A 57671-nucleotide genomic window follows, 5' to 3' on the forward strand; every position below is an offset into this window, starting at 1 on the left:
TCTTCGCTCAAATTCTCGTCATCAACTTGATCGGCAACCGCTTGCAGTTGGTTTCGTGCCTCTCGAAGCTGCTGAACTGCATTGCTCATATTTTAGTGTCCTTTGTGAGCAGTATACATACCGGTTGTGGCTTTCGGGCTCTTGTTGTCGTCGCAGATCATCCTACAACAACCAGTTAAAAGAAGGCCCAGACTTGTTTCACAATAATACATATATTCTAATATTTTACAGTTCTACAGCCGTAACTGTCTCCACAACTCACTTTCCAGTTGTGACAGAGATACGAAGTCGACCGTTATTTTCAGCCGTCATAGGTGTTCTCAGAGTCAAGAACAAGGGTCATTCTGCTGGCAAAGTGTTCACGAAGCGCACTACGCCGTCGAACAGATTACGGACAACACCAGTAGCAGACACCCGAAGCCAGCAAATACACTCGTATGCAGTACTCCGCACCGAACCCGCGAGAACAGAATACACAATCTATTTAAGCTAAGCGGCTGAGCTAAGCTGATTAGCTCATCTAGGTAGCGCAGCAACCAATCTCAGCAAAGAGTATCCCCTCTATTCAATCCCCAATCGCAGTTAAAGTGTCCTCTATTCCCCATCAACTTAGCCACGCAGGAGCGTGTCATAGAAACCATCTCATAGCATCTCACAACCCGGACCGTTCCCTCGCTCGTAGTTGGTGATGGCAACGACGAGTCGCAGGCAGAGCGCAAGGAACACTTCTGTTCGTGCGTGGACGCGGCCTCGGGCACGTCCGCGCCCGAGGCCGCAGTCCTTGACCGCGTCGTTGGTTCGTTCGACCCCTGTCCGGTGGTTGTACGTCTCCTCCAAGATGGATTGTTTCAGCTGAACGTCCTCACTGTGTTCCTCAATCCGGTCTTCAACTCTGTACTCGATGTCTTTCGGGTCGTCAGTGTTTCGCGGATTGTACGGAACGATTGGCACGACCTCTGCAGCCAGCAGGTGGTCGTGCCAATCGAGGATGTCATAGGCGCTGTCTCCAAGCATCCAAATCGGCTTGGCGACGGCGAGCGCGTCACGCGTGACGCGCATCGCCGTCTCTTGATCCGCTTGTTTGGTCTGTGTGAATTCAGCCGCTATCGGGATCTTTGCGCCGGTTGAGACAATCGTACAGCCGAAGCCGTAGTAGTACTCCTCGGCTGTTGGATCGTAGTTCCACGAGGCAGCGTCGTTGTATTGGATCGCTTCGACGTGGGTCGAGTCGATAGAATACGTGGAGTCGAGCGGGCCGCGGGCGGCGGCCTGCTCGACGAGCCTGTCGAAGATATCGTCAACAACGTGTTCGAGGTCGGTGAGAAAGCGGTCAACGGTGTCTCTGGATGGCGGTTTGTCGAGTCCGCAGTAGTACCAGACGAGACCGTTCTGAAGTTCCCGTGTAACTGGACGTGTGCCGTAGACATCCTCGTAGTAGCAGTGCAGAAAGCCACGAAAGAGATCTGGTGGCGAGTGGACTCGTGTTCGCCCCCGCTTCGTGGGGGCGAACACGTCGTATTCCAGTAGAAACTCGAACTCAAGATGTTCGAACAGCGGTACTGTCTCGGTAGCCGCCGCATTCAAGAAGTCGTCTACCGAAGCTACGTCTTGCAGGGCGTTGGTACTGCTGGACACAGTTTCCAAACCCTGCGGCCTCCCCTGGGAGATTTTCTATGACACGCTCCAAGTGTCGCCAAAAGTGTAGTGAATCCATTACGACGCGGACATCTGATTCCGGGATCGGCCCGAACTACTGGGTACGTGCTTCCATCTGCAGTTCCTCATACAGGAAGCGAACACCGGTTGATCGAGCCTGCTTCACTCTCCCGGATTGGTGATCGATCGAATTCCTTCCGAGGTTCGGCACCTACTGTTCAGTCGTGGGGACTGACCCCAACTGCGGTCAGGATTCCTCCGCATTCAGGAGGAGGATGGCAAGTAGGAGTCGATACCAACGCAAATATCAAATCACAAGAACAGCGAGTAGCATTGAGTGGCGCTTACTCTATCAAGCCGTGGCCGCAACGTCGTGGGTCTTTTCAATACCAGTGAGAACAGATTCCAAACCATTTGTGTATCGGTCCGGATAGTCCGCAAGCGTCGTCTCACATAAATTAACAAGCTGTTCACACTCCTCTATCGAGAGATCTCGCGGCGTCGTATACCTGATCACGCTCTGATCATCGGCCTTTTCAAAACCATCTCCTCGGCCAAGCGTAAACGTAGCACCGACATCAAGATCCTCTGCGAGGGCAGCAAACATCGGTATCTCGTAGTAGTTTTCGGGTAAGATTACCATCCCGATATAGATGTTAGGTGTCGGACCTGCTGCTTGGTCAAGTGTATCGACGAAGGCCTCAATGTTGTTGAGGACAGTTTGCCAGTCTGAGTCACGATTGACTGTTTCGTGAGTCTCTTTCGTGGCGCCATTCAGACTTACACTGATCGACTTAATCTGGGAGAGATACGGCCGCAAAACGTCCGGATCGAGTAAGAGCCCATTCGTAATCAGCCGTGCTTGCTTTCCCGGATGGTTTTCAAATGTGTCGACAAGATCAGCCCACGTTTCGCCGAGCAGTGGTTCCCCACCCTGATAATCGATCACACCAGCACGATCGAAGAATGTCCCATAATCTGGGTAATCATCGGTCTCAAGGCCAACACCACCCTCTTCGTAGTATTGCTCCCAACACATAATGCAGTCAACATTACACTCGAAAGAATCGTATAACGCCAACACGTGTGGGGTCGCATCAAGCGATGACTTCCCGTGGGAAACTGCAGAGCGTAGCTGACGGAGGTTTGATCGTTCAGCGTCAGTCAGCGTTTCGGTTTCCAAGCGCTCGTCAAACCACTCTACACCCTCATCAACAGAGTTGCGTACGGGACAACTCTCGGGACACGAAGACGGGTACTTCCCCTCAAGCATCGTCTCTCGGATTGCTTGTGACTCTTCACTGTTCCACATCGCTTCAATCGAGTCGTACTCTGCGGGATCCAAGCTAAAATCGTGCCAGCAACAATGTTTGACTCCCTTCGATCCCCCCATAAAGTGCATCGCGGTCCACGGACGAACGCACGGAACACCGCTCATAGGACCCACATAGACGTTCGATAGTTTATAATTTGGGAGCAAAGAGGCTCACCAGTTCCCGAATGTCGGTGGAGACGACTGCTCCGAAACACATCGATCGTCCGGTAGATCCTCAAGGGTAACAGGTGGATAGTAGATAGTTGGGTTACTCCGAACCCACCACTCACCCGTCGCAGCCCGCTCACTCGGGTGTGTAAATCGATACTCGTACTCGATTGCACGGATGTATCGGGGTGGATCCGAGGGGAAGGGGTTTGTTTGTAATAGTGAGGCAATCTGCTCGTCACCGGTGAGCAGACGTTGTATACATCTCTGGAACCACGGACTAGGAGCGCCGCCGCCCGATTCGGTCTGGAGACGAAACTCCAGTTTGTAGTTGTACGGAGCAATTTGTGAGGGGCGAGAGGCAGGGTCGTGTGGGATCTCAGTGAATGCGTATTCTTTCCACGTCGGATCGGCATCCAAGTTGTCGTTCGTTCCTTCCAAGACAATTTCATAACGGGTCGACGCGACTGTGTAGTACATACAGTAGGTATTGACAATCGGGAGGGCGTCATACCGGACAAAGCCAGTTGGGTTAAACAGCATTTTTTTGACGGGATAGTAGCTGAGTGCAATGACCACCACAAACACGACCCACACCACGAGTTGATGGACATCAGAAAGGGGGGTCGTCTGAATCGTAGTCCCCAGAAGTGATCGAAGGGTTGTATCATTAATCGTAAAGACGGCCAGTACCGTTGTGAGAACGTTAATGGATGCGAGGTTTGCGCTACAGATCAGGCAGAGTTGAAAGAGAATCGTGATGACACCGGCCACGGTCGCCCACGGCTGGGGAAAAAAGTAGAGTACTGGAAGGACGAGTTCAAGTAACAGTGTTAGCCCTGTTGCAGTCCTAAGAAGTGGCGTCGGCAGGTGGTGGAGATACCAACTCAAGGGGTTAGGAAACGGCACTGTCTCAAAAAACGATGAAAGGGCATCAAGCGTTCGCCAGTCAACATCACCAGCGAGTTTGGCCAGCCCTGATCCGAGCATCAGCCGGCCGAGAGTCCAGCGTGAGAGCCAGACGATGAGATCTGGTGTAGCCGTCCCTGTACCGCCGAGAAAGACAGCAAGAAACCCGAGTTCAAGCAGTAACAGCGAGTCGTAGGTATAGTCGAAAAATGTGGTTCCGGCATTGTAAAAGGAAAGAAAGAGGAGCCAAAGTGTGGCCCAAACAGCTACTGAAACGGGGGTTCCATAAGCATCTGAAATCCCCACAGTGGCAATTACTGAAAGAGCAATCCCGACGAATGCTCCAGCACGAAGAGCCCAATCTCCTGAAAAGTAGGTGAAAAAACTGAGTGGCGTCTCACGCTGGGGATCATCGAGCCGCTCTTTGAGTGGTAAAAGACCATCACTACCGTAAAGGGGGAGATATTGTCGTGCGACAACTACGAACGCGAGAAGATAACAGAATCCGAGCCCACGCTGGAAAATGAACTTCGCCAGAGCGTAGGAGTGAGATCCGAGCAACTCCATCGACAGATCAGCAGTTGCGTGATACCACGATAGATAATTAACCTATTCGATTGGCGATGGTGTCAGCCAGCGGGTAATGCGACATCAACTGGTATATGAGAGTTCAGTAAAATAACCACAGGGGATACAATTTCGTATGGAGACTGCCATTACCGGTGGCTTCGTTTTTACAGGCGAAGATGTGGTCCGAGCAGACGTTGGCATTAAAGGAGAAACAATTGCGACTGTCGGCGAGGTAGACGACGCGGACAGGGTAATCGACGCTACTGGAGATCTTGTACTGCCAGGGCTCATCAACGCACACACGCATTCACCGATGGCGTTGCTCCGTGGGTATGGTGAAGATCTATCTTTTGAAAATTGGTTGACAAAGCGGATGAATCCGATCGGGTATTCATTCACGCGAGAGACGATTGCAGCTGGAGCGAGGCTTGCTGCACTGGAGATGATCAAAACAGGGACGACCTGTTTCGTCGATATGTACGGTCATATGGACGTTGTAGCCAACGTAGTCGACGATGTTGGACTCCGAGCAGTGTTAGGACAGGGTGTCCTGCCAACTAAATCTGGAGATGAGCAGATCCAGACAGCCATCGACCGTGCAGTATCTTTTGCACGCGAATACGATGGGACTGCAGGCGGTCGAATCCACACTGCGATAATGCCACACGCGCCACATACGTGTCCAGAGTGGGCGCTATCAAAGCTTGCTGACCACGCTGTTGCATCCGGAGTTCTGCTTCACACGCATCTTTCCGAGTCGGTCAATGAAGTCCGCTCGGTGAAATCGTCCAGTGGAGTCCGTCCTGCACACTATCTCAATGAGCTGGGCTGCTGGGAACCGACCGCATTCGCCGCTCACGGTGTCCACCTAAATGAGACAGAACAAGAATTGCTCGCCGAACAGAATGTTGGGATCGCTCACTGTCCGTCCGCGAATCTCAAGCTAGGAACAGGGATAGCTTCGGTCGTTGACCTGCTTGAAGCGGGGGTAGAAGTGTGCATCGGCACCGATAGCGCGGCATCAAACAACAATCTCGATATGCTCTCCGAGGTCCGATTAGCCGCACTGCTTGCCAAAGGGAGCACGAATAACGGGAGTGCAGTCCCGATCAACCAAGCGATACGGATGGCGACGCATACTCCGGCCCAGATGCTTGGACTGCCGACAGGTATGATTAAGGAGGGGTACTCAGCAGACCTGATCGTTCTAGAAACTGAAACACCGCAGTTTACCCCTCAACATAACTTGCTTGCGAATGCGGTGTACGCGGCTAGCGGCCGGGATGTAACCACAACCATCGTCAACGGCCAGGTGCTTATGGCCGATGACCACGTTGAAACAATGGACGAACAGACGGTTCTCGCCGATGCTCGTTCAGCCGCAACTGCTGTCCTTGAGCGGCACGGCTCAGAAACCGGAATATTGAACCGAGATGGATCGACAAAGGATCAGTAATCTGTCGCCAACGGGGTAATAGCATAATGAATCTTCGCACGAGAGTCGGCCTGCGACTTCATCATCTTAATCGCCGTCTTCGCAATAAACTCCCGTCTCAACTGGGCGAAATGATTAGATCAACACCATTTTCGCGGATTTACTGGCGTATTCTGCTTGCTGTGCTCTCTGATCGAGTCACTGTTGAGTACGACGGTGGCAGTGCGACGTTCACGCTGACAGATCCTCGTGATGTCAACTCATTTTGCGACGGTGCACGATACGAGCGGCCGATGGTCGAGACATTCCTACGTTGTCTCGAGCCGGGAGACGTTGTGTATGATATTGGCGCGAATATTGGTTTCTACAGTTGTCTAGCTACGGAAGCGCTTGAAGATGTGAGGATCGTCGCGTTCGAACCGAACGAGGCTGTTCATTCTCGACTCCGGGAGAATTTACGGCTTGCCAATGCGGACTGGCAACTGATCACAAAACCGCTTCTCGAACAGGAAATGAGGGTTGGATTCCGCCGTCGCGCATCGGACCTCTGGGACGGCGGATCATATATTGTCGACCAGACAGAGAATCACGATGAGCAGCTTACATCGATCGCTGGCGATGAGATCGCCGGTGATCGCTGTCCGCCACCGACAGTAATGCAGATTGACGCGGAAGGAGCCGAGTTGGCAATCGTTGAAGGCTTCTCTGAAACACTCCGAAACGGCAACTGTCGACACGTCTTCTGTGAAGTCCATCCGAAGAAGCTCCGCAAGCCCTACACAGACGGTGAGTTCGCAGAGGTGAGCCAGTTGGTAGAGCGGCTCGAAACATTCGGTTTCACCGTCGAGAGATTCACACAGCGAGAGCTGAGCGGACGCGTGCAACAGTTCCTCTGGGCACGAAAATCTGAGCTTGACTGAGACGGTTGAGGTATAGTTTCATTTGATATTCGATCAACGCTCTTGTGGCGGAGATTGTTGGTAAGTCATAGCGCAGTTTCGAGGATGGTTTTGAGCGCTTCTTTCCCCGGTTTGCGGAACACTTCTCGACGGAGCTGAAACGCTCGGATATACGGCGTGAGTCTGTCTTTAGAGACACCTCGATGCGGCGAGAGCCACCGTCGCGCCAGCGACGCGTGGCTCTCGCAGGTGTTCACGTGAACGTCTCCATCGACGTACTCGCCGTCACCGTGGACGACGTATTCACGGGTGAATGCGTTGTCCTCGTCAAGTGGATCGTATGCCCGAAAGCCGTCTGTGTAGACGGTTAACGACTCCTGCTGGCGGTCGGCCAGCAGGAGTCGAATCCTCGATTCGGTCGCGGCTTTCGTCGGGATCACGTGTCGTTCACCACTGCCGCGATCAGCGAGAACAAACACAGGGGGCTTGTCCTCAGCGTATGTTCCACGTCCGCGCGTAGACAGGCCACGCGAGCGCGACCAGCCGTCGCGCTCGCGGCCCTTGAGACCTGCTTTCACGTAGAATTCATCTATCTCGGGGCCTTCGAGCTGTAGTCGAGGCGCGTCCAGCGCTCGCAAAACGCGCTGGACGCGCCGGTAGATCGTCTTGTATGAAACGTCAATCTCTACGTCTAATTGCCTGAGACTTGTGTTGAAGCGGATGTACGTGTAGACGGCGAGAAACCACTTTCTGAGCGCCACCGAAGAATGTTCGAAGATCGTGCCGGTCTGATCGTTGAATGTGCGGTCGCAATCCTTACAGAGATACCGCTGAAACACGCGATAGCTGCCGTACCGAATCACAGATTCGCCACGGCAGCGTGGGCAATAGACGCCGTCGCGCCAGCGAACCTGTTCCAGCAGGTTCGCGGCGCGACGCTCCGAGACGAACGTCTTGATAGGGAACATTGTTCGTCGGGTGACGCGGTCGCGTCACCCTTGCCCGCTGTGACTTCCAGCTACTGCTGAGAACTCACCAACAATCCTCCTATGAAAATCCCGCACCGCCATATCCCGATTCTCAGACAATAATTGTTCGGGTGAGCTGGTGGCTTACCCGAACGTCGGTTGTAAATCACCATACTGCACCGGGATAGCGGTAGCTAGACGTCCACCAGGCGGGGGAACGTGATTGCGGTAGCGGTCGCTGTGCGGTCGAAGGAGTGCTGTGCCTGAGCGATCGGACCGATCGCTCAGGCGCTCACCTCCGGTGGGTCGTATGTTTCCCGTCGCTTCAGCATATAGAAGATCGAGACCAGCATCTTCCGGGCTGTTGCGACAATCGCTATCTGGTGGTTCTTTCGTCGTTTCAACCTTGTGTAGAAATTCCCGAGGTAGTCGTCGTACCGAACAGAAACGTGGGCGCACTGGACGAGGGCCCAGCGCAGGGGCGCTGAGCCCTCTTTACTGATGCTGCCGTGAACTTCCGTGTCACCAGATTGGTGAACCATCGGATCGAGTCCGGCGTAGCTTACCAGCTCTTCGTCCCGGTCGAACCGATCGATTTCACCGATTTCTGCGACGATTAACGCAGCAGTCGATTGACCGACACCCGGAATCGACAGCAGCCGCTGGGCTGCTGGCGATTCCAGTACCTTCTGTTCGATTATTTCTTCCAACCGATCGATCTGTTCGTCGTACTCGTCAATCACGGAGAGATGAGCCTCGACGATCGTTCGGTCGGTATGGCTGAGAGAGAGTTCCGCTGTGAACTCTCGACCGGTGGGACCGAACAACTCGCTGTCGTAGGCGTTGTCGGTGCGCTTGAGGACAGCTCTGACGCGGTTTTTCAGCTGTCCGCTCTTCGACGAGCGACTTTCTGGTTCGGACGAGATCCCGCAGGGTGCGGATCTCGTCCGAGGGGACGTAACTCTCGGCGAGCATATCCGCCCGAAGCATATGTGCGAGTCGCTTGGCGTCGATGCGATCGGTCTTGACCGTTGCATCGGCAATAATCCGGTTCTTTGATGGGTTAACGAGGGTAACATCGAGATGCTCGTCGAGCATCTCATACACCGGACGATAGTGGCCGGAGGCTTCGATTGCAGCTTCGCCACCGGCGTACTGTTTGGCGAGTTCACCAAGCCGGTCGTTTGGTAAGCGAATCTCGTCCTGCAAGTTGCCGTCGTCATCCACGACGGCAACTTGCGAGTACTCTGTGTGGGTGTCGATTCCTAGGTACATTGGACGCCTCCGTTGGGACTGTGGCGTGAACAGGAAATCCTCCTATGCGTGCTCTCTGGCACAAGTTTCCGCGTCTTGTCACGGCCTAGGACCATTCTCTAACCACGTGCTTGATGCACTGGATTGTTATCGGCCTCAGCCAGCCCCTAGCACCTTGTTCACGCTCCAGGGGCATAGGTGCGGGATTTTCATAGATTCTCTATCCAAGAGCGTCGATCAAAACAATTGGACTTGGACGTTGAGAAGGTCAATCAGCGGAGTTAGCCGCCGGGGTCAAAACATATCGGGACGTCGATGCTCCCACACCGGATCGGCTTCACTCGTCGCCGGATCAACGTGTCCCTGACAATGCTCACATCGCTCCGCAGGCATCCGCTCAATTACTTGCTCCATTAGGTCACGTGTCTGGGTATTATACTCGGCGAGGCGGTCATCAATCATCTGGAGCGTCACTGGTTCCTCCTCTATCCCAGGGATAGAGTCACCAACATCGTAGTCTGTAATAAGTGCAAAATTCCCGTAACACATACCGAGCTCTCGGGCTAGCGTCACCTCGGGATAAGTTGAGCCACCAACGATATCGGCACCCCACTGTCGGAACATCTCACTTTCAGCTTCGGTCGAAAACCGGGGACCCTCAATATTGACCATCGTGACATCCTCGTTGTGCCCCGTGAGACCGACAGCATCACAACAACTCTCAATAGTGTCGTTTAGTGATGGACAGAACGGCTGCATCGAGCTGAAATGGCGGGGTGGGTAGTCATCGAAGAAAGTATCGACCCGGCGCTTTGTGCGATCGATATAGTCAGTGGGCACAGCGACGTCTCCCACGCCAATTTCCTTCCGTAAGCTACCGTTGGCTGTCGCAGAGACGAGCCGGCGGACACCAACACGATAGAGGGCGAAGAGATTAGCACGGAAGTTGACTGACTGCGACGGGACATTTCGTCCGCGTCCGTGACGAGACAGGAAAGCTACCTTCCGGCCAGCCATCTCCCCGATAATAACAGGATGCGTTGGCTCACCGAACGGCGTTTCAACGTCGATTTCTCGGTCAATGTCGATACGGTCCGCAAATCCATACCCACCGACGATACCGATGTCGGCCATCTCTTGGATATCGTCGCCCAGGGATAAGGTCGCCGCGTCTGACATTCGAGTCGAGGGTGGGAGAGTGGTCATAATAATCTTCCTAACTCCACTGGATGTTCTCATACCGCGCTCGAAACCGCAAGTTCTGAGAGCCTCCACAGCAGGGCGTCATAGAAAGGCCCTCACGCCAGAATAGGGTTCGTTCAGGACAGAGAATGTATGCAGCAAGCAGATGTTGTTTCCTCCAACCACTCTACGGGGAATGTACAGGGTATACAAGGCGAATGCCACGGGGTCGGACGGAAATCGAAGATCTCCGTGATGACGAGACGCGAAGCGTCTCGAACCACTTGACCCCGAGGCGGTTCACACGTTTTCAAGAGGTGGATTGACGTGTTCGTCAGCCGCGGTCTTCCAAGAATAGGAAGGGGCCCAGTTCAGTAGTTCTCGAGTTTTTGCGAGTGAATAAGCGACACCGTCTTCAGAAATTGACACCGTCTCAGGGGTAGCATCAAACTCTTGTTCGATGAGTTCAGCCGTCGGTTCACCCATATAATTGTCTGCTGCCATTACGTGGAATGCCTCAAAACCGTCAAGGGGGGTTTCAACAGCAGCACGGACGGCCTGCTTTAGGTCACGGATATCACAGTAAGCCCAAAAGTGGGGTTTCCCGTACTCTGGGGCAGACTGAATCTCCAAGCAGTCATACTTGCCGGGGTACTGAAGCCACGCCGGACGAAGAGCAGTGACGGAAATGTCGTACCGTCGCGCCGCCATTTTTCCGGTTTCTTCTGCGACCATCTTGGAAAGTCCGTACGCATCAGACGGTTGCATTGGCTCCTCAGTCGGAATCGGGAAGTGATCTGGGAGGGACGGAGTCTCAGCGAATGCATATCCGTAAACGGCTTCGCTCGAAGCCAAAACCACATCTGCATCGCACTGTCCAGCCGCAGTCAGGACGTGATAGGTTGATTCGACATTGTTCGTGAACACGCGACCACCTGTGCTCTGGAGAGGACTTGGATACGCACCCCAGTGTACGACAGCATCAGGGTCAACTTCGTGAATGATCTCAAAAACCTCACCTCCGTTGGCGAGGTCTACCTCACGAAAGTCAATATCGTAGTAGGAGCTGGCAGGTCCCCAGTCTGGACGAACCTGGTCCAGGGACGTTACTTGGTATTCGTTCGAGACAAACTCGTTAATGATCCAACGGCCTGATTCTCCGAGTCCGCCCGTTATAAGGACGTCCTGCATACGTGTGGGTATAACTACAGACATCAAAACTTCCGGGGGTTCGGCTCCGAAACATCTATGCTGGCGGAATGAACTGTCCTCGGTAGATGAACTGGACTGGCGAGAGCGTGCTTGTGACAGGCGGTGCGTCATTCATCGGTTCGCACTTGGTAGAGGCGCTGGTTGACCGAGGTGCCAACGTTCGTGTTGCAGACGACCTCTCAAGTGGTTCATTGGAATATCTCTCAGCCGTCCGAGATCAAATTTCGTTTTTCCGGGGAGATCTGAAACGGCGAGCATTCGCGGATGAAGTGACAGAAGAGATCAACACGGTTTTTCACCTCGCAGCGGACCACGGTGGGCGCGGGTACATCGCAGAGTATCCAGCCAACTGTGCTACCAATATGGCTCTGGATACGACGGTATACGAAGCAGCCGTCGACAACGGAGTTGAGCGAATTACGTTCGCGTCAAGTGCGTGCGTATACCCAACAGATATACAACAGGATCAGGTCCGCCTCCGGGAGTCAATGGTCAATTTTGATGAGCGGGGAGGAGCTTATGCTGATGAGGTCTACGGCTGGGCGAAACTGATGGGAGAGCGATCCCTACAAGCGTTTGAGGAGCAGTACGATATCGATGCCAGTATCGTTCGAATCTTTTCTGCATACGGCCCGCGAGAAAATGAGACACACGCCGTAATGGCCCTGATCGCGAAGGCTTACACCAAACAGGATCCGTTCCAGGTTTGGGGCGACGGTGGACAATCTCGGAACTTTACCTATGTCAATGATATCGTCAAAGCGCTCCGGCTAGCGGCGGAACAGATCACCGACGGGACCGCGGTGAATGCAGGTATTAGCCGCTATGTGACGATCAATGAAACGATCGAAACGATATTTGACGCCCTAGACTGGGAACCAAACGAGATCGAGCGGAACCTAGACAAACCCGTTGGGGTCCGACACCGAGCGGCAGACACAACGAGAGCTGAAGAACTACTCGGCTGGACACCAGATGTTAGCTTCGAGGAAGGAATTGAACAAACTGTCAAGTGGTATCAAGAAGAGTACGACCAAGAGGAGGTCAGTCAGCGGCTGTCAACAGACCTAGTTGAGCGCTAAACCAGAGGTCACGATGTTGATTCCGGAGATTACGTCCCTTGATGTCGAGAATGTCTATATTTACGTAGCGGATGCGGTACGGTGGGACAGCACGCCTGCGGAGTTGCGGACTGAAGGCCTGTGTCTAAAAACCGTCGCAGCCTCAGTTCACAGTCCGGCCTCCTTCGCTTCAATGGTGACTGGAAAGTACCTCCCGACACACGGAGTAACGGATTTTGGATCCCGTCTCCCGGAGAATCTGCGAACCCTATTCGACTGTGATGGATATCACGCTGAGTTCGTGAACACATTGGGATTAGGGGATGGAAACGACCCGATCTACTCCGTTCTTAACCAATCACCGACCGATCGAACAGAGCCACTTGAAGGGGTCACAGAACCATTCTTGCTTATGGAGCGAGCCCACGGCGGACACGCGCCGTATGGGTCTAATTCTGGAACGGCCGCCGAATATTTTAAATCAAACCGAAATACTCCAGTTGAGACACTTCGAGGAAGCTACGTGGAAGGTGTCAGACAGGACGTGACACAGTTCCGCAGACGGCTCAAGTCCCTTGAAAACCGCGGGCTTCGGTCTGATACACTGATTATTTACACCTCAGATCACGGCGAGCTGCTCGGAGAGGGCGGAATGTTTGGGCACAACGGTCCCATCCGTCCCGAACTTGTGTATGTTCCTACAATATTTATTCACCCAGACATCCCAGAAAATTCACAAGAATATTTGTTCGGTCACACGGATCTATTCCCAACAGTTGCAGCAGTTCTGGATAACTGTGATGGGTGCGTTCCGGAACACGACGATAAGCGTACTGATCGTCGGTATTCCTTCTATGAGACCGAGTTCAAATTGCCAGGAGTTGGTGGACAGTCAATGAAGTATCAGAGTGTCTGGAATACCAATGGCGGCACAGTAGTAACAGACACTCCAAGGTGGATTCGAACTGTCGGTGCACTTGATGATTTGTTTGATAGCCAACAGCGATATCTGGCAAGACGGTGGGAGCATATCTTCGATCTTCTCCGGTCTTATCAAACGCGGACGGAGAGCTACGGGTCACCCGACTTCGATTTTAATGTCAAAGAGGATATCAGATCGTTCTACACAACACGGAATACAAACGCTGATGAGTCAGTCGAACTTAGTGATGCTGCCCGAGAGCGCTTGCACAATTTAGGATACTCGTGACTCCACACCAGTGTCAGCGTTCGTTCTCACACTCTCGACTGGCTACTCAGTGGTTCGATTAGAAGTCGGTTCCAAGTAAAAGAATAGATACAAGTATATTAGCTTACTGATCAACTTGATAGAATGACTATCAGAGTGGAGGATGATGGTGGCTGAACCGTCGATAACAATCGGTATTTTGACCATTCCCGGCCGGCTCTCTCTGCTAGAAAACCTAGCCGAGTCCCTAGTTGATGCAGTTGAGTATTATGAGGGATCTGTTGAAGTGTTAGTTGCTGGGAACGGTGTAGAGGAAGCTGTGAGTGTGCTCAACGAACGGCTTCAGTGTAAAGTAGAGTTCGTAGAGACAGATGGGACCGCGCCTGCTGGTCGGGCACAGTTGATTGATACTGCAGCGACTGACTGGCTACTATTCGTCGACGATGACTGTCGGGTCGACGAAACGCTGCTAGCTGCGTATGGAGAAACCATCCAATCGGCAACTGATGATGTCGCTGCAATCTACGGACCACTAGTGTTTGAGGGACAGCGTTCAGTAGCATTTGAAGCATATCGGTTTACCCCATTTGTCCATCCCCTCCAAGTCGCCGTGTGGCGAGATACCGTTGAGTGGGCCCCCACAGCAAATGCGGCTTTTTCTGTTCCAGATGTGCAAGCAGTCGGAAACTTCGACACAGACAATCCGATTGTTGTCTCGGGAGAGGATGTTGATATCGGCTTACGGCTCAAATCCGCAGGATACACACTCACTACCGCACCTGAAGCGAAAGTGTATCATATGACTGATAGCTGGAACGGGGTAATCGACAATATTCAGCGTGCATATACCTACGGACTTTCAGAGGCGTGGCTCGCACAGCAGTATCCGAACCGAACAGAACCGAGATTCGGTTTGTCAACAGACAATGTTGCAGAAAATCTTACAACAATCGGTCTCCTGCTCTCAGTACCCTTCCTCACACTCCCACTTGCGTGTCTTGTCTGGCTGATCGGACTGACACTTCGGAAAGCGACAACCGATCAGACAACATCAATTATAGCATACGCGCTATCAGATGTCTATCAGCTTATGAATTACCTGGGGTACGCCCGCGAAACAGTTCGCGAAGGAGGCGCGATTCGAGACTTGACACGCCGGTTCGTTTTTTATAAACACAGCTATGTCCATCCCCGAGTCCCCAAAAACGGCGTCTGGCATAATGACGATGAATAATTAGTCTGAAAACTGCAGTCTGGATCGCGCGTAATTAAGCAATCTTTTCAGTATGGAATTGGATAATACCCTTACACTTTTCTTTATAGGAGTGGTGCTCGCGCACGTATTCCCCGCCTGCTGCTGCCTTCTCTTGGTACGGTTCGGGATTAGAAAAGATATCTTCAAGCACATCTGCCATCTCAGCTTTTGACTCAACAAGAGTGAGATATTCACCCATTTCAGAGTCTAGTTTCGGGTGATACTGGTCGATGTAGATGCTATTGGTGCCAAGCGCTCGGAACACACGACCGTTGACCATCCCGAATTTAATGTAATCGTGATGAAGTCCAAGAACGACAGTCGCAGAGTTATATAGGGCGCTGATATCTCCTCGCGGGAGAATTCCGTGATGATAGGCAGCATACTTACTATCTTCCCAGTCAGCACCATAAATACGGAAATCATACTCGGTCGCCGGCTCAAACAACATATCATATTGTTCTTGGCGCTTGTAATTGCCTAAGCCGAGGTATGTAATGTCGCAGTCGTACGCATCGGTGCCGGTTCCCGGTGTGACCTTCTCGGTGTCACATCCAATATGAAGGTGTTTCGCTGGTAGATGCTTTTGAAGTTCTGGGACCATTTGTCGGCTATTAGTGATCACACCATCAAACTGTGAATCATAGAGATACTTTTCGGCGAAGTCCAAGTCACCAGGATCATCTTGGTACCCACCTAACACCCACCACCAGTAGATCGCGTCCGTGTCACCGAAAGCCTGGTATTCGTCAATGACACCGCCGATACCCAGACTGAGTATCAAATCTGCATCGCTACTGGCCTCAACAACACTCTCGTAGTGGGCGACAAACGCGTCGTGTCCGAGTTCGCGAAATTCGCGTGCTAAGCTGAATGCTTCCTCAGAATCGCCCGAGATATTGTTCCAGTCCGCATATCGTGTTGTCCCCTGCGCCGGATTCTCCGGATCAAACCCATACTCACGATATAACTCATCCTGCCAATCAGCCAGATCTCTAAAGCCAAAAGTGAGAATTCCGATTTCCATTGCTGTATAGTGACTTACCAAGGAGTAGTGTCAATGTTCCGGAGATGGGATAGCATTGCGAGCGCCACCCTGGAAATATGCGATGGTGCGCTGGAGTCCCTCCTCTAATCCCACAGTTGGCTGCCAATCTAAGATCCTTGTCGCCTTTGTGAGATCTGGTTTACGCCGCGTCGGATCATCAGCCGGCTTCGGTTCGTACCGGATACCGCTTGTCGTGTCACAAATATGGAGGATCTTTTCAGCGAGGGTTTGGATCGAAATCTCGTTCTCACAACCCACATTCACGACGGTTCCCTGTAATCCGTCTTGTTCCATCAGGGCTCGCAGCCCCGCAATAGTGTCGGAAACATAGCAGAAACTCCGAGTCTGGGTTCCGTCGCCATAGACCGTGAGATCATCGCCACGGAGAGCTTGCGTGATGAACGTCGGGACAACACGACCATCGTCTTCGCGCATTCGCGTGCCATACGTGTTGAAAATACGTGCTGTCCGGACATCAAGGTCGTATTCATCCTCGTAGGCAACTGTGAGTGTCTCACCGAACCGTTTTGACTCGTCGTAGCAGCCTCTGGGACCACGAATATTTACGTTACCATTGTAGCTCTCAGGTTGCGGATGTACCTCTGGATCGCCATACACCTCACTCGTGGATGCAAACACCATTCGTGCGTCACAAGCAACAGCGTGATCAAGGAGCTGCCGCGTCCCTTCTGTGTTCGTAAGTGCGATCCGCACTGGGAAGTCGGTGAAATCCGCGGGTGATGCTCGAGAAGCAAGATGATATATGCGATCGACAGGAGGAAATGTGATGTTCTTCCGAATGTCGCCCTCAATCACAGTAAGTCGGCCTGAGTCGATATCGCGAAGGTTCTGACGCCGTCCACTTCCAAAATTATCAACACAAATTACTTCGTGACCATCTTTGATTAGCGCCTCACACAAGTGGCTCCCTAGAAACCCTGCCCCACCCGAGACGAGGACCCTCATTACATCTGATGTAGGAACAGAGATTCATTTGAATGTTGCCCTGCGCACGGTGACACGGAAAATCCTGCTCTCGCGAGAACAGGTTCAGTACCCCACAACGCGTCACCTACCCACACGGACTGGAGCAGCAGTTTCATCCTGATCGGTGGTGATGAACGGTAGTTCTGACCAAAGGTCGAGCAGAGTCGTTGCTGTCGGCGGCAGTGACTGGTCTGCAGTAGGTTTTGACGCGTCGATGGCGGCGGGCTCTGTTACGGCCACAGCGTTGTTGTCAAACGACTCTGCCGTCACAACGAGAGTGAGCAGACCCGTCGTGTCCCACCTTTCGTCGAGGTCGGAGCCAGATTCATTGTATGTGGAAGCTCCAAAACAGAGCTCGTGCCAAGCACTCTGTTCGACGTGTGGTACGTATCAAACTCAAATAGATGAGCTAAGCTGAATAGCTTAGCTTACCTGCGCATCAACCGGCCTCATTAACGATTGCTCCACCTATTCTGTCCTCAATCTAAGTCAGAAGCAGAGATCGACGATTGGTACCCCACCAAACTAGTGCCGCTTCAAGCGTGATTTGCTGGATATAGCTGACGGAGTTTGATTCTGGCGTCGGCAGTAGTAAACTGCCAGTTGATGGTCGATTCGTCCTCGTTGCGAGTACGTTCCCACGCGGCGACCTCCGCACGGAGGGTCGCCGCGTCAGGAATACGTCGATCAAGACACTCGGTGGCAAGTGCGCTGAACTCTATTTCTGCTATGTTGAGCCAACTTCCGTGCTTGGGTGTGAAGTGGAACTCCAACTTTTTGAGGAGGCGATGTGCTTCCTCTGGTGGGAGAAACTCGTAGAATGCGTAGGCTTTGTGGGCGCTGAGATTATCGAGCACCACCCGGATGCAGTCGGCATCCGGGTAGTGCTCATCGACGAGCGTCTGCATTTGCTGGACGAACTCACGTTTCCGACGGCGTTTCGTTACCTCGACGTGTCGCCACCCAGTGAGTGGTTCGCTCATTATGAAGAGATTCCGCGTTCCGTTGCGTTTGTACGTGTAATCGTACCGAGCGACCGCTCCCGGGCGGGCCGGGAGCGGGTCGCGGACGTGCTTGTGTAACTCCTTGTTGCTCTCGTCGAAGCAGATGACAGGACGCGCTGGGTCGTACGGTTCGTGGTAGAGATCCAGAACGTCCTCCATTCGGTGGACGAAAGCGGCGTTGTGTTCGGGTTTGATCACCCACGCTTCTGATCGATGAGGGTGCAACCGTGTTTTTTTAGCACCTGTCGCACGGTTTCGTGAGAGATCGACTCAACGTCGATCTCGTTGAGAGCAACGAGCTGGTCGGCGAGGAGATGGAGCGACCAGCGAGAATGTCCTTCCGGCGGTTCGCTGCACGCTAATGCGATGAGGTGGGCTTCAGCTCGTCCATCGAGTTTGCGCTCGTAGACGCGGTCGGCCTCGCGGCGATTAATCGCCGCAAGGCCGTCCTCAGCGTACCGTTTGCGGATGCGACCGACCGTTCCGGGATGACAGCCGACGGCTTGACCGACCTGCTCGTCGGTCAAGCCGTCATCCGCATGCAAGAGACAGCGTACACGCGTGAGAACACGCGTTTTGTACATTCCTGCGGAGAGCATCGCTTCGAGTTCGGCGCGTTCGTCAGCGGACAGATCGACAACGTACTTCTGGGTTCGCGGCATAATGGACTTCAGAACACGTCTGAATACAGTATAGAGGTGCTCTGAGTAGATAAATCTAGCAGTTCAAGCTTGAAGCGGCACTAGCTGCGAAATCGAAGTTGCACAATAAGAAGCGACAACACAAGCAGGAGACAGCCAAGGCCAGCAAATCCACCTGTCTGTACAGTGATCCCACCCCGAAGCGGTAAGAAGAGAAGTACACCACCAATGAGAGCCAGTCCGATACTCAGAATAGACGAAAGCAATTGACGGACCAATCGCGAAACCTGTGTGGGTACCCAGCTCTCGATCGAGATACGCCCACCAACTCCCAGCACGCCACTCCCAAGCAGAGCCATCCCGACACCGAGGTACAGTCCTTGGAAGGCCCCACTATCCAAGACGAAAGTCCCGAGAGCCAGATACCCACCACCGACGACGAGGGCGAGGACGCCAGCAACGCGGGTGAGGACAGCCAGTGATCGTAGGGGCTCGATGGCCTCAACACGTGCCCCATCATCACCATCCAACTCCCGCGTCGTATATGACCAGTGATCACCCACAACAACAGCGAACACGAAGAGGCCGAGTGCAAGCGCCGCCACTTCGCGTGAGTCGGTGGGATCAATCACGTCAAGCGTTTCGTGGAACCAGAAGACGTTCGCAAACACCGAGGAATGAAATCCATACAGCTCTGTCGCGAACACCGGCGTCACCCAATGCACATCGGGCACCATCGCCCAGAGCCCGCCAAACAGGACTGACGTCCGTGCATATCGTGAGGGCGGCAATAAATAGAGGGCAACGACGGCCGTGAGCGCGCCCCCAACAGCAAAATGCGTGATGGCCATCGACATACCCACCACCACACAATGCCTGGGGAAAAAGACTGCTTGTCGGGAATTGTGTCTCACGTTCGCTGTACTATCTTCCAAGAACGAGGACAGTCGATGCCCAGGGTCTCATAGAAGGCCTCACACCTGGGATCACTCAAGACAGGCGAGCCACACACTAGTTAAGCTCAATACCTACTCAATTCTTGTCAGAACCTCCCTGCAAGATATAGAGGAGACAGTTAGTATAGCACATAAAGCAATAACACGCTGTTAGACATACTCTAGTTATGGGACTATTCAGTTCAGATGGCGACAAACGTGACACTACGACTAAAAAGAATTGGCATAAGAGCCCGACAGTATTTCACAAAGGCGGACACAAGCTCCACGTCACTGGGAGAAGTCATATTTTGGCTGTTGAAACGCCTGACGGGGAGTTGGTGTTATTTGATGAGTGGGAGGAAGTGCTACCAAAGATACGGCAAATCATCCACTACGGTAGGGACAATTTCAGGACGTTGGAAGAGCAGGCTGACCGTCGTCTGAGCGGCCTGCCGTCGTGCTATTTACAGGCAGATGGGTCTCAATACAGTACAGGCGAATTTACATCGAACATAGCAGTAATAGAGATGAAAAATGATGAAATAAAGCTTGAGCCAACGGATACAGCCGCGAAAAAGCTGTTAGGTGCTATTGAGGGCGTCACAATTACGGAACGGGTGATTGGTGACTACAGCAGTATTTAATAGGCTGACAGAATTGGCGAAAAACAGATTCGCGCCTTGTACTTCTCACGGTTACTAGAACATATGTCGGAACTGGTAGAAGAACCGGCGGTCGGTGTGCATACAGGTTCTCAAGGCTGATTCAGTTATGAGACTGCGAAATATACACCGGAACAAGAGTTCTATGACATCCTAGGGACCCCAAATACACTGGGAGAACACCCACCGAGTCCGAGACGACGAGTCGGTATCGACCTTGGTGAGCCGATCTCTCCAGACTCGAAAACAGCGCAGTGTTACGTACCCACACAATCTGGCCACGAACAGTACGCGACCGCCGAGTTTGTAAGAATCACCGTGTCGGCTGCACTCCGGTAAGCACTTCGAGGTTAGCGCGCCTCGCGATAGTCATAGCCACAAATCGGGAAGGGAGGGAGAGGGTTGCGGGTTCGGGGTAGGGAGGGGGCACCGAAATCCCGCACTTGTTTTTTAGACATCATTAATTGAATATGTAACGATGCTCTTCGGAAGCGATGAACTGCCTAGCGATCGTTCTAGACATCCTCCGTACGGCTAAAGCCGGTGGAGTTTCGCCTCGCTACTGCCGTAAATCAGCTAATCAGAACAATACCCGCCTAGGCCAAAGACTGTTTGTCGGGGATCACACCCCAATTCCGCTGTACTGTCCGGCAAGAACGAAGCCACAAATCCAAACACTCTATTTTGGTCCGCTTGAGTTGACAGCGTAATGTACGATTTTGCGGTTGTCGGCGTCGGGCCAGCTGGTGCGCGCTTTGCCCGACGTGCGGCAGCAGCGGGCTATGACGTCGTCGCCTTCGAGCAGGGGACCGTTGGGACACCGCTTGCCTGTTCAGGCCACGTCAGCACCGACATTTGGGCGTACGTCCCCGACGACGCGAAACAAGATCTCCTCCAAAATCACATCTACGGCGCACACTTTCACGTCGGCGGCCCCGACTCTTCGTCGTATCCGTTCTACAAGCGCGAGGAGATCTCGAACGTCATCGATCGCGTCGAACTCGATCGGACGCTTGCGGACTGCGCCCGCGAGGCGGGTGCAGATGTTCGCGAACAGCATACTGTCGTTGACGTCAACGAGCACAACGACGCCGTTGAACTCACCGTCTCGAATGCCAACGGTACCGAGACAGTGCAAGCAAAGATGGTCGCCGGCTGCGATGGCCCAACCTCGCGCGTCCGGCGGCAGGCTGGGCTCCCAGAACCGGGCGAGTTACTGCACGGCGTGCTCGCGTTCGATCCCGATCCCGATGATGGCGACTTCGTCGACGTCCACCTCACCGCACCCCGATTCTTCGCTTGGCGCATCCCGCGCGGCGACGCGGGCGTTGAGTATGGGCTTGCTGCACCACCAGGCGAATCGGTGACCGACCGCTTCGAGCGCCTGACCGACGCCTACGACGTCGAGACCGAACACTTCTGCTCGGGTGCGATTCCGATCGGCCCGCCCGATCGAGTACACAGCCGGCGCGTCTTTTTGATCGGAGACGCCGCCGCACAGACCAAGCCGTTCACTGGTGGGGGGATTCTCTACGGGATGACCGCAGCCGACTGCGCTTCTGCGACGATTTCGCCAGAGGATCCGGCGACGCTCCGGGATTATGAGTCCGCGTGGCGCTCGGAACTCTCTCGAGAAATCGCACTTGGTCACTGGCTTCGCCGGGCGTACTCGCTGCCGGAACCGATACAGCGACTCGGGCTCCGTGCGCTCTCTGGTGAGATCGGCGTCCATATGGATCGTCCGACGTCGTTTTTCTCGCGCGAAAACCTCGCGAAGCTTCTGCCTAGGCGCCCATAATCCACAATACTGACGACAGGACGTCCGACGCCACCGTCCCTGACTACTCGCCCGTGGGCTCAGATGCAGACGCTCCGTTATCACCCGAGTCTCCACCGGCGCCACCGCGCTGGCCGAGTTCCTGGTCAACCATCAAGAGCCCGGGACCATCGTCACCGACGTGCTTGAGTTTGTCCAGAACGGCCTGTGCTGTCGCCTCCTCCTCAACCTGCTCTGCGACGAACCACTGGAGCATATTCTCGGTCGCGTTGTCGTTCTCTTCACGGGCGAGTGCGACGAGGTCGTCGATCATCTCGGTTATTTCGAGCTCGTGTTCGTAGGCTGCCTCGAAGGCGTCAGACGGACCGGACCACTCTTGTGGCGGGCTGTCAATGGAATCCAGAGTAACCCGTCCATCGCGCTCGATGACGAAGTCATAGATTCGCATCGCGTGCGCCCTCTCCTCGTCGGCCTGGGCCCGCATCCACGACGCGAACCCGGGCAGGCCTTCATCCTCATAGTAGGCCGCTATCGAGAGGTACAAGTGCTCTGAGTAGAGTTCGGCGTTGATCTGTTCGTTCAATGCCTCCTCAAGCGAATCTGTGAGCATTACCCCAAATGTACGCTCGTCTATGGTATCATTGTTGGGGGCCATCGAAGCCCAGGCGTATCCGAAGTCCACGATTGGGAGGTGATTGGTATGTTCAGCAGTTTCGAGGCGGAGCCTCCGGCCTCAAGGAGCGAGGGTTCCCGACAGGCAGTCGGAAGCACGACGCGAGTAGGCCGGAGAGGAAGCCGACACGGTAGGAAACAAGTAACGTGGCTGATGCTGACAGCGAGTCCCACATCAAAGCCCCACCCTCAACGAGCGAACCCGTCAGAGTGAGCGAAGTAGAGTGGGGTCGGTTACTACCGGAGCTACTGACCACACGCTCTGTGTCTTGCACGTCTTTTCTATCAGTCGCTGAGGGTCTCAACAGAGCAGATGAGACCAATTCCAACACATACCTAGAAAGGAGTTCAACTCTTTTGAATAATGGTTGGCCCTTCGATTTCGATATCGGCTGCTAACTCACGGATAGCCGCATCAAATTGCTCTTGATCCTGATCGTAGAGCGCCTGCTTTTGCACAGCAGCCACACCTAGGGGCGTTATTTGATACAGTCCCGAGCTTTCGTGTGGTCCAATTTTATCAATGAGATCATAATCAGCAAGCACAGGGAGTCGGGTGTTGATATAACTTCGATTTTTGTCGATTCGCTTTGCGATATTCGATCCCGTGTCCCGTTTCCCGTCTGATAACAGGTCTAGGATCAGGAAATCCGTAGGTTGGGTAAGTCGAATAGGCATTCTTCTGTAGCTACTATCTACTATTAGTATATTTTATTTGTGGATCTAGTGGGAGTGTCATAGAATCCGTGTCAGGACGATGATCTCAGAGATGAATAGACGAATCAAAATCCGCTAATGACGGTGGCACTAATTAACTAATCGTCCGAATTGAGCAGCAGCAATGCTTCGATCTATAGAAATGAGCGGCTTTTGATAACCACACACTTTTGTGCCGGAGAGTGTACACGAAAACTGTATGTCACGATCGAAACTCATCGCAAGTATCGCTATCGTCGCCATCGTTGCTATCGCCCTCCGGCGTCGGACGGAGAGTGACCCAGAAGCCGACAGCTAGATTCTGTATCTTGAACGGATCCAGTAGGTGTCGAAGTCTTCCTCTAACTCGCACAGATCTAGGGCTTACTCCCCCACCCCTCGTTCAGAGTGAAAACTACTCTCAAAAGAGTACTAGAGAGTTTTCACACACCCCCCGTTCAGACTGATAATATTGCGATAGAGGCGCTAGAACAACATTTTATTTCATTTGCAGACACAAACACATACTCAATAGATCTTCTTTCGAGTACTAGATGACGGCTCCACTGATGCTGCTGGGAGGGTAACAACCGTTTTCACTCTGAACGAGGGGTGGGGGTGTCCAAAATATTCCTCCGAGAGAATTTTACAGAGGAAACAAGGCGAGTGCCTCGGGGTCGCCCCGAGCCAATTTACAGTGATCGATATGCAGGCAAGATCTCACGGCTGATCCGGCTGTGAGATCGTGAAACAAACACCGTGACAAGGGTTCTATAACACACCAGACCTATACAGTCATCCACTATCTTACGAGTATGAGGGTCCTCGTCTGTAACGACCTTCACCTCAAACCCGCAGCGAGTGACTACGACATCGACGCAATGGAGATCCCAGATGACATCGACGCCGTATTCATCGCCGGTGACCTCACACATCGAGACGGAGCCGATGACATCGCACTCGCACGCTGGTTCATCGATCAATTCGATATTGATGTCTTGTACGTACCCGGGAACCACGACCCCGATCCAATGCCTGTACGCGTTGCCGAGGGATTTGAGCACGTGACCAACGGTCACAATGTGACCCGTGAGTATGAGTCGTGTTCAGTCGTCGGCTGGGGATGTGAGTCTCGATCGCTTGATGATGCGCTTGATCAAGCAGCGTTTCCTACGCTTGACCCTCGGACCGCTCCACGTGGGGAGCGACGGTATCGGGCGGATCAAACCGCGAATGCCATCGAAAACGCACTCCATCGTCTCATCACCGATCAAGTGAGCACATCTGCTGCCGCTGATGAACTCGGTATCGCCGACGAGAACATTCCGAGGTTCCGTCAGAGCGTTCACCGCATTCAGGAGACGTATGACCACCTTTCCGACCTCGTTGGCAACAGGTCGAACGTTGTCATCGTCTCTCATCTCTCCCCATTCAACACGTCTTTCGATCGACACCACTCGACAGGAACGCGTGAAGAGGACCGTGAGGCGTTTCACACCGGCTCTATCGCCCTAAATCTCATCACAAAGACGCACGACGTCTACGCAACAGTAAGTGGACACTCTCACGCCTTTGGGTACGAGACCGGAGATAGCGAGACAGGTGCCCCTCATCTACTTAACCTCGGCTACCGTGGACTCGGTATCGTTGATATCTGCCCCACTACCAACGAGTTCAGCTTCGTTGAGGTGAACACGAGCTGATCCCGCTATCCCTGAGCATCAGGCGGATCACTAGAGAGTAAAATCTCATCACTCTGGTACTGCGAACTCGTTGTATTCTCCGAGGTGGTAGACTAGTTCTCCATCTTCTTCCATCTCGTGCAGAAGTTCGAAGATTGTATTGTAATCAAAGGCTATGTCGTGTTCTACTCTAAGTTCTTGGCAGACGATACCAGGTGTTACTGCTGCTACATCAGTTTCCACGATGATCTCAACACAGAGTTGTCTCAGTTTGTCTTCACTAGGACTCATTTGATCACTTGGTGAACCGCCTCGGGGTCAAGCCCCGAGACTTCCCGTGGGTTAGTCGGACACTCCCATTCGACCATCGGCCTGATAGCCTCGAACGGTCGGCTGGGTCACGGTCGGGGCGTCCACGGCCCCCGATGCCTGCCGTCGTCGTCCGAAAATCAAAGATTTTCGGGATCACGAGAGACTTCGTCTCTCGAACGACTCCACATCTCGCCTGACCACGTACACCTGTTCCTTCCCGCCCACCCGAAGCACGCACCGAGCGAGATCGTACGGACGGTCAAAAGCATCATAGCACGGGAGATGTGGGAACAGCACGAACCGTTCTTGGAGGAGTACCTGTGGGGTGGAGGATTTTGGGAAGAATCGTACTACGTTGGGACAGCAGGCGACGTTTCGACAGACACAGACTATACACTGACGGAACTTTTCGCTCAAATGCCGAGGCTATTTTTGATTGCCGAGTCGATTTTCACCATATCTGATGACGGGACAGATCCAATGTTCTTTTTTACACGTTCGTCGATGTCGACAACCCGGATTTGACTTAGATCTGCTACTGAATCGTGATCGAGAGCAGTATCCGAAGCCAGTACTTCTACTTCGAACGGGTACGTGTCTCCAGACGTGTATTGCTTTGTGAGTGGAGCGATGATGGTTGTCGGTGAGTACTGATTCCCAACATCGTTCTGGATGACAACGCAGGGGCGGCTCTTTCCTTGCTGCTCACTCCCTTTCGTGGGATTCAGTTCAACGATGACAATGTCGCCGCGGCGTACCTGCACAATTGACTCCAGAATTCACTCGCTCCAACCGGGCGCGTCACCGAGATACCCAGTTGCTTCTGAGGATGCTTCTTCCATTTCTTCAGCCAACTTACGAGACCGCTCGGCTCTCTTTCGATATCCTTCAGCAAGCCGTTCCTCATCTGTCGGCGGTTTGATTATGATCTCGCCATCCACTTCGATGAATTCTACTTCGTCACCACCTTCGATGCCACGACGGTCTCGCAGTTCCTTCGGAATCGTCACCTGACCCCGATCTCCGACTTTCCGTTTGTGTTCAGTCATACTCATTCATACTTTTTTCATACTGATATAGATGTCGGTGGCATAGTCATCCAATTCGCAAGCGGTTCCCACGGCCGATTCACTCTCAAAGACGTGAAATAAACACCGTGACAAGTCTTCTATGAGACCCTAACAATAACCACCCAAGATATGTCTGAACAACCGGATGCCAACAGCAACGGTTTCACTTTGAACGAACCCCCCACATCCTTATTACGAGTGAGTGTTAGGCCTAGGCTATATGACAAACGACGGGGGTGATACGGTTGGTGATCCACTCTTCGCTGATCAGGATCCCATTTTCACTCGCAAGGAACTACTGCATGTGGGGCACGTTCCTGAAGAGGACCGTATCGTGGGGCGCGACACAGAGATCGAATCGGTGGCCGAAGAAACGGGTGCAGTCGTCCGCGGTGATCCGCCGAACAATGTGATGATCTATGGGAAGACGGGAACTGGCAAGAGTCTTGTCTCCCGGCACGTCGCGACCCGGGCGAAGAATGCGGCCCAAGCAAACGGCGTTGACTGCGACGTCCTCTATATTGATTGCTCAGAGGCTGATACGGAAACTCGGGCGACGCGACAGATTGCAACGGTACTCAAACAACAAACGGCGTATGACCAACACATACCGCTTCGTGGCGTTGGGACGATGGAGTACTATCGACATATCTGGCAGATCCTCGACGCCCATCTTGATGCCGTCTTGGTCATCCTCGATGAGATCGACAAACTTGCGGACCCGAATATTCTGATGCAACTCTCCCGCGCTCGGGAAGCCCAGAAAACAGAGTGCTACATCGGGATCATCGGGATTAGTAACAAAATCCAATACAAAGAGCAGTTGGACGAACGAATCAACTCCAGCTTTGGTCATCGCGAGCTGTTTTTCCATCCCTATGATGCCGAACAGCTCCAGGAGATTATGCGGAACCGTACGGATGCATTCCAACCCGGCGTGCTTGGGTCCGGAACCATCGAACTCTGTGCTGCGCTTGCGGCTAAAAAGCACGGTGACGCACGGAAGGCGATTGATATCCTGAAAGAAGCAGGGGAACTCGCTCGGCGGAACGGCGACACGAAGATCACAGATCAACACATCAAGCAAGCCCAAAATGTCGCCGAAATCAACCGCGTTGAAGAGTTAACGAGTGGGGGGACGATCCACGCCAAACTTGCGCTGTATTCGTTAGCCAGCCAGGTTCTCACTCACTCCCAGGAGACATTCTCGACGCGGGAGGTTTACGAGCGCTATACGCAGATGTGCGATATCGCCGGGTATGACCCGGTGACCGAAAACGGGCTCTACAAACAACTGAAGGAGCAGGCCTTCTTGGGCGTCATCGAATCCACAAAGACCGGCGGCGGCCGCTCACAGGGTAGTTACCTTCTCCACCGACTCGTGACGGACCCAAAGCATATCGTGAAAGCGGTCCGCCGCGATGCAAGTCTAGAGGTCCTTCCGTCTCTTGCTGATCTTGAAGAGTTGGCGGACGTAGAGGATCGGGACCTCCAGATGACTCTTGATCATTCAACCTAGAACAAGTCAGGTGAGTGGTTGAGCGAGGGATTTGTCGCTGAATACACTCTGAACGAGGGGTGGGGGAGAGTAGTTGAGAGAAGATCTGTTAGTCAATACACTCTGAATGAGGGGTGGGGTGAGTAGTTGGGGAAGGATCTGTTAGTCAATACACTCTGAACGAGGGGTGGGGAGAGTAGTTGAGCGAGGATCTGTTAGTCGATACACTCTGAATGAGGGGTGGGGTGAGTCGTTGGAGAAAGATCTGTTAGTCAATACACTCTGAACGAGGGGTGGGCTAAGAAATTGAGTGAGGATATGCTACGGTGACGGCACACCGACGACATACTGTCCGGTATATTTACCCTACCGAACGAACCTACGTGCAGAACGTGTCACGAAGACGACCCGGGGAGACACGCCGCTTCGGGGTCGGTCTCATCGTGATCCTCCTACTGGTCAGTTCTCTCGGCGCCGGCGTGGTAGTCGCGGCCGGCGATACGGCCAACGCGAGCAGTAGTGCCAACACCACCGAAAACACGACCGCAGAACCACTTGATATCGACACAAAGCGGGTCAACATCTACTTACGAAGCTCTCGCACCGTGGTCGGTCCCGAGGAGTACGCGGTATTTCAGTACAGCGCGACGAATTATGTCACGAATTCCGAGCCGCTGACGGTGCAGTTGATCCTCGAAGCACCGAGCGGTGTCGCCGTCTCAGGCGCCCGAAACGTGGACGCAGGATCGAGTCAGTTCACCCGGACGGTACATCTTGACCCCGGCGAGACAGAAGGCACGACGATCTTCATCCGTCCCAACAGCCCAGGCGAGTACGCCGTCACCGGGGAGGCAGTCTACTACTTCGGTGACGACAAAGCCGGTGGACAGGGTCGTGCAATTGATCTCTCGATCACACAGCAGCCGCCGCCCCCCACAGTATCCGAACGCATCGAACGCGTCGTCACCGGACTTGGTCGTGGATTGCTCTCGTCCGCACCGTGGATTCTCGCAGCCGGAATCGCCGTCATCGGCGGGCTATTTGCCAGTCGTTACTATACTCGCCTGGGTGAGCAGTATCGAAATCCCAACCGAGTTGTCTGGCTTCGAACGCGGCAGCTCTATCTCAAGCTCAAGTACGTCTGGACCGTGTGCTGGGGGAAGTACCTCTACACCGCCGTGAGCGTCAAACAACGGATCCAGCGCGCCCCAGAAGGTCTCGTCGGACTGCTCTTTCCGCTCCCCTATGGGTGGATCTCGACAGCGCTTTCGGCGTACTTACTCGGCGTGATTCTCTCGCCAGTCCTCGGTCCACAGAACGCCGGAGAACTCTTTGTCGTGCTCTGGATCGTGGGGCTGATCGCACCGGTGGCAGCGCTGTTGCTGGATGTGTTCCACCACTACGTGCTCTGGTATTTGATCTTCACCTTCGGCGGCCTCTTGGTGCTTCTCGCCGCACTCTTAGGCGACGTTCGTCTCTACTGGATCCTGGATGTTCCGCTGCCGTCTCTTCCTATTCTGAACTGACTACAGAAAAGACCCCCTCAATTGTGAAGGCATAACACACTTCCGAGAGGAGTTCGAGACGCTAGGGGCGATGGACGAGTATTTCGAGGCGTTAGCGAATATTCATCGCCGCCGAGTTGTCGTCACCTTACTCGAACACAATCCACAGCGAGATACCGTCGCTGTTCCAGAAGATGTTCACGAGGGAGAGCGCGCGTTAGAGGCTCTTCAGGCTGAAATCTATCACTTGCATCTTCCTCGATTAGAAGAGGCGGGACTCATCCGCTGGAACCAGGAAACACAAAATCGTGAAGGGACCCAAATACGGCGAACTCCGACTCCTGCTTGAGTTGCTGCGAGAGCACGCCGATGAACTCCCCGACGACTTGCTGTGAACTACTAAGGACTCTTCAGCAGTGACTCGAATAAAAACCATCTAGAAACCAGTATCCCGACAGAACTAACAGAGCAGTATCAAAAGATATTCCATTCTCGCGCTCCTCTCTCCAAGCGCAGTCCGTCAGAGGCACATTCGGCCCCCTTCCAACTCCCCTTCCCGTCGACAACAGTAGCGTGGGAAACGTCTGCGTCCTCATCTCTATCGAACGAGTAGCCGATTGAGATCACTCTGAAAGGTCGCGAAACTGGACCGAGCGCGCGACAAGGTACATTCCGAGAAATAACAACACAAGCCCGGGGATCTGTGCAGCGTATCCGGCCTGCAGGATGGCAACGACACCATCACCCAAGAGGACGACGTCGCCGTTTTCAACATACACTCCGTGTAGCCATCCGAGACCGTAGAGCGAGTTCGTAATCCAAAGTAGCAATCCACCTGCGAATAGCCCGGTTCGCTGTGGACTCGTTGCTCGCTTTCTTGCGACATACATCATCCCCAACCCGAACAGCCCACCTGACAGAGGACCGGCCAGTGTCTTCCCTAAGGAAGAGAGATCCCCAGTACACGTCCAGATAAAGCCGTGTTGGTGGGACAGTAGTGACCCAGAGTCACAGACTGGGAGCACTCCCGTTGACGCATAATACCACCCAATATGTGCCAGTTCGTGGATGGCAATGCCAACGACAAGTGTACTGATGAGGCTCAGTGCGATCACACTGAGCGGTCGACTAATATATCGAAGTGGAATCGCCACTAGCCGTGCTCGACAGAGGTGACAGCACGTCGCCGATTTGCCTCTCCAACACCCTTTGTGCCAAGCCGGCCAATGGAGTCGCCCTTCTGGCCCCCGTTCTGGACCAATTGAGTCACCCATACGATGTGACCGTCCGAATCGGGGTCGAGACCCCGTGGAAGACACTGTGGTTGATGCCGCTGTTCGGAGGCAGGCTCCAATGGCGAGCGATAGCGCACCCGTTCGTCCGCGGGCTCACGCACACGGGAGCAGCCAGACCCATACCAGCATACTCCACCCTACAGACGTATGGTAATGATGCGCATATCCTTAGAGAGGTTTAGTGTGAACCTCTCTAATCGCCTTTTGGAGGTGGTTAACGGCACACATTCACGTCGCAGGTCCCCCACTCGCAGCAGAGTAACGAGTTATAAGAGACGGTAGGTATCATTGGAACCCGATGAGGCGCAGGCAGGTAATCCAGTCACTTGGGGCAGCAGGGATGATGACAGGACTGTCCGGTTGTCTCGCTACCGCGGCCGAGGCGTCGTTCACATACCAACCGTCGAATCCCGTGGCTGGCGAACCGATTGTGTTTGATGCGTCGGGCTCAACTGCGGAAGCGTATCGATGGGAGTTCGAAGACGCGGCGGGCGACGAGGTCTACCGGGACGGCGAGAAAGTCACGATTCGGACAGACGGCCCCGGCGCATTCACGGCAACGCTCCGAGTCGCAACCGCATTTGTGGCGAATTCAGATGCCTGCGCCGAATTGGGCAGTGGTCCTGGTTGTTCGGTCGACGAGAGCGTACAGCGGGTCTACGTACAGTCCAAGGCGTCCAGCGAGTCGACTCAGGATCGACTTCAGGTTGACACCGAGCAGGTGAACATCCTCCTCAAAGGGAGTGAGACGGGGATTTCGGTGGATGAGTCCGCATCCCTGCAATTCAGCGCTGCGAACCTTGTCGGGAACAGAGACCTCACGATTCAGTTGATCATTGAAACTCCAACCGGGGTGTCCGTGACTGGAGGTGCGTTCATTGAGAGCGGCCAGGGACAGTATACGTCCACGTTTGTCCTTGATCCAGGGGAGTCCAAAGGGCTCCGCATCCAAATCGAGCCGAACGAACCTGGAAAGCATACGATCACTGGCTATGCGGTCTACTACTTCGGAGACGATACAGAAAACAGAGAGTCACGAAGCGTCCAAATCCCGATCACGGTGACGTCGTAACGACAACGTACCATCCGAGATATTTACACGACCGAACGAACCTACTGCAGAACGTGTCAGGACCCAGATCCTAGGGGAACAGCAAGTACTACTGCTCGTCGGGAGTCGTCGCGGTCGTGTTTCTGACGTACTCATCAGCATCGTCGAAGACCGATGTCCACTCTCGCCCATCGGGCTCAGCATCGCTTCCACCCGCTGTGTCGCCAGACTGTTCGTCGATCAGCTCTTGGAACCGATGAGCGGCACTTGCAATCTCATCAAGTTGTGCGCTTGCCGCATCAAGTTGTTCGACAACGTCGGTGACCTCTCCCTGTAGTTCCTCAGTGGCCACGTTCTCGTCAGCCGCGAGCAGTTCGGTGATGACTGTCAGCATCGCTTCGAGGTCACCAACTGTGCTGTCCACGTCGAGGAGACGGCGGTGAAGTTCCGTGACCGTCTGGACAGTCACGCGTGGATCGGTGCGCTCGTTGACCGCCGGGACAGCATCATCGTCATCCGATGACGGCTCCTCATCTTCGACGGAATCCACATCGGAGTGCTCGTTCTCTGTGCTGTTTTTCGGATCGCGGTTGGGTTCCTGCGTTGGGTCGTACATTTCAGTCACTCTCCGCTGTAATTTCGTCGATGGCTTCGCGAACCGTACGGACGGGCATTCCGGTATCGTCGGCGATCTCGCGGGCGGTCCCGCGTTCGAGATCTTCGACGAATCGGTTGTTGTGCAGCGCCCAGTGACGAACTGCCTCGGTTGGTTTGAACGTGTATCTGACCGTTCGTCCGTCGCGGAACCGACCGATGAGACCACGCTCGACGAGTTCGTTCAACTGCGTCGACATCCATGGGCGGTGTTTTGCCGACTGGAACTCGTCGATGATCTCGGGGAATTCGTGTTGTATGAGGTCGACGACTTCCTCGGCAGTACGAGGACTCCCCATCTCCTGCAGTGCGTCCGCAAGGCGACGCTGAGCGTCTGGCAGCTCAGCTGCTTTCTCCGCCGCCTGCGACTCTTGATTGACAGTCGGGAGATAGCCGAGGTCGCTGAGCGTCTCTCGGAGTAACTCGGGATTATTCTCCGCGAGATCTTGGAGACCCTCAGCAGTCTCGGCGTCTAACTGCTGAAGCGCCGCTGCGAGCTTCTCGCTTTTTTTAGTCATCGCTCACCACTGCTTTCCGCGGGTTCTGGAACTTCGGTCCGAAGAGAGCCAGTTCGTGTCGATACTGCTCGCCCCGCCAGGAGACCGAATTGCTGCGGGCCGTCGGCGAGTGGCGTTCCGAAGGCGAGGGGTTGCTGCCGTGGTCCTTGTAGGCGTGGATCCCTTGGAAGAACTCGAAGTCACTCGTCCCAAAGGCCTCAGCAAAGGTGTCTCTGATCTGCGCAGCACTCTGTCTGTCGGCGTCACTCGGTCGGGTTGAACCGCCCGGGTGCGTGTGGAACCGGACTAACAGTTTGGGGGCCTTGCCGTCGGGATAGAGCGCCGCAACTTTGTTGGCCATCTTCCGGCCGTAAGAGACGACACTCCGACGCGTCGCCGACTTGTAGTACGACGGATTGTCGAGTCGGAACAAATCCGTGGGCATAGTATAGGAGTTGCCTGCGAGGACGTACACTGTTTCGACGCGGTTGTGTGCCCCGTTGAGACCGCGTGCCTCGACCTTCTGCATAAAGTCGCGGCTATCGGGGAACACGAACGTCCCACGGTCGTACGAACTGGACCCGGGCGATGGTCCTGTCGTGGGCTCGTCGGGTACCGCCGGCTGCGACGGCTGGGACGGCGACTGTGTGTCCGTTGATGCCGTCCCCTCACTTGAGTCCAAATCGAGGGAGATGGTGTGTGTCCGAAACCATCCACTACTGGAGCTGCTGTCGTTGCTACTCGAGCTCCTGAAGCCGGTGTGTCCCGTTACTTCGATGTCCCATTCGCTATCGGCACCGTTTCGCTGGACGTCGTCCTTGTCGTCGTCTTCGTCGTCTGAGCCGCCAAAAATGTTGTCGAACATTGTGTTTTACGGTTGGTTGGATTGTAGTCGCTGCGTTTCGTATCCCCGCCGGCGAGACCCGCTGTCACTCCCCCAAGAGCGCGTCGATAGTTGCCCTGGATGGCTGGGGCGAGAGACGGTCGATGCTTACTTGCCGAGGTTGATCCCGAGCTTGGGGGCGATATACATCATCCCCACGATGGCGAGTGCGGCGAGGAAGAACAGCAGAATCTCCGAATCGAGATTCGAGAGACCCGACAGGATGCTGCTACCATCGCTTCCGCCGCCGGTACCACCAGCGGCCGTCTCCGTGGCCGGTTCGGTGACATCGAAGTAGAACCGCTGGCTGTCGAGGTTCTGGCTCATCTCGGGGTGTCCCTGAGGCCAGTATTCGATTTCGGCGTCGACACGGGCTTCGCCGGTGTTTCGGCTGTAGACGTTTGCAGCGATGTCTTCAGTGTCAGAGCCGTCCGGCGTGATCGTGAACTCGGTAGAGACCATCCCGGCCGCGGTCGAGCCCCAGTCACTCCCGCCACTGATGCTCATCCCGGATTGGACCATCAGTCGCACCTCGACCACGACAGGACACTCTGCCTGATTGTCGAGGTCGAAACCACCCTCGATGCGGCCGGGCTGTCCGGCCTCGATCTGTTGGACAGGCGCGTAGAGCCGGGCAGCGTCCATCTGCGGAAGGCTCGGGTCCTCACAGGCGGCTGCGGTCGTGGTGTCCGATGCAGTCGGCGTTGGCGTCGACGTCGCGGTAGCGGTGGTGTTCGTCTCTTGTGCGCTCGCAACTCCGGCGGCTAGTGGGAACCCGATCGTGCTCCCCACGAGCACGAGCGAGAGCACCAGCACAGTGACCGTACGGAATTTCGTGTTCATTGGCTACACTCAAACCTGTTATTTACCAGTTACTTATATTTACTGGTATCCTTTACTAGTAATGGATACGAGTTAGGGTTGTCGGAGACATAACAGAGACCAACCCGTCCGCCCGTTCCCGTCGAAAGAGACAGACTGCGTCTGGAAGACGAGAAAGTTTCATTGGGATTGTAATTTATTGTAGCGTGTGAAGCGCCGCAATCTCCTCCGTGGAGGGGCTATCGCTGATCTTACGGCACTTTCTGGGTGTCTCTCGTCTAACCCACTCCAAGCAGAGGCAGCGTTCACCTATACGCCACCGAGTCCGGTGGTCGGTGAGTATGTCGTATTCAATGCGAGTGAATCGACAGCTCCCTAGCCGGGACGGGAAACGCTACAGAGCCCACAGACGCAGACGAGAACGAGCACCACGAGTAAGCGTTGTCTAACGTCTGACCCCACCATTACAGGCAGCTAATCTGTCTATGTTATTGAACTTGTTCTTCGCTCGTTATAGTATACTGTAATCACAGAATATAATATACTATTTGGCTTATAATTTTATTACTTGGGCTTAATTTTGAATAATTAGATCTAATTGTTGCTATAAGTGCTATCAAATACTAGAACATTCGTATTATTCTTCAATAATACGCACGAATGTTCAAATTCATATACGACACCACTCAGTGCTAGAACGGAACGCTGATGTCCCGTTCTCTGAGAGCGCTCGGAGCGTCTCGAATGCGGGCAGCGACACACTCACACGTATGCACGGATCTGACTCCAACACAACCGGTGAAACGCCGCATTCGTTCACAGCAGGGCCTCTCAAACTGCACATTCCGGTCGCAATTGTACTTCTCTCAGTAATTGCTGTTGAGCCTGCGCTTGCCCAACAGACGTCACAGAGTGCTGTTTGTAGCGCTGATAACCTCCCAGGGATGATTGAGGGGTTCTTCCAGCTCTCGACTGCGTTGGGGATCGTCGGACTGGCGGTCGTCTGGCAGGCTGACTCTCTTATTGAGATGTTCACGCTCAACCCCGATCAGAAGAAAGGACTCAAGCGGCACAAGCGGTCCGCGATGAAATCCGCTGTAGTCCTGCTTATTCTGGGACCCCTCTACACCGTGGCTGGTTCTGTGATGGGGCTGCCATTAGCCCAGTGTGTTGATCTCGCGCCCTGGTAAGCCGTCTCCAACGCACTCGTGAGATCTCCGATTCCATCGCCGGTTGCGGTGTTCATTGTGGCTATCCTCATAGCGAGTCTCATCACAAGCGTCGTCTCAGCGAATCCGCCGCGGCCCGGTACCGAAGCGAATGGACTCACTGAAAATGAGTCTGCCACGCTTTGGTCTCGTGACGCAGACGCCTACATTACACAGGCGGAATACCAGCAGCGCTATGGAGACACCCGGACGGTCATCCACCAACTCGCGAACGGGACAGATATCACGTTCAAGCGACCACCGGCGACCGCCGCCACGTGGACCCGGAATGATTTCACAGATCTCAACGCCGGCGACACAGAGACGTCTGTCTATCCACCTCACGCGGCGCTACACGATGGGGAATTCATCAAAGACGCCCACGCAACAATATTCGCTGTCCAACCCTCGACGCACGGGCATCTCGAATCCGGCGTCACGCCTCATTATATTGCACCGGAGGGCACGCTCCGCGGCTTTATCGACTATCGCGTTCGTGTGCCGAACGAAAGCGACACAGCCGAGAGCACCACTTGGTCTCTCGCGGCCCACGAGATTGAAGAGATTCGCCTCCAGAAAGATGGGGAGACCATCGCGAAGACGAGTGGCACACACACGCCGGTTCTTGACTATCAGATCAGCGACGATTGGAATGCAACGCTCACGCTGGAAGCAGATATCCACGTGCGATTGCGACAGGCCGTCCGAACCGGCGCTGGTACTCAGTCCGCTGGCACTGTCAGCTATCACACTGAAACTCACACCGTCTCCGATTCAATAGCCGTCAAGATCTATGACCTCTCGGCATCGCCGTATTACGCGACATTCCCGAACGGTGACGCTGGAGTCGCAATCTTCCAAACCCAGCCGTGGCAGGGTTATACACTCACTGATGAGACGGATGCACGTGTCCGTGGGATCTGGCGCTTTTACACCGCTCGTGACACCAACTGGGACACGCTCGTCTCTGCAAATCAGACTGCGAGCACAGAATATGAATCAGATGCGATCCCAGTGTACGTTCACGCGTATCCGTCGCGGATTGGCCCCCGTGCAGAACCCGTGCGAGATGGACCAGACATTCTCGAGACGTGGGGTATCAAGCGCGGGACTCCTACCGGGACGATCGACGAGAACGTCGATATTGAAGTCGTAAACCAGTCCTATACGACGACATACGGGGTTGCGGTCCGATCGCAGACCCTTGATCGAGAGGCCCTTCGTGTCGCCGGCATCGTTCGGGGTGTTAATGCCTCAATTGTCGAACCGCCGTCCGGATCCGAACGACAACTTCGCGAGAGTACCCTGACAGCCGACATCCTGTGGCAGAACCAGTCACAAGCGCTTGTGGAGGTGCAGTTGCGTGATTCACAGACTGGCGATCCTATTGTCCTCGCTAATGAGAGCCGCTGGAGTCCCATCGGTGGGGATACTCGCGAGGGGTACATCACAATCGGTGAGAAGCGAGTTGAGACCAATGCCTTTGGTATCGCTCTCGTCACGCTTGATGATCCTGACATCTACACCGCCCGGTATTATCCGGGATCGTGGCTGGGGAAGAACCCTGCGTATGTAAGTGATACAGCGACGGTGCGCTGGCATCCACTCGGAACCATCGACGGCTGGTTCGCGTTCATCTTTGAGAGTTTCTGGCAGTTGATCCCGTTCTTCGTGATGTTCTACGCCGGACATCGTCTTCTCAGAATGCTTGGTCCAGAAGACCTCTTCCAACAAGACCAATGACAAGATACAACTCACCTATCAGTAGACGAACCGCCCTTCGTACAGCCGCAAGTGCGGCGCTTGTGAGCGTTGCTGGCTGTCTGAACAACGATGGAGACTCTGGCACGCCTGATGATGTGACCGACTCTCCAGACGGTCACGGCCCGCTGCAACGAGTCGCTGTCGAAGGGACCACACTCGTTGTCGAATTTTCGCCTGACGCTGACGTTGATCAAATCAACCTCATCCAACCGAACGGTGAGCTCTTCGGAACACGTGATGTGGCTGCAGGAGCTCAACGGGTCTCATTCGCGATTGGAACATCCTACGCATCTGGAGAATACAGCGTGATTGCGCTGAGAAATGGAGATGCCCTAGCAGAGACCTTGCTTTCCATTCAACCAGACCTTGAAATCGTTGATATGGGAATCGGGAGAAACCAGCCCGAAAAGATGTGGAATGGACCAAGAGATGAGATTACGGAAGAAGCCTTCGTGACGGTTGAGAATCGGGGTAGCGGTCCAGATGCCATAACGAAATTACTCTTCAGTGGTGATGTCCCGTACCCCTCTGATGAAGAAGGCACGAATTATGCGGACAGCGACGATGTTAGTGGCATATACGACCCGAAATCTGAATCAGAGGTCAATCAAGTCGTCATAAGTGCTGGAGAACAAATCACGGTCTATAGTTCCCGGTCACCATTTGCCTTCGTCCCCGGTGCAGGTACATCCTGTACAGAAGATGAGCAGAGTGGGGAGTTTGAACTCGCTCTTGAGACACAGGTTGGTGTCCTCCGTATTGCGAACAAATATGACATCCAGTATTCAGCATCATCAGAACCAGATGGATGTGATATCACCCTCAGTGAGACGTAGCTATGGTTGATCTAATTGATGTCGTTCTTGAGGGATTCAAGGGTGTCGTCGGCTGGATTATTGGGCTCTTTATGCAGGGGCTCCAGACCGGTTACGACACTCTAACAGAGGAGATGTTTGGGTCCCCAACCCCACAAACAGACGGTGCGTTCGTCTTTGGTGCCCCGACAAATGACCCTTGGATAGCAATTCGAGATGCCTTGGTTGGTGGTGAAATAATGCTAATTGCACTTCTTCTCTTAGTGATGTGTGTCCAGGGACGACACACTCTCCGGATCTTCAATGTCGGGAACGCCTACGAAGATCGAAAAACAAAGAAGACCGCCTGGGTTGGCGCATTTTTGATTATCACCTGGTATTGGTTGAGCGTTCTCAGCCTCCACATCGTGGATGGGTTCACAATTGCCCTGATACCTAGTCTCAGCTCACTTGGTAATGTGATGCTCAACTTTCTTGAAACGTCATTAACCAATCCAGGACTAGCGCTGATATTCGCCCTCATTGGTGGACTATCGATGTGGGCGCTTGAAGCGCTCTACTACATCCGGGATGTTCTTCTCTACGTCTACGTGTATGGTATGCCAATTGCGTTTGCACTCGGTTACGGCAATATCCCTGTTCTCTCTGATATCGCGATGGGATTCAGCAAGCGATTTGTCCCTCTTGCAGTCCTCCCTCTCCCGGCAGCAGTTGTCTTCAAAGGATACGATCTGCTTTACTCACAGGGGTCACTCGCTCCAAATAGCGCATTTCTAAGATATCTAGTCGCTGTCTCACTCCCGCTGATTGCCCTCTACATTACTTGGAAGACGTTCAAGTTCGCGACTCCGCTGACAGCCAGAGTCGTTGGCGGTGCAACGAAAGGGGCAGCCCTAATCGGCGGTGTCGCGGCCGGCGCCTACGTCGGTGGCGCCGGTGTTGCGACAACCGCAGCACGGTGGGGACCGAAAGCAGCCGCCGGTCAAGCCCTTGCACAGAAGGCCGCGGCTCGAGGTGGACACGGAACTGAGGATAGTGCCCCTTCGTACCGTCGCACCGAGAATGACCCGAGTGGGGCCACTGCAGACGCATCGAGTGACAAACGCGGAATGGAGTACGACCGAGGAATTCAGTAAATGTCTACAGACTCAGACGCGGCCGCACGGCGTATTATGAACCAATTTGGCGAGGAGAACCACATCCCCTATCTCAACATCGAGGAGGGCGATGTCGGCGTGCTCATCGCCTTCCCCATCATCGCACTCTTCATCGCGAGTCTCACCGGCGTCGAATCGCTCGCGCTCCCGCTCGTGGCTGGCGGGCTTGGATTCGGTGTTGCAGTCATCTACGTCTCTCCTGACCACCTGAACGCGTGGACGTGGACGAAGGACGTCTATCGGTACGCGAAGCGCCCACAAGTCACATTCAGTGCTCCAGCGGAGGCTGACAGTAGCACGAACGAGACAGAGCGAAACGAGGGCGGGCTTGCGAACTACACCCCATTCAAACCAGACGAGCGAACGCAGGACCTCACGAACGTTAAGCGGGCGTGGCCCGGAGCTGGAGCGATTCAACGGGCCGATGGGACGATGGAAGCGTTCATCGAGATCGACCCCGACAATATGGACTTCGCGATGTCCGACGACTGGGCCCAGCTCCAGGCGGCCGGCGAAGACTTCGCCAACAAGGAACTGGACTCGAAACTCAAACTCCACGCGACAACGCGGTCATTTCCAGTCGAACAGATCACTGAGACGATCGAGAAGCGGCTCAGTGACGAGGACGTCACGCAGAACCCGATCTTCCGGGAACTTCTTGCAGAGTACCGCGAGACCCGCCCCAGGGAAATGCGTGATCGGGGCATCCAGCAAGTTCGCTACTACATTGGTGTCGAGGTGACCCCGCTCGAAGTCTACGACAGATATCGAGATGAAGGCACACCTGCGGAGAAACTGACGCAATTCCCCGTCATCGGGTTCCTGTTCAACCCCTTTGTGACACGCCGTGAGGATCTCACTGACGTCGAACGTCGCGCCCAGATGTTCGAGAAGCTCGACAGCCGCGTGAATGACGTTCGTGCCGAATTCATTCAACAAGCATCCGGGTGGTCTGCTCGTCGGCTCAGTACGGTCGAGTTGTTCGTCCTGAATATGGATTTCTGGAATGGTCGTGAGCACGATGACGAATCCGAGCGTGTTGTTCGCGAGCAACCGATCATCGGCCACTCTAAGCGGAAGGATGAGACCAATGCGTAGCGCCGTCCTGCAGGCCGGCGGTGAGGCGATCTCTCAACTCACCGAGTGGCTACTGAATCCAACGTCATCTGAAGGCACAGCGATGTATCTCCTGTTGGTTGTCGCCCTCGGAGCGATCGGGAAACGCTTCTGGACCCGACATACTGCCGATGATGAACCTGAAGTCAACTTCTCGGATGTCCTTGACGAGGAGACACTACACGAAGGAGAGGTAGAGAGCCAACTCCTCGACGATATCTCCGAGTCGCATCAGACAGTGACTGCGCCGGCAGCCATCGAATGGGAGACTCGAGCAGCCAACGTCGGCGAGCAGTGGACAACGACACTGTATATCGCTGACTACGCCGATTACCCGAACGACGGCTATCTGAGCGACCTCTTCGAGCTGACCGACGTCGAATTCGACCTCACAGCCCACATCACCCCGAAGAACCAGCAGCGAGCGCGGAACGAACTGCAGGACATCGCTGACGACCTCCAGGTTGACGCCGATCTGGAACAGAGCGTCCGCAGTGCGTACCTTCAGGAGCGAGCAAACGAAGCCGCTGCGACCTACAAAGCCGTCGAGAGCGGTGCGAACGTCTTCGACCAAGGGATGTTCGTCACGGTTCGCGCCGCCGACAAGGATGACCTCAGGGACTCTGTCCAGAAGGTCAAGAGCGCCCTTCGCGACGACCCGGCGAACCTCACGCCGAAGACCGCAATCTGTCGGCAGGACCTCGCGCTGCAGTCAGCGGCCCCCATTGGTGACAACGTATTCGGGCGAGAATCTATCGCCCTTGGTGGAGCCGTTGGCGCACTCCTCTCGTCACCGCATAATGCGACCATCCTCGAGGAGGGCGGAGTCGAGTTCGGGATTCACAAGGACAACCAGAGTCCGGTCGTCATTGACCCGTTCGCCCGTGACAACGGGTATGCGATGTTCACCGTCGGCGATACTGGGTCCGGGAAGTCGTTCGGCTCGAAACAGAACTTCATCCGCTCGATCGAGCAGAGCAAGGACCGCATCGGCATCATCCTCGAACCGCTCAACAACTGGGCGGGCGTCTCCGAAGCACTCGGTGCAAAACGCATCACTGTCGGTGGGACGCTCGGTCTGAATCCTCTGGAGATCCGCCAGACACCCGACCACGTACAGCGTGCGATGGGTGAGGACGCGAGCCCATTCAACGAGAAGCTCGACGACGCAATGAGCTTCCTGACGAACTTCTTCGCACTGCGGGGCATCTCGCTCGGTGATCGTCGGACGACGCTCGAACTCGGCCTCAAGCGCGCCTACAAGCGCAACGACATCACCGACGATATCTCGACGCACGGCAACCCCAGCCCGACCATCCGGGACATAATGGACGTCTTCGAGGACATAGTTGCGAATCCCGAGGCGTTCGTCGTCCGATCCGACGAGGAGGCCGGGAAGATCCGCGAAGACGCGACGTGGCTGCTGGACCAGCTTCGCCCCTTCGAGGAGGAGGGTCGCCACGCCAATCTCGGGAAGTCCTCGGAGTTCGACATCCGTGACGAGAAGGTCATCTACCTCGATCTCGCCCAGCAGGAGGGTAGCGTCGATAGCAGCACGGCGCTGACGATGCAGTTGCTCATCTCGCTTGTGTACGAGCGGGCGAAGGAGACTGACAAGGAGGTCGTGTTCGTCATTGACGAGGCGCGCTACATTATGCAAGACGCCGCGAGTCTGGCGTTCCTCGAGACGGTGTTCCGCCATCACCGCCACCACGACCTCTCGATTCGTCTCGTTACCCAGACCGTCGACGAGTTCTTCGAGCACGCCGAATCCGAAGCCATCCTCGATCAGTGTGCCGTCAAGCAGTTCCATCGCTTAGACGGGATGGACGACCAGTGGGCCGACGAGTTCGGCTTGAACTACGCACAGATGCGCTACGTACAGGACGCAGTCCCCGGCAACGAGGATGCTGGGTTCTCCGAGGCGCTCGTCGGCGTCGACGGAGAATGGCGCGGCATCAAGGTTGAGGCGATGCCCAAGGAGAAGCAAGTCATCGACTTCGACCCGACCGAACAGCGCCGTTCCTCACTCCCCGGCGCTGGTGAAGGCGCAGTTGATACGGACGTCCAGGAGTTCCGAGAGAAGCTGGAAGAGCAATCGACTAACAGACAGTCGAGTGACGCGGAATCCATCTCCGCCACACCTGACGGCGGTTCGATGGAGGGGGTAGACGATGCGTGAGTATCTCCGAGTCACGCCAACATCAGAAGGCCTGGATCCCGAGGGAATCCCTCGGGTCCTCGAAAGCCTGCACAAACTGACGACGGCGGAGTCAACTGGACTCGCGCAGAAGCTGAACCCACTCCACAGTAAGACACCGCCCAAGTTCGAGTTTCTCGCACTATCTGAGGGAGCGGACGACCCTGTCGAGTTCTTCTACGGCGCCGACGAGCATCTTGACACACTCGAAAAACGCCTTCGTTCGATCTATCCCGAGACGTTCGACATCGAACGCGTCGACGTCGACATCGCTTCACGACTCATTCAGCCAGTCGAATTCACACCAGCAGAGTTCATTGAACACTACGAAGCAGGGCAGCTACAGTACGAATTTGGTCCCGACGAGCAGCACGAGCTTGGCAGCGAGGAGCGTGACCAAGACCAGACACCAACGACCGAAGCATCCTCCCTTGCAGATGGTGGTGCCACAGTCGATTCGTCCTATGGCCACTTCGTCGAGATTGGGGAGACGGCATTTGAGCTTGGACCTCCAAATGCAGTTCCGGACGAGGGACCACTGACGACACTCGAAAAGCCAACCGAGACGGCAGAGGGAACAATACTCGCTCGGCCCACCGTCGACGCCGTCTCGCCAGTCGGCGTACGCTGGTCTGGTTCAGCCACCCGAAAGAAAGACTGGATGACGTCGTTGACGCCCTTCGCATCCGGGGACGAAGACGACGGATTGGCTGCTATCGACCAGCCCGGTGCGACTCTCGCGTCACTCGTCGACCACCTGATGGAGGCGGCGTCACCAGTAGCGTTTCAGGTCGTGTTCCAGCGACGGACAAGCTGGCAGTCCGACGCTGAGATCAGAAAAGAGGATCTTGTCGACGGACGGGACACCTTCTTCCAGGAAATCATTGGCTCCCTCCTCGAGGTCGAAGATCAGCGGAGTAATCGCGACGAGAAACAGCTCAGCGAGTCAGTCGCCAAGCGCATCGAGTATATCGACGCGAAGAATCCCAAGCGGTCGTTCACTGCCAACATTAGAGCAGTCGGCGTTCCGACCGATGACGAAGCCCGCGACGACCTCGCGGTCCAGATAAACTCCCTTCGTCCCGTGTTCGACCCGGTTGACGGCCCCTATTACGAAGTCGAGGGGGAACGATTCCGTGCTGACGGCTTTCGAGAAAAGACGAAGGAGAAGAACGCCCGGACTGCCCTCCATCGGCTACTTGATCGAGAGATTACGACCGGCCGAGGCAAGACCCGACCGGATTTCGTCCTCTGTGGGACGGAACTCGCGACCTTTGTGCTTGTCCCATCGTCTGAGCAACTCACAGTAGAAGGAACACGCGGTACCCGCGCTGAACAGCAAAGCAGAAACCCGCTTCCGTGGCCCAATCCAGACCTGGTTCAACAGTTCCAAGAGGGAATGGCGATCGGGTATGCACTCGATGAGAACGGAGTTCCCCAACCGAACCCGATTCGGATTCCGCCCAAGCTCCTGACGACGCACTACGGCCGGTTCGCATCGACAGGCGGCGGGAAATCGAAGGCCATCATCAACGACGCGCTGTCCCTCCGGGAGACGACTGGCGGACCCGTCGTGATCGTCGATCCGAAAGGCGATGGCATGTGCGCGAATTACCTTCGCTGCCACTACGAACACTTCCACGGGGTGGACGACGTCTACCAGTTCCGCGTCCCAGAGACAGTTCCTGCGTTCTCCTTCTTCGACATCCGGCCTGCGCTCAAGGCCGGACGAAACCGTGAAGACGCGATTCAGGACAAGGTCGACCACTTCCACGACATTATGCGGATGGTTATGGGTCGCGAACAGTACGGACAAGCGTTTGTCGCCAACGAGATCCTGAGCTACCTCATCAAGGCGCTCTTCGACGAGGGATACGGTAGTGACGCCTTCGGCCTCGATGAACTCTTTGCGGCTGCACTCCAGATGCAACGCGAGCGGACTGTTCCGCCAGTTTCGGCGGCCAACAGGAACGTCGAGGAGTCGCTCACACGGCACTTTGCGAAGGACGACCACCGGTTCCAGGTGTCGATGGACGCCGTCGGGAACCGCCTTGATAAGCTCAGAGAGGACGCACACCTGCGACGGATCTTCAGTCACGTCCCGGAACAGGACGATAACGGCGAATACATCGACAACCGCTTCGACTTCCGCGAGTTCCTAGACGCAGACGCCACGATCTTGTTCGACTTAGGAGATCTCCGTCCGGAGGCACAGCGAGCGATCACACTCCTCCTGTTGAGTAACCTCTGGGACGCAGTACAGGTGCGTCGACGTGACGGGAACACGGACTACGAGAACCTTACCAACCTCATCATCGAGGAGGCAGCCCCCGTCGCATCAACGAAACTCGTTTCTGAGCAGTTGCTTCCACAGGGCCGGTCGTTCGGCCTGAGCATGGGACTGGTGATGCAGTTCCCCGGGCAGGTCCGGAACCGGAGCGAACGCGCCTACGACGAAGTCCTCAACAACATCAAGACGAAGCTCATCGGGAACATCTCCATCGAGCGCGACCTCGCAGAGTCGCTGGCCCACGAAGACTTGAGCCCGACCGACCTTCGGAACCGGATCAACACGCTCCCCAGCGGGGAGTGGATCGCCCAACTCCCGAGTCCGTCATTCGGGGAGACGGGGCCAGCCCCGTTCTCGGTGAAGCCGCTCCCGATATCAGCCGGCCATCCAGAGAGCGACAAGCCGCTCTCTGTCGAACAGGAGGACCACTTCGAGACCGTGGCCCTCCCACGGCTTTCGGAGCGAACACAGGCCCAGTATGGGCTTGCTGAGACTACCAGCGAACCGGAGACAGCCAAAGACGAGGGCTGGGGAAGTAGACCGAACGACGAAGGTTCGAAATCCGCAGACTCGACTAGCCCTGTGGACTCGACGCAATCATCGTTCATCGGACAGGCAACCAGTAGTTCAGCAGCCGACGAAGAGAGGGAGAAAGACGCGGACACCATTAATTCCCTGTTTGGGAATATGGGATCCGTAGAGTCAGAAGAGTCGGCCACAGAAGAGGAGACGAATCCCGTCGACGAAAACGGATCGTCGCCAGTACAGGCAGGTGGCGTGACCGTCTCGGATGACGAACTCCGACGGCGCGGACTCACTCACGACGACATCCGGTTCTTGACTCGCGTCCTCGACGTGATGAACAGGGACGCACCGAATTATGGACTTATGGATTCAATGAGTGCGTTCAAGGACGACTTTGATGACCTAGACACGCAGCGGCTCATCGACCAGGACCTGCTGGAGGAAGGGCGAGCGTGCAGTCGGAAGTACTACACCGTACTCCCAGCAGGGCGAGAACTGCTCGGCCAGAAACTCAAGGTCGGCCCTGGTCAGGGAGATGTCGGCGAGAAGACGCCGCACAAGGTCGGTGTGAAGCTGCTCGAACTGTGGTTAGACTCCCACGAAGACGTCGCACAGGTCGAATCCTACTATGAGTACGATGAGGAGATGGTGTTCGATGTTGCCGGTCTCGATGCTGACGGGGACCTCGTGTGGGTCGGTGAAGCTGAACTCGCGAGTAACAACAAACACGCGCCGGTCGACGACTACGACAAGCAGAGTGCGGTGGACGCAAACGTTGTCTGGGCGTTCAACAGACGCGAGACAGTCGTCGAGGTGCTGGACTGTCTCTCTGAGGCCGACCGGATAGACAGCAGTGTGAGTGGGCGTGCAGCCCGTCGATTCTCGGATATTCGGGAAGCCGTCGAATCGTTTGACGCAGAAGGGATGACAACGATTCGGAGCTTCAACAAACTCGACCAGGAGTTCAATCTATGAGCTGGCGCCAAGCTACGCGCGAGGAGATTTACAGGTACTACACGGAGGAGTTCCCCTCGTACGTCGACGAACTCCCGTCGTTCATCACAGCGGAAGGGCCGAAACAGTACGCACTCGCGTTTCGAGAACCCCACCCGGTACGGAAAGACGGAGTCCCAGACAAGGACTTCATTCGGCGAGATACGTGGCAGACGAACACCTCCGGAGAGCGGACCACGGCAGCGTTTCAGGAGTTCGACGACGTCCTCAAATTCATCCGGCATCCAGCACGGAATGATCCACTCGGTCGGAGTAACTTCGCGCTCGCAGATCCAGACCTGCTTGACAAACCAGACCCGTGTCCTGATGCAGTCTACTACGCGCTGGATCACTGGGAGCGGCCCTGGGTCCTCCTCGTCGACATCGACGCGAAAGATATCGCCAGGAACCGAGCAGCGGATACGGCCTCGGAGGATGTCGACGACCGAGACGACGATGCGCTCCTCAACGCCGCAGGAATCCTCGATGCCGCTCCCGAAGGGTATCCGTATGCCTTTGAAGATCTCGAACGGGCCATCGAGTACGGCTTCGAACTGCGGGATGTCTTCGAGGACGACTTCAACGCCGAGGAGACGATGGTGGTGTACAGCGGTCAGGGCGTTCACGTCTACCTCCTCGATACGGACCCTGCCCATCGGTACGACGCCAAGAGTCGAGAAGTGCTGAACGGACTTCTGCAAGACACCTACGAGATCCCCATCGACCCAGTGGTTACCGCCGACCGTCGTCGAGTCGCCCGACTACCCTACTCGTTGCACGCTGACGTCTGCAGTATCGTCACGCCGATAGAGAGTCCGACCTTCGACGTTCAGTCTGCGACACCGGAGGTGCTCCAGTTATGAGTCAGTCGACGCCTGTCGAGGACGAGCACACCGCCTATCGCGTTGCGACGCTCCCACTCGAATACGGCACGGCTCGCATCAACCAGCTGTTCACGCGGGGCTACAATCGATACATCGTCGACGGCGAAGACCAACCAGACGATCTGTTAAACGACCTCGAGCGGTTCGGGACAGCGGCGTTCAAAGAAGACATCAGGACAAATGCCGCAGAGGAACCCTTCGTCGACGATCCCGGAACGCTCGCCATCCTCGCGACGTTGAGTGCGATCTGCGTCAAAGCACACCCGAAGTTCGAGCACGCCCCACCACGAAAGGTGCAGGTCCTCTACGATATTCGCGAGCTCTATGTCAACAACCTCGCGTCCCTCCTTCGAGAATTCGGTGACGGGAGCCTTCAACAGGATATTGCAGAAGTGCTATACGCGAAAGACCCCGGAGAGGATGGTCCGCACCCTGGTCGCGTTTGTACAGGGATCAAGGAGATACCCGAGTTCGGTGAGGGGTTCTATCTCGAAATCCCGATGGCTGCGGCGTCCAGGGACTGTCTCGTTCACGCCGACACCGAGCCAGGAGAGACCGGAGAACTGCTCACTCGCGTCGAGAACAACTGCCTCTACGTACCGGTCGGTGATTTCGACACGAAGTATCGCGAGTACGCCAGACGTGCGTTCAAGAAGCTCCTGCGAGTCCAAGAGGAGAACCTTTCCGAAGACCAGCTGACGTGGCTGACAACGAATGAGTCGGCCATCACAGAGCGCATTGACCGCTTCATCGAGACGGGACACCACGAACGAATCTGGCGAGACTGGAACCCGGGTGAACGGACCATCCGTGTGCTCCGGGACGCGATTCGAGACGTTCCAGACGAGGTCGTCTCACTGGGAGAGTTCCACTCGGCGAAAGAGCTGTTTGAAGCAGTAGAGGCGTACGACCCAGAAGCGGACTGGAAGCAAGATGTGTGTAATCGTATCTCGAGTCCTCGGAGTCTTGGGAATCTCCTTGCATCCCAGCGCGACCATCGGAATCTCACTATCCGACAGCACCGAAATACGAACCACTACCGGATTCAGGAGTCTTCACGTGGCGTCCAGCCCCTTGACGTCGAGTCGATCGAAGATCTGTTCGAACTGCCCTGTATGGCGAATATGGCCGAACGCCTCTACGAAAAGAAGCCAGTCCGAAAGGATCTGTACAGCTTTGCTCGGATGGTGATGTGGCTGCCACAGTACCAGGACAGTGACCTCGAGACGATTGTCGCGGATCTCAAGGACATCTTCTCACGATGGCCGTGGTACGACGAACAGGTCACCGACTACCAGATTCGCTACGAGTTCTCGAATACGATTGGTGGCGACACCCCGCTTCCGATGAACTGCGACAACGACGATATGCAGCGGTACTGCATCGGGCAGGACCAGTGTCCCTACTCTATCTGGGGAAGCCTTCCCTTCCCGGACGAGATGTACGACCAACTGGATGAGGCGGAATCTACCGGCGAAGAGTTCTAGCTCTGCTGGGAACCAATTGGATGTGATCAAAGCGACCCTGTTGGAAGTCTCAATCGCTGATGGCACGTTGAGTTTCAATGGGCGAATGAACCACATATATAATTTTTATTAGAGGTGCGGTTTTGAAGAGGTCAGAATCCTCGTCGTGCACTTTTCAGGCACTGTAACATCTGTTTTCAGCCGAATAGAGTTGTTTCTCTACGAGTCGCAACGAACCTCCGTCAACTGCTGTAATTCGCGGTTGTCGAATTTTTGCCCAGAATTTGATACCGTTCTCTCGAATTCGAGGTTTTCACCACCTCGTCAAGTACAATTACTTCGGATAGCCGTGTTTGAAGTTCGTCGAGGACATCAATAGCGCCTTAGAACAGCCCGACGAGCCTATCGTCAAATCTAAGCGGGTTTCGGTTCTCACTGTACCTCCAGAATTATCCAAAGGAAGGCTAGGGTACACCGGTGCAAACGCCGCTGGCTCTCTCCGGCCGAAGGGCCAGCAAACGAGAGTGTCTACAGCAAACATATCAGAATCCATTCACCGGATGGTGACGCGATTCGCGGTGGATTTTCTCACCCCCCAAGAGGGGTGAGGGGCGCAGTGAGCGCCCACTCAACTACCATGTCTTCAGAACACGAGCGACAGCAATCGCGGCTACGTGGCGAACAGATAGAACAATCAAGCGAAGCGCCGTGGGCGGATCTCGAACTGACGGTTCCCAACGAGAGAAGTCAGCTCTCCATCGTCTCCTTCGTTGAGTGTGTCCTTGTGGAGCTCACCCACGAAGAGGTTGGTGCGGAGTACGTCTCTACGAACGTGTGGGGAGCAAAGCGAACGCAGTTCATCTCTATCGACGACAACGGGGAGATGTTTCAGAAACGGCACTACGATGAACGACTTGGGTGGCACGAGTCGACAGTCAGTCGGCGGGCTGTTCGTGAGGATCTCATCACCCGGCTCACCCGGTCGTCGTCACAAGCAACTGATCGCAGTCACGACGTGCCGGTCGACAACCCAGATACGTTCAGCGTCAAACCTGCTCGAAAGCTCCAGATGCGCTGACCTGCGTGAGTTAACCAACAACACCCTGAGTTACGACCTGTTGTTGGTTAACATCGTACTCCTTTCGAAGCCAACCAGGCAGCACCCTGTACGCTACTCTAATCAGGAAACTATTCCCCGAAGTAAGAACTATATCCTTCGCTCTGCAATCCCGAGTATGTCCGAAACAGACGCCGCCGATGGTCCGCCCCCCTTCGAGGATGCGTTCAGTAGCGACGACGTTGAACAACGCATCTACGGCACCATCCTGCAGACCCGCGAGCCGACGACGGCGAGCGCGATCGCCGACAGCGCTGACTGTGACCCCAAGACCGCCCGGAAATACCTTGGCTGGTTCGACGATTTGGGGATCGTCACTCGACACGATGGCCATCCGGCCACCTACGAACGGAATGACGCGTATTTTGAGTGGCGACGCATCAACCAGCTCGCGGCCGACCATTCCGTCGAGGACCTGCAGGATCGCGTTCGTGAGCTGACGACGCGCATCACCGAGTACGAGACGACGTACGACGCCGCGTCACCGGCCGCAGTCGACGCCGTCGCCGCTGCGGAGGACAGCGACGAGCGAACCATCGACGACGTGTACAGCGACCTCGGCGACTGGGCGACCGCCCGCGAGGAGCGTGACCGCTACGAACGCGCGCGTCAGCAACGCACGGATGGCGAACGCGAACAGGCGTCCGGGTAGCCCGCTCGATGGTGCCACCGACAGGCGATGGCGGGAGCCCTGCCCCCATCGATCGTCCAATCCTCGAGTTCCTCCAGACGCGGCTCCAAGCGACGAGGCAGGTCTCCCGAGCAACCGTCACGGACGCCAGCGGCCATCTGGAACTCCACGTCGTCTTTGCGCCATCGTACTACCCAAAAGCTGTCGACGAGGCGCAGTTGACGGTCCGTTGGTACACGAACGACGACTTCAGACTCCACTATCGAGAGCAACACTCGGACCATACCTGGGAGTGCCGGTGGGACCGGCACCCGAATCCGCACAATACACGGGACCATTTCCACCCCCCGCCCACCGCCCCGACGCCCGGCGAGGACGCATCGTGGCCGGACGACCATCGTGACGTCGTTGCGCTCGTCCTCGACGAGATCGAAGACCGGATCACGGCCCTCTGGACCGAATAAGGGCTACAGTCTCGCGTGGAGTGTTTATCGGCGCCAGAAGGCGTGCAGCGCGCCACAGCGTGCGCGGCGTGACTCATAATGGCTAATCCCGATTCTCACGACGACACGAGTGCCGACTACGAACAGTTCGAGAAAGAGTTGCTCGCCCAGGACCGCGACGCCGCCAGGGTCGACACGGCGGACATCGACGACACGATGGCCCGCAGCGTGGTCGACGATCTCGTCGACGCGGACGTCGTCACTCCGGTTCCCAAGGAACGCGTTCTCGTTCACGGGCCGAGTAGTACTGTGTTCGATTCAGCCACGCAGTTGGCTGTCTTCCACCAAGGCTGGACGGCCGGTCGCGACGACGCAGAGGGCGAGTGATGCAGCAGACGCTCGTTGGCTGTGCCTTCTGCGACGCCCCACCTGGCACCAAGGCCGGTGAAGCCCATACCTGGGGGAAAGAAGAGCGGGTCACCCACCAGATCTGTGTCGACTGCGCCCTCCAGACGCGGTCGGATCCCGATGAGCGCGATTACCACGCCTGCAACGGGTGTGGGCTCGTCGTTGACACGCTCGCAGCGCTCACCCGGTTCCGTGTGGAACTCGGCCATCTCGAGGGGCCGTTGCAACTGTGCGAGCGGTGTAGTCCAGGCGGGCTCGCGACGTACTGGACGCGCGACCTCGAGGAACATCTCGTCGCGACGCCACCAGAGTGGCCCCCTCCTGCATTTCTGGGCACGGAAACACCCATCCACGAGAACAAACATACCAAACAGCTATGTTCCAACAGTCCCAACACCAGTCTATGTCGGGGGGCACCATCGATATCGACGAGTTCGAGAACGCTGACGCCGACGAATTCGAGGAACGGAATGATACCGAGCGGATCGTACTGTTCCTCGACACGAATGACGACCGAGCGTGGAAGGCGGCAACGATCGCGGAACAACTCGGGCTGGATACAGACGCCGTCAGTGCGATTCTCTCGCGATTGAAGGAACGAGGTCTCGTGCGGCATAAGCGCCCGTACTGGGCGATCACAGACGACGAGGAACGGCTCCAGTCAGCGTATCGGCTCCACCGACACCACGAGACTGCAGACGAACAGTACGGTGAGGAGCGTCTTGAGGACCTCCAAACCGACGAGATGGAAGAAGTACAGTGACTGCATTCGAGGAACTGGAACGCGGCGACATCGTCTGGGCGAGTGACCCGCTCTCGGAGAAAGGTCGCCGGATGCTCGTGCTCGGAGCCTCGCAATTCCCGACCCACGGCGTGCAACTCATCACGGCCCTCATCTCCACGAAGACCTATCACGAGGAATCGCTCACGCTCCGAGATGACGACTACGAAGGCGACCCGCCGGGGAAACGCAGTCACGTCTTCCCGTGGTCGATCGCGACGCTCACCAGTCCTGCAGACGTCGACCACTATTTGACCTCGCTCGTCGACCAGCGCACCGAAGACGTGGCGGGCCAGGTGATCAGCTACATTTCCGCCTGCGAATCACTGCCCGTCACGGCAGCTATCACCCCCGCCAGCACTTCCTGTACCAGTTGAATCTTGACTGGGCGTGGTACGCGACGTCGGCGGAGTGACCAAACACTCTGTACTGGTTCAGTGTAAACTGTACGCAATATCGACCCGTGGCATACACCACGCTGACGGCGGCATCGCTCGCGACTTCCTCTCGGTCACGAGCCTCCACGAGGAGCCGCAGCTCGCCCAGCCGTACGCGTACCTCGCCCGAGAGGAAGCGACCGTCCAAGACGTGATGGACGACCTCGAGCCCACCCAGGGGACGGCCCACAGCTACGTCAGCCGGCTCGTCGACATCACCGACGACGAGCAGCCCCGGCGGTATGCCTCCCGAGAGATCGACCTGACCGTGACGACGGCTGTCGGCGACCGCGAGTACACGATGACGCCGCCGCTCATCGACGCCGTTGGGCGGCGCGAGACAGACGCCGACATCGATCGCCACGGCGTCGCCGGCCTCGCAACGGCGCTCACCTACGCCGTCGCCCGTGAACGCGGCGAGGTGACCCATCGGCTGATGGCGGAGGACCTCGACATCTCCCCGCTGACTGCGGAAATGATTCTACAGGCGCTCCGGCCCGTCGTCTATGAACATTACGAGATCGGTGAGGACGTACGTCATGATACCGAAGAAGGAGCCAACGTATGAGCATCGAAACGGGTGCGCCGACACAAGTGGCGCAGTGCTTAGTTTATCGGCGTTCCATAGAGGAAATTGATGGAACTCAGTGACGACACGCTCACGGTTTCACGGGAGCTGTCAGAACTCGATAAAGACGTACTCGAGTTCACGCAGACCCTCGACGCCTGTGAGGTTGACTACGTCATCGTTAGTGGGTACGTCGCGATCCTCACTGGACGATCTCGCTCAACAGAAGACATCGACGTCATTCTGGAGTCATTATCCGAAACGGAAACTGAGCAATTAGTTACTGAACTCAAAAATCAGGGGTATTGGGGGATGGCGATGCCGCTCAACGAGATGTATTCGATGTTGAGCGAGGGTAGTCGAATCTGCCGTGTTGAATAGATGCTGAGTCACGGTTAGAGTGGCTCACAGAGCGGTTCTATGTTGGAGATGGCGAACATCAGGACGATTTCACGGAACTGTCGATACCAGCCGAGCGCTCGCACGGCATCGCCGAGCGAGCGCTTCGTTGTCGAATACGAAGTTTCGGCCATCCAGCGCTGAGAGTAGCCTTTTGCCCGGATGAGTGCGTTGTGTCCTAGCGTCAACGGCCTCGACCCACGCTGGAGGATGAGTGGTTCGACGCCAAGTGCGTAGAACTCGTATTTCGTGATCCAGTTGTGGAACGCTTTATCGGCGGCGACAGATAGCAGGTCGTCCGCGTTCCGGCGGACGACCTGCGGCCCAGTCTTTGTATCGTGTTTCCACCGGGCAGAAATATGTACGTCAAGGACGGCAAGAGACTCTCTATCGGTTAGCGTCGTCACTTTCAGTGTTTGAACGTTACTTCCCGACCGCTGGCGGTAGTACGACGAGGCCGAGCGACGGTCGAAAAACGTGCTATCGAGTGCCGCGTGTCCTGACTGCGGGTGCTGCTGCGCTGAAACGCGCAGCAGCGCCCGCCACACCCACATTTTCAGCCGGTCGAACGATTTGTAGATCGTGCTGTAGTCCGGCAGATCGTCTCGATCTAAGCCGAGGACGTCACGAATCTCAGCCATGTACTTCAGCCGATTCGGCGTTTCTCGGTAGCTATGGCCGTCTTCGAGGCGAAGACAGTGTAGCACGACGTGCTTCCAGCGGGCGAACCCGCCGCTGGCGGGCTCGCCCGCGTGCTTTCCCAACGCTTGTTTGACTAGGTGCCGACACTGCTCAACGAAGTCGAGGAGATCGACTTCCATGGACAGAATCGATTTCCTCGGCTTCGTCCTTCTACTCCGTGATATTAGCCGATCAGACCGCTATTCAACACGGCAGTCGAATCCGGATTGCCGAAGACGGAGAGATGTATCCAAACTTCGAGACATGGTTCGTCTCGAATGACGTCGAGCGAGAAGCGCTCTCGAACCCTCTTACCGTCGCCTTCGACAAGGGACAGATCGAGATCAGCCCGCTCGAACTCCAAATTGCATACAAACTCCGACTCGCGCAAGCTGCAGACAGCCTCAGCGGGAAGGATTTCGAGGATGCACTTCACCTGTACTTGACGTTCGAGGAACGTTTTAACACGGAGCAGCTCGAACTGTACGTCAAAGAGCTTGGAGTTGAGGACTACTATGCTGAACTCAAAGGAGTTTGAGGACGATCAACGCCGGAACACAGAGCAACGGCGTGCGATGATCAAGCAGTGGGCCGAGTACGTACGCACCCACGACGATCGTGAGTGGTCACGACAGCAAAATCGACTCATCAACTCACAGCTCCAGTCGGCGAACGAGATGGCCGCTGCTGGCGACACAGATCCCGTCCAGTTTACGGCCGCTCGGGATCGTCTGCGCGACCGGTGACTACCCTCTGACCTCTGTACACCGGGACGCTACGACAGCGATGGCGTCAAAAACTACTCATCTTAGTTGATCGGAAACCGGAGGAGAGCTCCAAGACCCTCGAATGCAGTATCGAACTGGGTACCTCGAACTGTGTCAGTCGACACAACGAGACACTCACCGCCTTGGTCGGTCGTCGCTTCCTCCAGCTCACGAATCTCCGCTGGTGGCCGTGCGTCGGAAACGAGAAGGATGTCGACTGCTCCATAGTCGAGGGCGGTTTGCGTTTCATCAGCTCCGTAGGCGACATCTCCACCCTGTCCCAGCGCGGTGAAGAACCGATCGAGGGCTTCCCGTTCCCGTCGGCGCTCAGCATCAGACAGTACGTCCTCGGCACGCTCAACGAGCTGCGAGAGACCCTGCTTGGTTGCGTACTCAATCGGATAGACGCCTAGTATGCGGTCCCGCAACTCGTGGTGGAGATAGTCACCCTGCTGGAACTCGTCGACGGTGATCGTCGTCCCGCCGAGGATGACGCCATCGACAGTGGGCTCATCGAGGAACGTCTGCTCGGCAGCGTCGGCGACCTGCTCGAAGAACTCGTGTTTCTGGCGGTTGCGCTCGCGTTCGAATCGCTGCGCACTCTGACCGCCAGCACGGGATTTTCCCATCACTTGGCTCTCGAAGGTCCGGCTGGAAACGATGCGTTCGCCGGCGAGGCGACCGAGGGCGGCACGGCCCCGTTCGAGGACGACCAGACCGTACACCTCTGACGGGGTGAGCGCCTGCTCCACAGGGGCAGTCTCGAATTCAGCCGCACAGCGGTACAGCGAGACGTCGACGGGGACATCGAGATCGTCGAAGACGGCGTCCTGCAGCTCACCGTCGACGACACCAGCGTAGATGACAAGGCCGCTTGGTGGTGTCTCTTCGTACGCTTGGAGGAGGCGTCGGATGCGTCCGAGAGCGTCCTGGACGTGCGTTCGTGTTTGGTCGGATTTGATGTTCGCAGCCTGTGCATATTCGCGGTCAATGCGCTCACGGACCGTATGGAGCGATTTGTCTGGCGGGACGGCCACGGTGATGAGCTCGGTGCCCTCGCCACGGTAGTTTGTGAGCTGGTCGATTCGATCGCGGAGTTCGTACTCGGTGGTCTGCATTTGTCTCGGTGAAAGCGGCGTCGCTGCTCGATGAGAAGGCGATACACCCGCCGGCGCCGCTACCAACTACGAAAGAACAGAGCAAGCGCTCATCGTCCGCACGTTCACCCGTTGCACCGGCGGTGTGTGGTGCATACTATATCGTTCGCGACGGTGCAGGATAATGCTTCCGTCGAGACGGCAGGCGGTGGCCGAGAACGAATAGAAAGCCCTCGGCCGCTCGGCATCCCGCGACCCACGCTGCGCTCCTCGTGCCTGTGGTGCTTGCGGGGTCGGGGGACGACCGAGACGGCCTCGCCCTTTCTGAGCCCACCAGGATACCGGCTGTGTCACTGAGCGTCGAGCCCGGTTGAACAGGTTCTTTGTTACGGCACGCCCCGCTCGCTGCTGCTGTCTTCCGGTGCGCAAAGTTCACCGGCGTCCTGCTCACTCTTGTCGTGAGACCTCCGCATCACACGTGTAATCGGTCTCGCTAACAGGGTTAATCTCGTTGCTGAAACCACTGCGCGATTTCCTGCTGAAATTGGTCGAACCAGTGGAGGTCGTTGTGTAACACAGTGTAGACGACGTCGTGGTTCACATCACCGTACCGATGGGCAAGGATATTTCGGAACCCGACGGCTTCTTCCATCTGTTCTTGGACGTCTGATGAGAGTATGCCAGCATTCCCAAGCGTTTCGATCTCGTTTTTTGCAGTCCCACTTGGAGAGAGGCCTTCTGAAGCACGAATATGCTGGGCGAGGTCGATACAGGATTGAATGAGATTCATAAACGTCCGCTCAACCGCTCGTTGAACGATAATATCGTCAACGTACTCCGCTTTGGACATTCCCCGCATCTGCTTCAGATCGTTCGTGTACTGGTTGATGTATCGAAGTTTGTCGACGATAATCTCCTCATCAACCATCTAGACGTCACCACGAGCTAGTCGATCGATAAATTCTCGCCGTTCTTGATCTCGTTCGCTCGCGCTTGCGTCATACTCGGCTTCAACGTCTTGTTTGTACGTGTCTACGTCCTTCTGGTCACCAACGAGACGAATCCCATCTCGGAGCGCAGCGTGTGCAACGTGAGTTGGCAGCGATTCGATGTCGCTCACGTCAACGAACCCATCTGCGTATGCCTGTAGGTCCGCG

55 protein-coding genes and 5 pseudogenes (2 of these 60 running past the window's edge) are annotated in these 57671 nt (G+C 55.5%); 33 read left to right on the top strand and 27 right to left on the bottom strand.

What is annotated here, in order from left to right:
• The 4 genes from NO362_RS13400 to NO362_RS13415 all read right to left on the bottom strand — a co-directional run.
• A protein-coding gene (locus tag NO362_RS13400; protein ID WP_256546787.1) for a hypothetical protein crosses the window boundary here: on the bottom strand, nucleotides 1-89 show its 5' portion. Its footprint begins 70 nt before the window's first position; 89 of the gene's 159 nt are visible here — the first part of the coding sequence; it begins with the start codon at nucleotides 87-89; its stop codon lies off the left edge, out of view.
• A 553-nt stretch (nucleotides 90-642) separates the two neighbouring features.
• On the bottom strand, nucleotides 643-1635 hold the full coding sequence (locus NO362_RS13405; RefSeq protein ID WP_256546788.1) for a transposase: 993 nt from the start codon (nucleotides 1633-1635) through the stop codon (nucleotides 643-645).
• A gap of 373 nt (nucleotides 1636-2008) precedes the next feature.
• Nucleotides 2009-2929 carry a radical SAM protein gene (locus NO362_RS13410; RefSeq protein WP_256546789.1) on the bottom strand — a complete coding sequence of 307 codons (921 nt, stop codon included), beginning with the start codon at nucleotides 2927-2929 and terminating at the stop codon, nucleotides 2009-2011.
• 213 nt (nucleotides 2930-3142) lie between these two features.
• Nucleotides 3143-4615 (bottom strand): lipase maturation factor family protein, encoded by a 1473-nt coding sequence (locus tag NO362_RS13415; protein WP_256546790.1) that lies wholly within the window; start codon nucleotides 4613-4615, stop codon nucleotides 3143-3145.
• 136 nt (nucleotides 4616-4751) lie between these two features.
• Here NO362_RS13415 and NO362_RS13420 point away from each other — a divergent pair, with 136 nt between their 5' ends.
• Nucleotides 4752-6074 (top strand): amidohydrolase, encoded by a 1323-nt coding sequence (locus NO362_RS13420; protein ID WP_256546791.1) that lies wholly within the window; start codon nucleotides 4752-4754, stop codon nucleotides 6072-6074.
• 272 nt (nucleotides 6075-6346) lie between these two features.
• Nucleotides 6347-6973, top strand: a complete 627-nt coding sequence (locus NO362_RS13425; RefSeq protein WP_256546792.1) for an FkbM family methyltransferase — start codon at nucleotides 6347-6349, stop codon at nucleotides 6971-6973.
• 65 nt (nucleotides 6974-7038) lie between these two features.
• Here the strand turns inward: NO362_RS13425 and NO362_RS13430 are convergent, their stop codons facing one another.
• From NO362_RS13430 to NO362_RS13445, 4 genes and pseudogenes are all read right to left on the bottom strand, one after another.
• Nucleotides 7039-7920 (bottom strand): IS1595 family transposase, encoded by an 882-nt coding sequence (locus tag NO362_RS13430; protein WP_256546793.1) that lies wholly within the window; start codon nucleotides 7918-7920, stop codon nucleotides 7039-7041.
• 284 nt (nucleotides 7921-8204) lie between these two features.
• Nucleotides 8205-9195, bottom strand: a pseudogene (locus NO362_RS13435) (IS110 family RNA-guided transposase).
• Between the two features lie 273 nt (nucleotides 9196-9468).
• On the bottom strand, nucleotides 9469-10353 hold the full coding sequence (locus NO362_RS13440) for an MTAP family purine nucleoside phosphorylase (RefSeq protein WP_256546794.1): 885 nt from the start codon (nucleotides 10351-10353) through the stop codon (nucleotides 9469-9471).
• A 303-nt stretch (nucleotides 10354-10656) separates the two neighbouring features.
• Entirely contained in the window at nucleotides 10657-11547 is an 891-nt protein-coding gene (locus NO362_RS13445) for an NAD-dependent epimerase/dehydratase family protein (RefSeq protein WP_256546795.1), read from the bottom strand.
• An 86-nt stretch (nucleotides 11548-11633) separates the two neighbouring features.
• On the opposite strand from NO362_RS13445, the gene NO362_RS13450 reads away from it, so the two are divergent.
• The 3 genes from NO362_RS13450 (at nucleotide 11634) to NO362_RS13460 (ending at nucleotide 15052) form a co-directional block, all read left to right on the top strand.
• Nucleotides 11634-12650, top strand: coding sequence for an NAD-dependent epimerase/dehydratase family protein (locus NO362_RS13450; protein ID WP_256546796.1), 1017 nt, complete (start codon nucleotides 11634-11636; stop codon nucleotides 12648-12650).
• A gap of 13 nt (nucleotides 12651-12663) precedes the next feature.
• Nucleotides 12664-13839, top strand: coding sequence for a sulfatase-like hydrolase/transferase (locus tag NO362_RS13455; protein WP_256546797.1), 1176 nt, complete (start codon nucleotides 12664-12666; stop codon nucleotides 13837-13839).
• A gap of 148 nt (nucleotides 13840-13987) precedes the next feature.
• Complete coding sequence (locus tag NO362_RS13460) at nucleotides 13988-15052, top strand: glycosyltransferase family 2 protein (protein ID WP_256546798.1); 1065 nt, start codon at nucleotides 13988-13990, stop codon at nucleotides 15050-15052.
• A 34-nt stretch (nucleotides 15053-15086) separates the two neighbouring features.
• On the opposite strand, the gene NO362_RS13465 is transcribed toward NO362_RS13460, so the two are convergent.
• The 5 genes from NO362_RS13465 to NO362_RS13485 all read right to left on the bottom strand — a co-directional run bounded on the left by NO362_RS13465 (nucleotide 15087) and on the right by NO362_RS13485 (nucleotide 19610).
• Complete coding sequence (locus tag NO362_RS13465) at nucleotides 15087-16100, bottom strand: CgeB family protein (protein ID WP_256546799.1); 1014 nt, start codon at nucleotides 16098-16100, stop codon at nucleotides 15087-15089.
• A gap of 30 nt (nucleotides 16101-16130) precedes the next feature.
• Complete coding sequence (locus tag NO362_RS13470) at nucleotides 16131-17087, bottom strand: NAD-dependent epimerase/dehydratase family protein (protein WP_256546800.1); 957 nt, start codon at nucleotides 17085-17087, stop codon at nucleotides 16131-16133.
• A 557-nt stretch (nucleotides 17088-17644) separates the two neighbouring features.
• The gene (locus NO362_RS13475; RefSeq protein WP_256546712.1) at nucleotides 17645-18310 is read right to left on the bottom strand and encodes an IS630 family transposase; all 666 of its coding nucleotides are present in this window, start codon (nucleotides 18308-18310) and stop codon (nucleotides 17645-17647) included.
• Nucleotides 18307-18774: a helix-turn-helix domain-containing protein gene (locus NO362_RS13480; protein WP_256546713.1), complete on the bottom strand. Its 468-nt coding sequence runs from the start codon at nucleotides 18772-18774 to the stop codon at nucleotides 18307-18309. Before NO362_RS13480 ends, NO362_RS13475 begins: the two co-directional genes overlap by 4 nt.
• A gap of 80 nt (nucleotides 18775-18854) precedes the next feature.
• The gene (locus NO362_RS13485; RefSeq protein WP_256546801.1) at nucleotides 18855-19610 is read right to left on the bottom strand and encodes a hypothetical protein; all 756 of its coding nucleotides are present in this window, start codon (nucleotides 19608-19610) and stop codon (nucleotides 18855-18857) included.
• 266 nt (nucleotides 19611-19876) lie between these two features.
• Here NO362_RS13485 and NO362_RS13490 point away from each other — a divergent pair, with 266 nt between their 5' ends.
• On the top strand, nucleotides 19877-20335 hold the full coding sequence (locus tag NO362_RS13490; protein ID WP_256546802.1) for a hypothetical protein: 459 nt from the start codon (nucleotides 19877-19879) through the stop codon (nucleotides 20333-20335).
• A 727-nt stretch (nucleotides 20336-21062) separates the two neighbouring features.
• On the top strand, nucleotides 21063-22151 hold the full coding sequence (locus NO362_RS13495; RefSeq protein ID WP_256546803.1) for a geranylgeranyl reductase family protein: 1089 nt from the start codon (nucleotides 21063-21065) through the stop codon (nucleotides 22149-22151).
• Nucleotides 22152-22194: 43 nt separating this feature from the next.
• On the opposite strand, the gene NO362_RS13500 is transcribed toward NO362_RS13495, so the two are convergent.
• Both NO362_RS13500 and NO362_RS13505 read right to left on the bottom strand, forming a co-directional pair.
• On the bottom strand, nucleotides 22195-22740 hold the full coding sequence (locus tag NO362_RS13500) for a ferritin (RefSeq protein WP_256546804.1): 546 nt from the start codon (nucleotides 22738-22740) through the stop codon (nucleotides 22195-22197).
• Between the two features lie 410 nt (nucleotides 22741-23150).
• Nucleotides 23151-23480 carry an ArsR family transcriptional regulator gene (locus tag NO362_RS13505; protein ID WP_256546805.1) on the bottom strand — a complete coding sequence of 110 codons (330 nt, stop codon included), beginning with the start codon at nucleotides 23478-23480 and terminating at the stop codon, nucleotides 23151-23153.
• 833 nt (nucleotides 23481-24313) lie between these two features.
• Between NO362_RS13505 and NO362_RS13510 the strand changes: the two genes are divergently transcribed.
• Entirely contained in the window at nucleotides 24314-25201 is an 888-nt protein-coding gene (locus tag NO362_RS13510) for a metallophosphoesterase family protein (RefSeq protein WP_256546806.1), read from the top strand.
• Between the two features lie 48 nt (nucleotides 25202-25249).
• Here the strand turns inward: NO362_RS13510 and NO362_RS13515 are convergent, their stop codons facing one another.
• Both NO362_RS13515 and NO362_RS14620 read right to left on the bottom strand, forming a co-directional pair.
• Nucleotides 25250-25471: a hypothetical protein gene (locus NO362_RS13515; RefSeq protein ID WP_256546807.1), complete on the bottom strand. Its 222-nt coding sequence runs from the start codon at nucleotides 25469-25471 to the stop codon at nucleotides 25250-25252.
• Nucleotides 25472-25522: 51 nt separating this feature from the next.
• A pseudogene (locus NO362_RS14620) lies at nucleotides 25523-25618 on the bottom strand (radical SAM protein); the annotation flags it as partial.
• Between the two features lie 45 nt (nucleotides 25619-25663).
• Between NO362_RS14620 and tnpA the strand changes: the two are divergent.
• A pseudogene (gene tnpA, locus NO362_RS13520) lies at nucleotides 25664-25879 on the top strand (IS200/IS605 family transposase); the annotation flags it as partial.
• Nucleotides 25880-25905: 26 nt separating this feature from the next.
• Here tnpA and NO362_RS13525 read toward each other — a convergent pair.
• Nucleotides 25906-26256, bottom strand: coding sequence for a type II toxin-antitoxin system PemK/MazF family toxin (locus NO362_RS13525; RefSeq protein ID WP_256546808.1), 351 nt, complete (start codon nucleotides 26254-26256; stop codon nucleotides 25906-25908).
• 15 nt (nucleotides 26257-26271) lie between these two features.
• Nucleotides 26272-26541, bottom strand: coding sequence for an AbrB/MazE/SpoVT family DNA-binding domain-containing protein (locus NO362_RS13530; protein WP_256546809.1), 270 nt, complete (start codon nucleotides 26539-26541; stop codon nucleotides 26272-26274).
• A 241-nt stretch (nucleotides 26542-26782) separates the two neighbouring features.
• On the opposite strand from NO362_RS13530, the gene NO362_RS13535 reads away from it, so the two are divergent.
• The 4 genes from NO362_RS13535 to NO362_RS13550 all read left to right on the top strand — a co-directional run bounded on the left by NO362_RS13535 (nucleotide 26783) and on the right by NO362_RS13550 (nucleotide 31932).
• Nucleotides 26783-28081, top strand: a complete 1299-nt coding sequence (locus tag NO362_RS13535) for a Cdc6/Cdc18 family protein (RefSeq protein WP_256546810.1) — start codon at nucleotides 26783-26785, stop codon at nucleotides 28079-28081.
• Nucleotides 28082-28452: 371 nt separating this feature from the next.
• Entirely contained in the window at nucleotides 28453-29586 is a 1134-nt protein-coding gene (locus NO362_RS13540; protein ID WP_256546811.1) for a hypothetical protein, read from the top strand.
• A gap of 70 nt (nucleotides 29587-29656) precedes the next feature.
• On the top strand, nucleotides 29657-29914 hold the full coding sequence (locus tag NO362_RS13545) for a DUF7344 domain-containing protein (protein ID WP_256546812.1): 258 nt from the start codon (nucleotides 29657-29659) through the stop codon (nucleotides 29912-29914).
• Nucleotides 29915-31158: 1244 nt separating this feature from the next.
• On the top strand, nucleotides 31159-31932 hold the full coding sequence (locus NO362_RS13550) for a PKD domain-containing protein (protein WP_256546813.1): 774 nt from the start codon (nucleotides 31159-31161) through the stop codon (nucleotides 31930-31932).
• Nucleotides 31933-32020: 88 nt separating this feature from the next.
• Here the strand turns inward: NO362_RS13550 and NO362_RS13555 are convergent, their stop codons facing one another.
• The 4 genes from NO362_RS13555 to NO362_RS13570 all read right to left on the bottom strand — a co-directional run bounded on the left by NO362_RS13555 (nucleotide 32021) and on the right by NO362_RS13570 (nucleotide 34788).
• Nucleotides 32021-32527, bottom strand: a complete 507-nt coding sequence (locus NO362_RS13555) for a hypothetical protein (protein ID WP_256546814.1) — start codon at nucleotides 32525-32527, stop codon at nucleotides 32021-32023.
• Between the two features lies 1 nt (nucleotide 32528).
• Complete coding sequence (locus NO362_RS13560; RefSeq protein ID WP_256546815.1) at nucleotides 32529-33083, bottom strand: hypothetical protein; 555 nt, start codon at nucleotides 33081-33083, stop codon at nucleotides 32529-32531.
• Nucleotides 33076-33615 carry a Mov34/MPN/PAD-1 family protein gene (locus NO362_RS13565; protein ID WP_256546816.1) on the bottom strand — a complete coding sequence of 180 codons (540 nt, stop codon included), beginning with the start codon at nucleotides 33613-33615 and terminating at the stop codon, nucleotides 33076-33078. Before NO362_RS13565 ends, NO362_RS13560 begins: the two co-directional genes overlap by 8 nt.
• Nucleotides 33616-34053: 438 nt before the next feature.
• The gene (locus NO362_RS13570) at nucleotides 34054-34788 is read right to left on the bottom strand and encodes a hypothetical protein (protein WP_256546817.1); all 735 of its coding nucleotides are present in this window, start codon (nucleotides 34786-34788) and stop codon (nucleotides 34054-34056) included.
• 749 nt (nucleotides 34789-35537) lie between these two features.
• Here NO362_RS13570 and NO362_RS13575 point away from each other — a divergent pair.
• From NO362_RS13575 to NO362_RS13660, 18 genes and pseudogenes are all read left to right on the top strand, one after another.
• Nucleotides 35538-35957, top strand: a complete 420-nt coding sequence (locus NO362_RS13575; protein ID WP_439331180.1) for a DUF7985 family protein — start codon at nucleotides 35538-35540, stop codon at nucleotides 35955-35957.
• Between the two features lie 54 nt (nucleotides 35958-36011).
• Nucleotides 36012-37718 (top strand): DUF8186 domain-containing protein, encoded by a 1707-nt coding sequence (locus NO362_RS13580; RefSeq protein ID WP_256546874.1) that lies wholly within the window; start codon nucleotides 36012-36014, stop codon nucleotides 37716-37718.
• The gene (locus NO362_RS13585; protein WP_256546818.1) at nucleotides 37715-38575 is read left to right on the top strand and encodes a hypothetical protein; all 861 of its coding nucleotides are present in this window, start codon (nucleotides 37715-37717) and stop codon (nucleotides 38573-38575) included. Before NO362_RS13580 ends, NO362_RS13585 begins: the two co-directional genes overlap by 4 nt.
• 2 nt (nucleotides 38576-38577) lie before the next feature.
• Nucleotides 38578-39690: a TrbL/VirB6 family protein gene (locus NO362_RS13590; RefSeq protein ID WP_256546819.1), complete on the top strand. Its 1113-nt coding sequence runs from the start codon at nucleotides 38578-38580 to the stop codon at nucleotides 39688-39690.
• A complete protein-coding gene (locus tag NO362_RS13595) occupies nucleotides 39691-40809 on the top strand; it encodes a TraC-like domain-containing protein (protein WP_256546820.1) in 1119 nt (372 codons plus the stop codon).
• Complete coding sequence (locus NO362_RS13600; protein ID WP_256546821.1) at nucleotides 40802-43009, top strand: VirB4 family type IV secretion system protein; 2208 nt, start codon at nucleotides 40802-40804, stop codon at nucleotides 43007-43009. The genes NO362_RS13595 and NO362_RS13600 overlap by 8 nt, the downstream gene beginning before the upstream one ends.
• Nucleotides 43002-46817, top strand: a complete 3816-nt coding sequence (locus tag NO362_RS13605) for an ATP-binding protein (RefSeq protein WP_256546822.1) — start codon at nucleotides 43002-43004, stop codon at nucleotides 46815-46817. Before NO362_RS13600 ends, NO362_RS13605 begins: the two co-directional genes overlap by 8 nt.
• A complete protein-coding gene (locus NO362_RS13610; protein WP_256546823.1) occupies nucleotides 46814-47698 on the top strand; it encodes a bifunctional DNA primase/polymerase in 885 nt (294 codons plus the stop codon). The genes NO362_RS13605 and NO362_RS13610 overlap by 4 nt, the downstream gene beginning before the upstream one ends.
• The gene (locus NO362_RS13615; protein WP_256546824.1) at nucleotides 47695-49206 is read left to right on the top strand and encodes a primase-associated protein; all 1512 of its coding nucleotides are present in this window, start codon (nucleotides 47695-47697) and stop codon (nucleotides 49204-49206) included. The genes NO362_RS13610 and NO362_RS13615 overlap by 4 nt, the downstream gene beginning before the upstream one ends.
• Before the next feature lie 616 nt (nucleotides 49207-49822).
• On the top strand, nucleotides 49823-50263 hold the full coding sequence (locus NO362_RS13620) for a DUF8030 family protein (RefSeq protein WP_256546875.1): 441 nt from the start codon (nucleotides 49823-49825) through the stop codon (nucleotides 50261-50263).
• Between the two features lie 157 nt (nucleotides 50264-50420).
• Complete coding sequence (locus NO362_RS13625) at nucleotides 50421-50954, top strand: DUF7342 family protein (RefSeq protein WP_256546825.1); 534 nt, start codon at nucleotides 50421-50423, stop codon at nucleotides 50952-50954.
• Nucleotides 50955-50962: 8 nt separating this feature from the next.
• Nucleotides 50963-51397 (top strand): toxin-antitoxin system TumE family protein, encoded by a 435-nt coding sequence (locus NO362_RS13630; protein ID WP_256546826.1) that lies wholly within the window; start codon nucleotides 50963-50965, stop codon nucleotides 51395-51397.
• A 78-nt stretch (nucleotides 51398-51475) separates the two neighbouring features.
• Nucleotides 51476-51763, top strand: coding sequence for a DUF8069 family protein (locus NO362_RS13635; RefSeq protein ID WP_256546827.1), 288 nt, complete (start codon nucleotides 51476-51478; stop codon nucleotides 51761-51763).
• A pseudogene (locus NO362_RS13640) lies at nucleotides 51763-52095 on the top strand (DUF7558 family protein); the annotation flags it as partial. The gene NO362_RS13635 and the pseudogene NO362_RS13640, both read left to right, overlap by 1 nt.
• 92 nt (nucleotides 52096-52187) lie before the next feature.
• Nucleotides 52188-52547 carry a MarR family transcriptional regulator gene (locus tag NO362_RS13645; protein WP_256546828.1) on the top strand — a complete coding sequence of 120 codons (360 nt, stop codon included), beginning with the start codon at nucleotides 52188-52190 and terminating at the stop codon, nucleotides 52545-52547.
• Nucleotides 52544-52882: pseudogene (locus NO362_RS13650) on the top strand (hypothetical protein); the annotation flags it as partial. The gene NO362_RS13645 and the pseudogene NO362_RS13650, both read left to right, overlap by 4 nt.
• A 151-nt stretch (nucleotides 52883-53033) precedes the next feature.
• Complete coding sequence (locus NO362_RS13655; RefSeq protein ID WP_439331182.1) at nucleotides 53034-53570, top strand: DUF7437 domain-containing protein; 537 nt, start codon at nucleotides 53034-53036, stop codon at nucleotides 53568-53570.
• A 69-nt stretch (nucleotides 53571-53639) separates the two neighbouring features.
• Complete coding sequence (locus NO362_RS13660; RefSeq protein ID WP_256546829.1) at nucleotides 53640-53951, top strand: hypothetical protein; 312 nt, start codon at nucleotides 53640-53642, stop codon at nucleotides 53949-53951.
• A 14-nt stretch (nucleotides 53952-53965) separates the two neighbouring features.
• Here the strand turns inward: NO362_RS13660 and NO362_RS13665 are convergent, their stop codons facing one another.
• On the bottom strand, nucleotides 53966-54790 hold the full coding sequence (locus tag NO362_RS13665) for an IS5 family transposase (RefSeq protein ID WP_256545920.1): 825 nt from the start codon (nucleotides 54788-54790) through the stop codon (nucleotides 53966-53968).
• Nucleotides 54791-54828: 38 nt separating this feature from the next.
• Here NO362_RS13665 and NO362_RS13670 point away from each other — a divergent pair, with 38 nt between their 5' ends.
• Both NO362_RS13670 and NO362_RS13675 read left to right on the top strand, forming a co-directional pair.
• Nucleotides 54829-55188, top strand: a complete 360-nt coding sequence (locus NO362_RS13670) for a hypothetical protein (protein WP_256546830.1) — start codon at nucleotides 54829-54831, stop codon at nucleotides 55186-55188.
• A complete protein-coding gene (locus NO362_RS13675) occupies nucleotides 55166-55396 on the top strand; it encodes a DUF8150 family protein (protein WP_256546831.1) in 231 nt (76 codons plus the stop codon). The genes NO362_RS13670 and NO362_RS13675 overlap by 23 nt, the downstream gene beginning before the upstream one ends.
• A gap of 62 nt (nucleotides 55397-55458) precedes the next feature.
• Here the strand turns inward: NO362_RS13675 and prf1 are convergent, their stop codons facing one another.
• The 3 genes from prf1 to mntA all read right to left on the bottom strand — a co-directional run.
• Nucleotides 55459-56535 (bottom strand): peptide chain release factor aRF-1, encoded by a 1077-nt coding sequence (gene prf1, locus NO362_RS13680; protein ID WP_256546832.1) that lies wholly within the window; start codon nucleotides 56533-56535, stop codon nucleotides 55459-55461.
• 481 nt (nucleotides 56536-57016) lie between these two features.
• Nucleotides 57017-57442, bottom strand: coding sequence for a type VII toxin-antitoxin system HepT family RNase toxin (hepT, locus tag NO362_RS13685; protein WP_256546833.1), 426 nt, complete (start codon nucleotides 57440-57442; stop codon nucleotides 57017-57019).
• On the bottom strand, nucleotides 57443-57671 hold the 3' portion of the coding sequence (mntA, locus tag NO362_RS13690) for a type VII toxin-antitoxin system MntA family adenylyltransferase antitoxin (RefSeq protein WP_256546834.1). The gene runs 206 nt beyond the window's last position; the window shows 229 of its 435 coding nt (coding positions 207-435); the start codon falls outside the window, past its right edge — the gene reads right to left on this strand; the stop codon is at nucleotides 57443-57445.

Source organism: Halobellus inordinatus (genome assembly GCF_024498335.1).
Taxonomy (GTDB): Archaea; Halobacteriota; Halobacteria; order Halobacteriales; family Haloferacaceae; genus Haloquadratum; species Haloquadratum inordinatus.

Excerpts from the sequence above, each read along its gene's own strand:
- NO362_RS13410 (WP_256546789.1), bottom strand. The coding sequence starts at position 2,929 with ATGCTTGAGGGGAAGTACCCGTCTTCGTGTCCCGAGAGTTGTCCCGTA.
- NO362_RS13415 (WP_256546790.1), bottom strand. The coding sequence starts at position 4,615 with ATGGAGTTGCTCGGATCTCACTCCTACGCTCTGGCGAAGTTCATTTTC.
- NO362_RS13420 (WP_256546791.1), top strand. The coding sequence starts at position 4,752 with ATGGAGACTGCCATTACCGGTGGCTTCGTTTTTACAGGCGAAGATGTG.
- NO362_RS13425 (WP_256546792.1), top strand. The coding sequence starts at position 6,347 with ATGGTCGAGACATTCCTACGTTGTCTCGAGCCGGGAGACGTTGTGTAT.
- NO362_RS13430 (WP_256546793.1), bottom strand. The coding sequence starts at position 7,920 with ATGTTCCCTATCAAGACGTTCGTCTCGGAGCGTCGCGCCGCGAACCTG.
- NO362_RS13440 (WP_256546794.1), bottom strand. The coding sequence starts at position 10,353 with ATGTCAGACGCGGCGACCTTATCCCTGGGCGACGATATCCAAGAGATG.
- NO362_RS13445 (WP_256546795.1), bottom strand. The coding sequence starts at position 11,547 with ATGCAGGACGTCCTTATAACGGGCGGACTCGGAGAATCAGGCCGTTGG.
- NO362_RS13450 (WP_256546796.1), top strand. The coding sequence starts at position 11,634 with ATGAACTGGACTGGCGAGAGCGTGCTTGTGACAGGCGGTGCGTCATTC.
- NO362_RS13455 (WP_256546797.1), top strand. The coding sequence starts at position 12,664 with ATGTTGATTCCGGAGATTACGTCCCTTGATGTCGAGAATGTCTATATT.
- NO362_RS13465 (WP_256546799.1), bottom strand. The coding sequence starts at position 16,100 with ATGGAAATCGGAATTCTCACTTTTGGCTTTAGAGATCTGGCTGATTGG.
- NO362_RS13470 (WP_256546800.1), bottom strand. The coding sequence starts at position 17,087 with ATGAGGGTCCTCGTCTCGGGTGGGGCAGGGTTTCTAGGGAGCCACTTG.
- NO362_RS13480 (WP_256546713.1), bottom strand. The coding sequence starts at position 18,774 with ATGCCGCGAACCCAGAAGTACGTTGTCGATCTGTCCGCTGACGAACGC.
- NO362_RS13485 (WP_256546801.1), bottom strand. The coding sequence starts at position 19,610 with ATGTCGATGGCCATCACGCATTTTGCTGTTGGGGGCGCGCTCACGGCC.
- NO362_RS13490 (WP_256546802.1), top strand. The coding sequence starts at position 19,877 with ATGGGACTATTCAGTTCAGATGGCGACAAACGTGACACTACGACTAAA.
- NO362_RS13495 (WP_256546803.1), top strand. The coding sequence starts at position 21,063 with ATGTACGATTTTGCGGTTGTCGGCGTCGGGCCAGCTGGTGCGCGCTTT.
- NO362_RS13500 (WP_256546804.1), bottom strand. The coding sequence starts at position 22,740 with ATGCTCACAGATTCGCTTGAGGAGGCATTGAACGAACAGATCAACGCC.
- NO362_RS13505 (WP_256546805.1), bottom strand. The coding sequence starts at position 23,480 with ATGCCTATTCGACTTACCCAACCTACGGATTTCCTGATCCTAGACCTG.
- NO362_RS13510 (WP_256546806.1), top strand. The coding sequence starts at position 24,314 with ATGAGGGTCCTCGTCTGTAACGACCTTCACCTCAAACCCGCAGCGAGT.
- NO362_RS13515 (WP_256546807.1), bottom strand. The coding sequence starts at position 25,471 with ATGAGTCCTAGTGAAGACAAACTGAGACAACTCTGTGTTGAGATCATC.
- NO362_RS13530 (WP_256546809.1), bottom strand. The coding sequence starts at position 26,541 with ATGACTGAACACAAACGGAAAGTCGGAGATCGGGGTCAGGTGACGATT.
- NO362_RS13535 (WP_256546810.1), top strand. The coding sequence starts at position 26,783 with ATGACAAACGACGGGGGTGATACGGTTGGTGATCCACTCTTCGCTGAT.
- NO362_RS13545 (WP_256546812.1), top strand. The coding sequence starts at position 29,657 with ATGGACGAGTATTTCGAGGCGTTAGCGAATATTCATCGCCGCCGAGTT.
- NO362_RS13550 (WP_256546813.1), top strand. The coding sequence starts at position 31,159 with ATGAGGCGCAGGCAGGTAATCCAGTCACTTGGGGCAGCAGGGATGATG.
- NO362_RS13555 (WP_256546814.1), bottom strand. The coding sequence starts at position 32,527 with ATGTACGACCCAACGCAGGAACCCAACCGCGATCCGAAAAACAGCACA.
- NO362_RS13560 (WP_256546815.1), bottom strand. The coding sequence starts at position 33,083 with ATGACTAAAAAAAGCGAGAAGCTCGCAGCGGCGCTTCAGCAGTTAGAC.
- NO362_RS13570 (WP_256546817.1), bottom strand. The coding sequence starts at position 34,788 with ATGAACACGAAATTCCGTACGGTCACTGTGCTGGTGCTCTCGCTCGTG.
- NO362_RS13575 (WP_439331180.1), top strand. The coding sequence starts at position 35,538 with ATGCACGGATCTGACTCCAACACAACCGGTGAAACGCCGCATTCGTTC.
- NO362_RS13585 (WP_256546818.1), top strand. The coding sequence starts at position 37,715 with ATGACAAGATACAACTCACCTATCAGTAGACGAACCGCCCTTCGTACA.
- NO362_RS13590 (WP_256546819.1), top strand. The coding sequence starts at position 38,578 with ATGGTTGATCTAATTGATGTCGTTCTTGAGGGATTCAAGGGTGTCGTC.
- NO362_RS13595 (WP_256546820.1), top strand. The coding sequence starts at position 39,691 with ATGTCTACAGACTCAGACGCGGCCGCACGGCGTATTATGAACCAATTT.
- NO362_RS13600 (WP_256546821.1), top strand. The coding sequence starts at position 40,802 with ATGCGTAGCGCCGTCCTGCAGGCCGGCGGTGAGGCGATCTCTCAACTC.
- NO362_RS13605 (WP_256546822.1), top strand. The coding sequence starts at position 43,002 with ATGCGTGAGTATCTCCGAGTCACGCCAACATCAGAAGGCCTGGATCCC.
- NO362_RS13610 (WP_256546823.1), top strand. The coding sequence starts at position 46,814 with ATGAGCTGGCGCCAAGCTACGCGCGAGGAGATTTACAGGTACTACACG.
- NO362_RS13615 (WP_256546824.1), top strand. The coding sequence starts at position 47,695 with ATGAGTCAGTCGACGCCTGTCGAGGACGAGCACACCGCCTATCGCGTT.
- NO362_RS13620 (WP_256546875.1), top strand. The coding sequence starts at position 49,823 with ATGTCTTCAGAACACGAGCGACAGCAATCGCGGCTACGTGGCGAACAG.
- NO362_RS13625 (WP_256546825.1), top strand. The coding sequence starts at position 50,421 with ATGTCCGAAACAGACGCCGCCGATGGTCCGCCCCCCTTCGAGGATGCG.
- NO362_RS13630 (WP_256546826.1), top strand. The coding sequence starts at position 50,963 with ATGGTGCCACCGACAGGCGATGGCGGGAGCCCTGCCCCCATCGATCGT.
- NO362_RS13635 (WP_256546827.1), top strand. The coding sequence starts at position 51,476 with ATGGCTAATCCCGATTCTCACGACGACACGAGTGCCGACTACGAACAG.
- NO362_RS13645 (WP_256546828.1), top strand. The coding sequence starts at position 52,188 with ATGTCGGGGGGCACCATCGATATCGACGAGTTCGAGAACGCTGACGCC.
- NO362_RS13660 (WP_256546829.1), top strand. The coding sequence starts at position 53,640 with ATGGAACTCAGTGACGACACGCTCACGGTTTCACGGGAGCTGTCAGAA.
- NO362_RS13665 (WP_256545920.1), bottom strand. The coding sequence starts at position 54,790 with ATGGAAGTCGATCTCCTCGACTTCGTTGAGCAGTGTCGGCACCTAGTC.
- NO362_RS13675 (WP_256546831.1), top strand. The coding sequence starts at position 55,166 with ATGCTGAACTCAAAGGAGTTTGAGGACGATCAACGCCGGAACACAGAG.
- prf1 (WP_256546832.1), bottom strand. The coding sequence starts at position 56,535 with ATGCAGACCACCGAGTACGAACTCCGCGATCGAATCGACCAGCTCACA.
- hepT (WP_256546833.1), bottom strand. The coding sequence starts at position 57,442 with ATGGTTGATGAGGAGATTATCGTCGACAAACTTCGATACATCAACCAG.